The 57,671-nt window shown below is 54.4% G+C and carries 42 protein-coding genes (2 of these 42 cut by a window edge); 24 read left to right on the top strand and 18 right to left on the bottom strand.

Annotated features, from left to right (window positions below; all coding sequences use genetic code 11):
• The 4 genes from ACR3ZL_RS13160 to ACR3ZL_RS13145 form a co-directional block, all read left to right on the top strand.
• Positions 1–812, top strand: the 3' end of a protein-coding gene (locus ACR3ZL_RS13160; RefSeq protein ID WP_486173534.1) for a carboxy terminal-processing peptidase. 1,411 nt of this gene lie to the left of the window's left edge; the window shows 812 of its 2,223 coding nt (coding positions 1,412–2,223); the start codon falls outside the window, past its left edge; it ends in the stop codon at positions 810–812.
• Positions 813–1,240: 428 nt separating this feature from the next.
• On the top strand, positions 1,241–2,560 hold the full coding sequence (locus ACR3ZL_RS13155; protein ID WP_486173533.1) for an O-acetylhomoserine aminocarboxypropyltransferase/cysteine synthase family protein: 1,320 nt from the start codon (positions 1,241–1,243) through the stop codon (positions 2,558–2,560).
• Between the two features lie 24 nt (positions 2,561–2,584).
• A complete protein-coding gene (metW, locus tag ACR3ZL_RS13150; RefSeq protein WP_486173532.1) occupies positions 2,585–4,498 on the top strand; it encodes a methionine biosynthesis protein MetW in 1,914 nt (637 codons plus the stop codon).
• Positions 4,498–5,604 (top strand): diacylglycerol/lipid kinase family protein, encoded by a 1,107-nt coding sequence (locus ACR3ZL_RS13145; protein ID WP_473652687.1) that lies wholly within the window; start codon positions 4,498–4,500, stop codon positions 5,602–5,604. The genes metW and ACR3ZL_RS13145 overlap by 1 nt, the downstream gene beginning before the upstream one ends.
• A gap of 35 nt (positions 5,605–5,639) precedes the next feature.
• Here the strand turns inward: ACR3ZL_RS13145 and ACR3ZL_RS13140 are convergent, their stop codons facing one another.
• Both ACR3ZL_RS13140 and ACR3ZL_RS13135 read right to left on the bottom strand, forming a co-directional pair.
• On the bottom strand, positions 5,640–9,083 hold the full coding sequence (locus ACR3ZL_RS13140; protein WP_486173531.1) for a hybrid sensor histidine kinase/response regulator: 3,444 nt from the start codon (positions 9,081–9,083) through the stop codon (positions 5,640–5,642).
• A 429-nt stretch (positions 9,084–9,512) separates the two neighbouring features.
• A complete protein-coding gene (locus ACR3ZL_RS13135) occupies positions 9,513–10,034 on the bottom strand; it encodes a CBS domain-containing protein (RefSeq protein WP_473652689.1) in 522 nt (173 codons plus the stop codon).
• Positions 10,035–10,354: 320 nt separating this feature from the next.
• Here ACR3ZL_RS13135 and ACR3ZL_RS13130 point away from each other — a divergent pair, with 320 nt between their 5' ends.
• Complete coding sequence (locus ACR3ZL_RS13130; RefSeq protein ID WP_486173584.1) at positions 10,355–10,834, top strand: hypothetical protein; 480 nt, start codon at positions 10,355–10,357, stop codon at positions 10,832–10,834.
• A gap of 149 nt (positions 10,835–10,983) precedes the next feature.
• Positions 10,984–12,114, top strand: a complete 1,131-nt coding sequence (locus ACR3ZL_RS13125) for a hypothetical protein (protein WP_486173530.1) — start codon at positions 10,984–10,986, stop codon at positions 12,112–12,114.
• A gap of 122 nt (positions 12,115–12,236) precedes the next feature.
• On the opposite strand, the gene ACR3ZL_RS13120 is transcribed toward ACR3ZL_RS13125, so the two are convergent.
• The 3 genes from ACR3ZL_RS13120 to ACR3ZL_RS13110 all read right to left on the bottom strand — a co-directional run bounded on the left by ACR3ZL_RS13120 (position 12,237) and on the right by ACR3ZL_RS13110 (position 16,082).
• Positions 12,237–13,148, bottom strand: coding sequence for a hydroxypyruvate isomerase family protein (locus ACR3ZL_RS13120; RefSeq protein ID WP_473652692.1), 912 nt, complete (start codon positions 13,146–13,148; stop codon positions 12,237–12,239).
• Positions 13,149–13,479: 331 nt separating this feature from the next.
• Positions 13,480–14,097 (bottom strand): class IV adenylate cyclase, encoded by a 618-nt coding sequence (gene cyaB / locus ACR3ZL_RS13115; protein WP_486173529.1) that lies wholly within the window; start codon positions 14,095–14,097, stop codon positions 13,480–13,482.
• Positions 14,098–14,102: 5 nt separating this feature from the next.
• Positions 14,103–16,082 carry a hypothetical protein gene (locus ACR3ZL_RS13110; protein ID WP_486173528.1) on the bottom strand — a complete coding sequence of 660 codons (1,980 nt, stop codon included), beginning with the start codon at positions 16,080–16,082 and terminating at the stop codon, positions 14,103–14,105.
• A 295-nt stretch (positions 16,083–16,377) separates the two neighbouring features.
• Here ACR3ZL_RS13110 and ACR3ZL_RS13105 point away from each other — a divergent pair, with 295 nt between their 5' ends.
• From ACR3ZL_RS13105 to ACR3ZL_RS13090, 4 genes are all read left to right on the top strand, one after another.
• Positions 16,378–17,040 carry a sigma-70 family RNA polymerase sigma factor gene (locus ACR3ZL_RS13105; protein WP_473652697.1) on the top strand — a complete coding sequence of 221 codons (663 nt, stop codon included), beginning with the start codon at positions 16,378–16,380 and terminating at the stop codon, positions 17,038–17,040.
• Positions 17,037–19,454, top strand: a complete 2,418-nt coding sequence (locus ACR3ZL_RS13100; RefSeq protein ID WP_486173527.1) for a protein kinase domain-containing protein — start codon at positions 17,037–17,039, stop codon at positions 19,452–19,454. Before ACR3ZL_RS13105 ends, ACR3ZL_RS13100 begins: the two co-directional genes overlap by 4 nt.
• A gap of 59 nt (positions 19,455–19,513) precedes the next feature.
• Complete coding sequence (locus ACR3ZL_RS13095; RefSeq protein ID WP_473652700.1) at positions 19,514–21,085, top strand: hypothetical protein; 1,572 nt, start codon at positions 19,514–19,516, stop codon at positions 21,083–21,085.
• A gap of 164 nt (positions 21,086–21,249) precedes the next feature.
• Positions 21,250–23,187: a dockerin type I domain-containing protein gene (locus tag ACR3ZL_RS13090; RefSeq protein ID WP_473652702.1), complete on the top strand. Its 1,938-nt coding sequence runs from the start codon at positions 21,250–21,252 to the stop codon at positions 23,185–23,187.
• A gap of 333 nt (positions 23,188–23,520) precedes the next feature.
• Here the strand turns inward: ACR3ZL_RS13090 and ACR3ZL_RS13085 are convergent, their stop codons facing one another.
• Both ACR3ZL_RS13085 and ACR3ZL_RS13080 read right to left on the bottom strand, forming a co-directional pair.
• The gene (locus tag ACR3ZL_RS13085) at positions 23,521–25,446 is read right to left on the bottom strand and encodes a glucosamine-6-phosphate deaminase (RefSeq protein WP_473652704.1); all 1,926 of its coding nucleotides are present in this window, start codon (positions 25,444–25,446) and stop codon (positions 23,521–23,523) included.
• Positions 25,447–25,460: 14 nt separating this feature from the next.
• On the bottom strand, positions 25,461–26,585 hold the full coding sequence (locus ACR3ZL_RS13080) for an ROK family protein (protein ID WP_473652705.1): 1,125 nt from the start codon (positions 26,583–26,585) through the stop codon (positions 25,461–25,463).
• A 552-nt stretch (positions 26,586–27,137) separates the two neighbouring features.
• On the opposite strand from ACR3ZL_RS13080, the gene ACR3ZL_RS13075 reads away from it, so the two are divergent.
• The 10 genes from ACR3ZL_RS13075 to ACR3ZL_RS13030 all read left to right on the top strand — a co-directional run bounded on the left by ACR3ZL_RS13075 (position 27,138) and on the right by ACR3ZL_RS13030 (position 34,781).
• Positions 27,138–27,569 carry a hypothetical protein gene (locus ACR3ZL_RS13075; protein ID WP_486173526.1) on the top strand — a complete coding sequence of 144 codons (432 nt, stop codon included), beginning with the start codon at positions 27,138–27,140 and terminating at the stop codon, positions 27,567–27,569.
• Positions 27,570–27,708: 139 nt separating this feature from the next.
• A complete protein-coding gene (locus tag ACR3ZL_RS13070) occupies positions 27,709–28,203 on the top strand; it encodes a hypothetical protein (protein WP_473652707.1) in 495 nt (164 codons plus the stop codon).
• A gap of 61 nt (positions 28,204–28,264) precedes the next feature.
• Positions 28,265–28,567 carry a hypothetical protein gene (locus tag ACR3ZL_RS13065; protein WP_473652708.1) on the top strand — a complete coding sequence of 101 codons (303 nt, stop codon included), beginning with the start codon at positions 28,265–28,267 and terminating at the stop codon, positions 28,565–28,567.
• A 48-nt stretch (positions 28,568–28,615) separates the two neighbouring features.
• Complete coding sequence (locus tag ACR3ZL_RS13060; RefSeq protein ID WP_473652709.1) at positions 28,616–28,747, top strand: hypothetical protein; 132 nt, start codon at positions 28,616–28,618, stop codon at positions 28,745–28,747.
• A gap of 570 nt (positions 28,748–29,317) precedes the next feature.
• A complete protein-coding gene (locus ACR3ZL_RS13055; protein ID WP_473652710.1) occupies positions 29,318–30,415 on the top strand; it encodes a helix-turn-helix domain-containing protein in 1,098 nt (365 codons plus the stop codon).
• Between the two features lie 336 nt (positions 30,416–30,751).
• Complete coding sequence (locus ACR3ZL_RS13050) at positions 30,752–31,252, top strand: hypothetical protein (RefSeq protein ID WP_473652711.1); 501 nt, start codon at positions 30,752–30,754, stop codon at positions 31,250–31,252.
• A 303-nt stretch (positions 31,253–31,555) separates the two neighbouring features.
• Positions 31,556–31,993, top strand: a complete 438-nt coding sequence (locus ACR3ZL_RS13045) for a hypothetical protein (RefSeq protein ID WP_473652712.1) — start codon at positions 31,556–31,558, stop codon at positions 31,991–31,993.
• Between the two features lie 84 nt (positions 31,994–32,077).
• On the top strand, positions 32,078–33,022 hold the full coding sequence (locus ACR3ZL_RS13040) for a 5'-nucleotidase (protein ID WP_473652713.1): 945 nt from the start codon (positions 32,078–32,080) through the stop codon (positions 33,020–33,022).
• Between the two features lie 192 nt (positions 33,023–33,214).
• Positions 33,215–33,697, top strand: a complete 483-nt coding sequence (locus tag ACR3ZL_RS13035; RefSeq protein ID WP_473652714.1) for a hypothetical protein — start codon at positions 33,215–33,217, stop codon at positions 33,695–33,697.
• A 610-nt stretch (positions 33,698–34,307) separates the two neighbouring features.
• Positions 34,308–34,781 carry a hypothetical protein gene (locus ACR3ZL_RS13030; protein ID WP_486173525.1) on the top strand — a complete coding sequence of 158 codons (474 nt, stop codon included), beginning with the start codon at positions 34,308–34,310 and terminating at the stop codon, positions 34,779–34,781.
• A 223-nt stretch (positions 34,782–35,004) separates the two neighbouring features.
• Here the strand turns inward: ACR3ZL_RS13030 and ACR3ZL_RS13025 are convergent, their stop codons facing one another.
• From ACR3ZL_RS13025 to ACR3ZL_RS13000, 6 genes are all read right to left on the bottom strand, one after another.
• Positions 35,005–38,418, bottom strand: a complete 3,414-nt coding sequence (locus ACR3ZL_RS13025; protein WP_473652716.1) for a DEAD/DEAH box helicase family protein — start codon at positions 38,416–38,418, stop codon at positions 35,005–35,007.
• Between the two features lie 3 nt (positions 38,419–38,421).
• Positions 38,422–40,170, bottom strand: coding sequence for a DUF262 domain-containing protein (locus ACR3ZL_RS13020; protein WP_473652717.1), 1,749 nt, complete (start codon positions 40,168–40,170; stop codon positions 38,422–38,424).
• Between the two features lie 65 nt (positions 40,171–40,235).
• Entirely contained in the window at positions 40,236–41,213 is a 978-nt protein-coding gene (locus ACR3ZL_RS13015; RefSeq protein ID WP_473652718.1) for a restriction endonuclease subunit S, read from the bottom strand.
• A 182-nt stretch (positions 41,214–41,395) separates the two neighbouring features.
• Complete coding sequence (locus tag ACR3ZL_RS13010; protein WP_473652719.1) at positions 41,396–41,803, bottom strand: hypothetical protein; 408 nt, start codon at positions 41,801–41,803, stop codon at positions 41,396–41,398.
• A gap of 23 nt (positions 41,804–41,826) precedes the next feature.
• Positions 41,827–43,290, bottom strand: a complete 1,464-nt coding sequence (locus tag ACR3ZL_RS13005; RefSeq protein ID WP_473652720.1) for an ATP-binding protein — start codon at positions 43,288–43,290, stop codon at positions 41,827–41,829.
• On the bottom strand, positions 43,287–44,849 hold the full coding sequence (locus ACR3ZL_RS13000) for a type I restriction-modification system subunit M (protein ID WP_473652721.1): 1,563 nt from the start codon (positions 44,847–44,849) through the stop codon (positions 43,287–43,289). Before ACR3ZL_RS13000 ends, ACR3ZL_RS13005 begins: the two co-directional genes overlap by 4 nt.
• Before the next feature lie 148 nt (positions 44,850–44,997).
• Here ACR3ZL_RS13000 and ACR3ZL_RS12995 point away from each other — a divergent pair, with 148 nt between their 5' ends.
• The 4 genes from ACR3ZL_RS12995 to ACR3ZL_RS12980 all read left to right on the top strand — a co-directional run bounded on the left by ACR3ZL_RS12995 (position 44,998) and on the right by ACR3ZL_RS12980 (position 50,281).
• Complete coding sequence (locus tag ACR3ZL_RS12995; protein ID WP_473652722.1) at positions 44,998–45,873, top strand: GIY-YIG nuclease family protein; 876 nt, start codon at positions 44,998–45,000, stop codon at positions 45,871–45,873.
• 562 nt (positions 45,874–46,435) lie between these two features.
• Positions 46,436–46,714: a hypothetical protein gene (locus tag ACR3ZL_RS12990; protein ID WP_473652723.1), complete on the top strand. Its 279-nt coding sequence runs from the start codon at positions 46,436–46,438 to the stop codon at positions 46,712–46,714.
• 828 nt (positions 46,715–47,542) lie between these two features.
• On the top strand, positions 47,543–50,020 hold the full coding sequence (locus ACR3ZL_RS12985; RefSeq protein ID WP_486173524.1) for a recombinase family protein: 2,478 nt from the start codon (positions 47,543–47,545) through the stop codon (positions 50,018–50,020).
• 102 nt (positions 50,021–50,122) lie between these two features.
• On the top strand, positions 50,123–50,281 hold the full coding sequence (locus ACR3ZL_RS12980) for a DUF1016 N-terminal domain-containing protein (protein WP_473652726.1): 159 nt from the start codon (positions 50,123–50,125) through the stop codon (positions 50,279–50,281).
• Between the two features lie 287 nt (positions 50,282–50,568).
• Here ACR3ZL_RS12980 and ACR3ZL_RS12975 read toward each other — a convergent pair whose 3' ends face one another.
• From ACR3ZL_RS12975 to ACR3ZL_RS12955, 5 genes are all read right to left on the bottom strand, one after another.
• A complete protein-coding gene (locus ACR3ZL_RS12975) occupies positions 50,569–52,731 on the bottom strand; it encodes a hypothetical protein (protein WP_486173523.1) in 2,163 nt (720 codons plus the stop codon).
• A gap of 50 nt (positions 52,732–52,781) precedes the next feature.
• Positions 52,782–55,748, bottom strand: a complete 2,967-nt coding sequence (locus tag ACR3ZL_RS12970; protein WP_473652728.1) for a type III restriction-modification system endonuclease — start codon at positions 55,746–55,748, stop codon at positions 52,782–52,784.
• A complete protein-coding gene (locus ACR3ZL_RS12965; RefSeq protein WP_486173522.1) occupies positions 55,745–56,188 on the bottom strand; it encodes a Fic family protein in 444 nt (147 codons plus the stop codon). Before ACR3ZL_RS12965 ends, ACR3ZL_RS12970 begins: the two co-directional genes overlap by 4 nt.
• 4 nt (positions 56,189–56,192) lie before the next feature.
• Positions 56,193–57,221, bottom strand: a complete 1,029-nt coding sequence (locus tag ACR3ZL_RS12960; RefSeq protein WP_473652730.1) for a hypothetical protein — start codon at positions 57,219–57,221, stop codon at positions 56,193–56,195.
• A 102-nt stretch (positions 57,222–57,323) separates the two neighbouring features.
• A protein-coding gene (locus ACR3ZL_RS12955; RefSeq protein ID WP_473652731.1) for a site-specific DNA-methyltransferase crosses the window boundary here: on the bottom strand, positions 57,324–57,671 show its final stretch. Its footprint extends 1,626 nt past the window's final position; only the last 348 of its 1,974 coding nucleotides appear in the window; the start codon falls outside the window, past its right edge; it ends in the stop codon at positions 57,324–57,326.

Here is a 57,671-nt window from a genome sequence, read left to right as displayed (position 1 = left end):
GCAGCTTAACCGAGGCGATCAGCCTGACCGGCCTGTTCATCGATCAAGGACCCGTCGTTCAGGTGAAAGACGCCAACGGCAGCGTCCAAAAGTACGACGACGATCAACTGGGCACCGTCTGGGACGGACCGTTGGTTGTCCTAACCAGCAAGCTCAGCGCCAGTGCGAGTGAGATTCTTGCCGGTGCGATCAAGGATTACCGTCGAGGGATCGTTGTCGGCGACCCTCAAACGCACGGCAAAGGCACCGTTCAAACGCTGATGGACATCGGCAAATCGCTGTTCCGAATGAAGAAAGCGAACTACGGCGCGTTGAAGGTAACGCTGCAACAGTTCTATCTTCCCGATGGCGAAAGCACCCAACTCGAAGGCGTTGCCGCCGACATCGTGCTACCGAGCCTGACAGCGAAAATGCCGGTTGCCGAAGGCGATCTGAAGTACGCCCTGGAACACGATCGAGTGAACCCAGCACGTCACAATCTGTACCGCATGGTGCCGATGGACTTGGTCAACAACCTGCGTGTGAACTCGAGTTCACGTGTGGCTAACGACGAAGAGTTCCGTGATTTGATGCGTCGTATCGAGCTTTACGTCCAACAAAAGGATCAGGCCACGATCTCGATCAACGAAGAAAAGTTCATGAAGCGTCGCGCTGAACTGGACGCCCAAAAGGAAGACGAAAAGGAAGAGCTTGAGCAACAATTGGCTAGCAAGGAAGTCTTCCAAGACACCTACTACAACCAAGAAGTGCTCAACATCACCCACCAATACGTTGACGGATTGCGAGCCCAAAACCTCGCTCGTGCCAACTAGGGCGAGAACTTCTCTACGTTTTCACGCTGGTTTCAATACGCAATCCAGCTAAAACCGCAACGCCGGACCGAGCATCCCCCAGTGCTGGCCCGGCGTTTTTTGATGCGCTAACCAGTAACCTATTGTCAGGGAACTATTATCTGGGACCTGCTGGAACGTTTACCTGGTACCCGTTGGAACGTTGCGGCCCTGGCTCGTCCCTTTCCAGACGGCGAAAACTGTCATTCTACTGACACGAAACCGCATTTCGTCTGGTGGACGATATCGCGGGTCCCATTCTTTCGCCGGTCCCCGACATTCCCGGTCTGCTGGGTCGCGACAGGTACGGTTCAATGTGCTAATTTGCACGCTTTCCCGAGCTGAACCGCGATCGCTCGAACGCACCCAGTTCGCCCCAATCACATCACTTCTAGCCCCGCAAAGCCACGATGTCCGCTGACGCTTCCGCTAATCATCGCATTGCCACTCAAGCTCTTCATGCCGGCCAGGTCGCTGACCCGACCACCAAAGCACGGGCTGTGCCGATTTACGCCACGACCAGCTACCAGTTCGACAGCACCGAGCACGCCGCGGCTCTGTTCGGTTTGACCGAATTCGGCAACATCTACAGCCGTTTGATGAACCCCACCGTCGATGTGCTGGAAAAACGCATCGCGGCCATGGACGGTGGTGTCACCGGATTGTGCTTCGCATCGGGCCAAGCGGCGATCACCGCCGCTATCATGACGATCGCTCACAGCGGACAAAACATCGTCGCCAGCACCTCGCTGTACGGCGGAACCTGGACGCTCTTCACGCAAACGCTGAAGAACCTCGGCGTGGAAGTGCGTTTCTTCGACACCGAACGGCCAGAGGACATCCACAAGCTAGTCGACGAGAACACTCGCCTGGTTTACATGGAAAGCATCGGGAACCCCAAGAACGACGTGCCTGACTTCAAGGCGATCACTGACGCGGCTCACAGTGCTCCTCACGGTGCATTGCCCGTACTTTGCGACAACACCGTCATGACGCCGTACCTGTTGCGCCCGATCGAGCACGGCGTCGACATCGTCATCTACAGCACGACCAAGTTCCTCGGCGGACACGGAACCCACATTGGTGGTTGCATCGTCGATAGCGGCAACTTCAAGTGGGCCGACCAGCCTGAAAAGTGGCCTGAGTTCTGTGGCCCTTCGCCTTCGTACCACGGTGCCATCTTCGAAGAACACCTGCGTGGGATGGGCAACATTGCCTACAACATCCACATCCGCACGCATTGGTTGCGTGACACGGGTGCTGCGATGAGCCCCTTCGCCGCCTTCCTGTTCCTACAAGGCATCGAAACTCTTCACCTGCGCATGCCTCGTCACTGCGAAAACGCAATGAAGGTTGCGGAGTTCTTGGAAGGTCACGACGCTGTCGAGTGGGTTAACTACCCCGGATTGAAGTCCCATAGCCACAACGCCAACGCCGAGAAGGTCTTGACCAAGGGCAAGGGCGCAATCCTTGGCTTCGGCATCAAGGGCGGCATCGAGGCAGGCAAGAAGTTCATCAACGCTTGCCAACTTTGCTCGCACTTGGCCAACATCGGTGATGCCAAAACCTTGGTCATCCACCCGGCCAGCACGACTCACCAACAGCTTTCCGAAGACGAGCAACGTCAAGCTGGCGTCAGCCCTGAATACGTCCGCGTGTCTGTCGGCATCGAAGACATCGACGACATTCTCGACGACCTCAAGCAAGCTCTCGCAGCAGCGGTCAAGTAAGCATTGCCGTCGGAGCCTGTTAACTTGATTTCATCGAACGTCCCCGACCCTCTGGTCAGTACCGACGACATCCGCACGGATGCCCCGCTCGCTCAGGCGCGCCAATTCGTGCTGGAGCAACCGTTGGCATTGGAACTCGGGGGCTCGTTGCCCAACGTTCGATGTTGCTTTGAAACCTGGGGAACGCTCAACTCGGACGCGTCCAACGCCGTCCTGGTTTGCCACGCGATCTCCGGCGATAGCCACGCCGCTCGTCATGGCGAAGACGACCTGCCAGGCTGGTGGGATGGTTTGATTGGCCCCGGCCTGCCGATCGACACCGATCGCTTCTTCGTCGTTTGCCCCAACGTGCTTGGTGGCTGCCGAGGCTCAACCGGCCCCGGAGATATTCCACCCAGCTATATTCCACCCAGCGAGATTCCCGATAGCTCTCGCTCCGCCGATAGCACTGCGGCAAATAGCGATGCTGCAACTAGCACTGCGTCCGGCAATGGCCTGCCCCATGGCGGTCCAACAGATGGCAACCCGCGGCGTCCATATGGTGCGGAATTTCCGCGGATCACGATCGGTGACATGGTCGAGGTTCAGCGGCATCTGGCCGAACACTTGGGGATCACCAAATGGCGCGCCGTCGTCGGTGGCTCACTCGGCGGACACCAGGTCCTGCAGTGGGTGAGTCGCTATCCGGACTGCGCCCAAACCTGCATCGCGATCGCAACATCACCGCGATTGACCAGCCAAGCATTGGGCTTCGATGTGATCGCTCGAAATGCGATCCAGACGGACCCCCATTTTGCCGGTGGTCAGTACTACGGCACCAACCAACGTCCCGATACCGGACTTGCCATCGCTCGCATGCTTGGGCACATCACCTACCTAAGTGTCGCTGCGATGGAAGCAAAATTTGATCCGGATCGGCACGATCCGCGTCAGATCGCTTCACAGTTCGAACAACGCTTTAGCGTTGGCTCCTATCTGGCCCATCAAGGTCAAAAATTCACCACCCGGTTCGATGCCAACAGCTACGTCACCCTTTCGCTAGCAATGGACCTGTTCGACCTAGGCGGGACGCGTCTGAAGTTGATGGAAACGTTCAACGATTGCTCGTGTGACTTCCTACTGGTCGCTTTCAGTAGCGATTGGTTGTTCCCACCGTCACAATCCCGCGAGATCGTCAACGCATTGACGGCGTTGGACAAGAAAGTCACCTACGCCGAGATCACGACGGACGCGGGGCACGATGCGTTCTTGATCGATCGCGACATCGCAATGTACGGCCCGCTGATTCGCGAGCGACTGGCGGACTCCCCCAGTTGCTTTGCCGCTCCGGTGGAATTAACCAGCGCCGAAGAGTCCATCCTCGACTTGATCGCCACCGGCGAAAGCGTCTTGGACTTAGGCTGCGGACAAGGCGAACTGCTGTCCGCTATCCAACAGCGAGATGCCGACAACGCGGGCCGTTTAATGGGCGTTGAAGTTGCCCAAGAAAACATTCTTGACACGGCCGTTCGCGGCATCCACGTGATCGACTACGACCTCAACAACGGCTTGCCAGCGTTCATCGATAACCAGTTCGACGTCGTCGTTCTCAACGCGACTTTGCAAGCCGTCAAGAACGTTGTCGAACTGCTTGATGAGATGCTGCGGGTTGGCAAACGAGTGGTGATCAGCTTCCCGAACTTCGCCTACCGCCGGTTGCGTGAAGACTACGTCAACCGCGGACGTTCGCCCCGCGCCCCGGGGGAATTCGATTTTGATTGGCACAACACCCCCAATCGTCGCTTCCCCACCATCGCCGATGTTCATGACTTGTTGCAGGACATGAACGTGACGATCGATCGAGAGATCTATTGGGACGTGACGGACAAGAAAAGCATCGCTGTCGACGATGAACCCAATCTCAACGCCGACACTGCCGTCATCGAGATGCACCGCTGATGCAAGACGCACACGCTAGCTCGGTCCCGTCGACGTCTCCATCTGACGCGTCGATGGTGGGACGAGTCGCGATGCTCTCCAGTCCACGTGCGGGCAGTGGCGCAGGCCGTGACGAGATTCCTCGCTTGGTGCAACTACTGGCTCGCGATGGCATCCAGCTGGAAACCATCGACCACCCATCCCATCTAGCTAAGTGGTGCAAAGAGCTTCGCAGCTCGTCACCGACAACCGCTGACAACGAGCCCGTAGATCCTGCCATCCAACCACGCAACGTGCTGATCCCCGCTGGCGGTGACGGCACGATCACACTGGCCGCCTCGCTCATCGCGTCACTGAACCGCGGTCAGGCGACCGCTGACGCTTCCCAACCCGGTTCACAACAACCCGGTTCACAACAACCCGGTTCACAACAGCCCGGTTCACAACAGCCCGGTCTACGCCAGCCCTACCTGTTGCCAATGCCGCTGGGCACTGAAAACCTGTTGGCCCGCCACTACGGGCACCGGGCGATCGCGTCCCAAATCCGTGACACGCTTTTCCACGGCCAATCGACCACGATGGACATGGGGATCGTTCGCCGGGCCAACGGTTCGGCCAGTCCTATGCTGACGATGGTTTCCAGCGGTTTTGATGCCGAGGTCGTCCGCCGCGTGCACCTCAAACGCACCGGCCACATTCGGCGGTCCACGTACCTTGGTCCCGTCGTTTCGACGCTTCGCCAATATCGTTTCCCAATGCAAACCGTCCAAGCGATCGGCGAAGATGGATCGGTTACACGGGAAGTCCAATGTGGCTGGGCGATGGTCTTCAACCTGCCGTGTTACGGCGGCGGTCTCGCGATCGAACCCGACGCGGTGGGCAACGATGGACTGCTAGACGTGATCACGTTCGCTGGCCAATCAGCGTCCAGCGGCTTTCGCTACTTCGCTGGAATCCACTTCAAACGTCACCTGCGTGACCGCGACATCATTCGCTTTCGTGCCAAGCGAATTCGCATTCAAGCGACTGAGCGAGTTCATTACCAAATCGATGGCGACTACATCAGCCGGCTGCCAATCGATATCGAACTTCGTCCTAACGCGATTTCTCTTTTGGTGCCGCAATAATCGTCCGCCAATCTCAAGACTCGGTGAAACGATTTTTAGCTTGGCGATTGGCTACTCATCTCGGCTAAACGATCTGCCGCAAGCCGTCCCTCGTCGGCCATCCGCTGAGCTTGTTCTTTCCAGCGATCCAGATTGGCGTCGTCTTGCGGAACCACCTCGACTCCATTGTCCGTTAGCAGTCGCACTTCGTTTTCAATCTCCGATGCACTGTAGTGCAGACGCATTGCACCGAGAGCGGCTGCGGTGCCCTTCAATTGATGCACCGTCGCGGCCACATCCGAAACGACCCTGCTTTCCAATGCAATACGGAAATCGGAAAGCTGAGTGGGCCACTCGTCCGCGAACATCGCCGCCATCGTCTTCAACACATCAAGATCGCCACCTAGGTTCTGCATCAGCACATTTCGATCTATCACGCTGCCGTCAGGTGAGCTGCCCATATCGTCCGTCAACTCAGCCCTTTCGTTTCTTGACGATGTCAACTCATCGGTTGGACGCCGATGGACGGTGTTGTTTTCGGATGGAAGACTGGTGTTCGACAATCCTTCGATGACCAGAGTCTCGTCGACCGTCGGAGGCATCGGGAGCGACTTTGGCGACTGGGCTGCGTGACCGTCCAGCGGGCCTCCCAGGTCGTCCTCATCATGCCCATCTTCGTTGCCAGAAAATCCAACGTCATCTTGGGTAACATGCGGACCTCCCCCATGCACAAGCCCTGTCGCGATTGCCTTGGCGGGATACTGCTCCACCGCCGCAAACAACCGCTCCGGTGCATACGGCTTGGAAACGTAATCCGTCATGCCAGCGTCCAAACAACGGATACGATCACCGCTCATCGCATGCGCTGTCATCGCCACAATCGGAATTTGCGAATAGGTGGACTTCGTATTCGCACGAATCCGACGTGTCGCTTCCAGCCCATCCATCCCCGGCATCTGCACATCCATCAACACCACATCAAAAGGCTGTTTTGCCAAAGCCTCAATCGCTTGTGGACCACCCTCGACGCTGGTCACCCGGTGCCCACGAGCGAACAACATGTGTTCGGCGACGGCACGATTGACCGCACCGTCCTCGACCAACAACACATGGCGAGCGACCTGACATCTTCCGAACGAAGGATCTGTGGTTCCTGAATCGCCAGTCGATTGCGATTGAATCGTCTCGCGTTCATTGACGCTTCCGCCGGATGTTCGACAAATCGTGGCAACCAACTCAATCAACTCACGCGGTGAAACTGGTTTGGCGAGACACCGGGCAATGTTCCACTCTTTCAACCACTTTCGATCCAACTCCGCCCCCATCGATGACAACACCGCAATCGGCGTTTCACTGATCAGTGTCCCTTCCACCGGAACCGCCGCGCGTACCCGCTGAGCAACCTGCAGCCCGTCGACGTTGGGCATCATGTAATCCAACAAGATCAATTCAAACGGTTCACCCCGCAACGCCGCACTTTGCAACGCTGGGACGACCTTCGCCCCATCAGCAATGCAATCCACCACGCATCCGGCATCGTTTAACAGCTCGTTCAAAATGATGCGATTGATTTGGTGATCGTCTACGACCAACACTCTGACGCCGGTCAATTGTGGTTCGTCGATAGCGTCACCTTTCGGTGCAATTTTAAGTGGCACGTCGAACTCAAACCGACTGCCCTCTCCGACCACACTTTCCACGCTCAATCGACCGCCCATCCGCTCCACCAAACGCGAGCTGATCGCCAACCCCAAACCGGTTCCTCCAAACTGCCGCGTTGTTGATGAATCGGCTTGAGTGAACGCTTCAAATATTCTCGCTTTCTGATTCCGGCTCATCCCGATTCCAGTATCCGTCACCGACAGCAGAACACGGGTATGGCGATTCGATTCGGCATCCGACACCATCGTCGATCGCCCTGTCGACTCGCGAGCGGGATCGATATCAAGCAATGTCTCTTGCTCGCTCACCCGAGCCTCCACGACGACCTCACCGCGTTCAGTAAATTTCAAAGCGTTGCCGACCAAATTCACCAACACTTGCCGAATTCGAGTCGGGTCGCCGATCACGCGATCGGGCGTCCCCGGTGAAATCCGGACCGCTAACTCCACTTGGCTTTGCGACGAATCGTCATCGATCGAAATCGTGTTGGTTAGCAAGCTTCGACCGCCGGCAACGGTCTGGACGGTTTGATTGATCAGGTCATGCAAACTGAACGGCACGTTCTCCAGCTCAATGCGTCCAGCTTCAATCTTGGAAAAGTCCAAAATGTCGTTCAGCACCGACAGCAGCCCATCCGCCGACCCTTTCATGATGGATAAGAATTGGCGCTGTTTACGCTGCAGCGGGCTGTTGAGCAGCAATTCCGCCATTCCCAGAATCCCGTTCATCGGCGTTCGGATTTCGTGACTCATCGTTGCAAGAAACTCGCTCTTCGCCTGTGTCGCCTGCCTTGCTTCCGCCGCTGCCTGAGTGGCCAAATCCCGCTGATGACGCAAGCGTTCGCGATAAGCGGCCTGTTCCGCGATTCCTCCTCGCAGCAACCCGATGATGGTCACGCCAGCCAAGTAAGTTGAAATGAATGTGGCCAGCACACCCATCGCACCCATCCGCGTTAAGACGATCGATCGAATGAACCGACTCGCTGGGAAATCCACGCCAACCAACGCCTCAATTTCTCCTGCTGAATTGCGTAACGGTGCGTTGGCCGACACCCAATAACCCCAGCGATCTTCGAACGGGTTGCCGTCGAAAACGACCTCTCCAGCGAAGGCACGTTCCACCTGGCTCCAGTCCGGCTCCCGGTAAAGTTCGCCGATCTCCGTTCGTTCCTCGCGGCGACCCGAGATCACACCATCGCCGTCATAATCGGTCGCCGAGTCGACGATCAACTGATATTGCCCAAGCCGTATTCCCGCATCCGAATTCTTAGCACTAGCATCGCCCTCATCCGGAATGGCGTCTGGCACCGCACGGCGAAACGTATAGATGTCAGCGACATGCGAGTTAACTGAAAGCCAGCGTTCTTGAGCTTCCAGAATCCGCTGGTAAGTCGGATCGTCCACCGGAGTATCCAGCGTGATTTTCTCGTGCCCCAATTGCTGCAGTTCGATCGCATAGGTCGGCGCTAAGCCAATTAGCTGTTCTTCCAACGCCTTTCGCTGAAACCGGTCGAGGTACTCGGTCCCGATGAATCCCAACAGCAACAAGCCCAACAAAATGCCCAAAGCCAATCGCGGGCGAAACACCGCCGCCGATCGCGGTAGGCCATCGTCACGAATCAACTCGTCCGCACTTGCCGCTTCATTTCCTCTCGCCGCCGGAGTATCCGCGACTAGTTGTTTGCGACCGGTGCGACGCTGGGAACTGAGATGTTTCGGGTTAGTCTTTCGAAACGAGCGTCGTTGGATGCGCCAGATTACCCAGCCATAACCGGCCAAGACGACAATCGAAAAGAGAAGGTAGTCCAGGCGGTATTCGTACCATGCTCGCAAAAACATATTGCCAATCCGATCGCATTTCAGTGCAGGCCATCAATGTCACTGCACGGGCTGAATCGAATCGACTTTGCGAAACATCAAACACCCCCAAAACCACGGCCCGACCCACGGTAAGTCATCCGCCCAGCAGCGGTATAATCTTAGGCGTTGGATTTGGTTTTACCTACCTGCCTATCCAGAGCCGAAAGGCGCGGACGCTAAAGAAGACAATCGCGGCGCTGAACCTACGCGGCCGCACAAGCTCTACAACGCATGCCGTTTGATTCGACCTGTCCCAGGCCCGCTATAAAAACGGCGGGAAACCGTTTCCGGCCCCGCCGCAATACCTGATCATGCCAGTCTCTGACTTAAGCCAGTCGCGGATTGATTCGCTGAACCGTGCGACTCACGCGACACCCGCGAACTGGTCATGCCAGTACTAAACTCGAATTACACCCGCCGTTCTTCGCTAGACAAGATCGCACTGAGGAATAAACCAGCCGGGTTACTCCTTTGCGACGGCTTTTGCAGATAGCCGCGAACCGCACGCATCACGTCACGCCGTGAAATCTGTCCTCGCAATCGACCTTCGGAATCCAAAACGGGTAACCGACGGCACGAGGCGTTCAAGAATGTTTGGGTAATAGTTAGAAGATCCGTTTCTTCTGTGATCGTTGGCGGATCTGAATCGATCAACGCGACAACGTCCGTGCTGGGCATTCCGTCGTATGCCAACGAGACGACAAACCGCATGCAGGATTTTTCTGAAAAGATGCCCAAGAACTTCCCGTCCTCGTTCACCACTGGTGCGCCGGAGATGTGATTACGAAGCAACACGTCGAGTGCCTCCAACGCGTCCATGGTTGGTGCAAGCGTGATTAGGTTTCGTACCATCATCTCGCGTGCGGTAGTTGCCGGCATGCATGACGAATCCATTGTCGGTAGATGAGAAGAGCCCATGGTTTTTGTCATGTTTGTACTCGCTAATGCCTAGAAAACGAAAGAGAAGGTGGTGGTAGACCGAAACACCACCCCCGTGTTCAGGTTGCCATATCAGCCACTGTGTGCGAGTTGATGACACAAAGTCAAACAATTTTTTGTTCGTTTTTCGACGACCGCTCATAACTTGCAACGGCGCTCGAATTTGCCGCATTTTTCACAACCGTTCACTGACCTCGCTTTTTGCGAGCAAATTGGTAACAACGTGGGATGCCGCGATCCCGTTCGGCGCCGTAGAATGGGTTTAAGTGAAAGTTGTCACGAACGGGCTAATAATCCGGGGAGAGTTGGAAATGTTCGGTCGCTGGGTTGAATTCGAATTCGATTGTTTGCCGTTGCGCAGCCTGGGACGTTTGGACGTTCCTCTAGACGCATCGCCTGCTTACGAAGCATTTGTGCTGAAAGTGAAAGCGGCTTTGTCGAAGCACGGGGCACATAATACGTACTACCTGCATCATGCGACTTGTCGTTTCCACCTGACCAATGACCCTAACAGCGGCCAAATCGAGTTCCAGGTCGAAGGCGTGGTGATGACGGGCGAGAACGACGTTCGGACAAAGGCTGTCGATCTGAACATCACGCTCAGCAAGGAAACTTGCCCCTGGCTGAATGAGCCTTCGGTTGAATTCCTTGCCGAATCAGTCAAGCATGCCGTCGCAATCGAGTTTGATCGCTATATCCAGGCCGGCGATCTGACGAAAACGAAAGAACGTATCGACGCGATGAGCGAGCAAATCGAAGAGGGCGACGGTTTCCAGGCGATGTACCTGTAATTACCGATCGATTCGGAACTTCCCACCAAGTATTCCAACGTGGGCAAATCGGATCAGTAGCCGGCGCCAGCCACTTGAAGGTTGGCTAATCCGGTCTAGCATGGAAGGGAACGAACATTCACCCTTCTCCGGCTTTGAGTCACCGTCCGATGCGATCAACCGCTCCCGCTTGGCCTTCGCGTTCGAAGCCACTTTCCACGCATTTGGCCTGCGGACTTGTTTCGCTAGCTTGCGTCCTGGCGATGGCCGCCAACGCTTCGGCGCAGTACTACGGACCGATGGGGTTCGGATCACGCGGTTTGCCATCGCGAGCTTACGGCTTTGCCTTGCCACCTCGCCCGGTCATCGGAGTTGGCCCCGGCGTCGCCGTCGGTGCCATCCCACATTGGTCCCGGCGTCCAGGCTACGCGACGCCGTACTCCGAATTCGGACACGTTCCCTCCGCGTACGCGCCTGCCCCGGCATTTGGACCTGCACCGGCTTTTGATCCAGTACCGGCATATCCGCCAGTTCCCGCGTATCCACCGGTCGCTGTTTCGCCTTCGGTTGGCTTCCGGATCGGCAGCTTCGGCTTGGGCGGGTTTGGATATGAACTCAGCATCAGTCCTCGCGGTGTCGATTATTACGCCAACATGCGATTGCCTGACCCTCGCGCCGCTGCGGTCACTCCGGTGTATCCCGAGCCATTCGCTGAACAGCCATACCAAGCCCTATCGCCAGTACCAGAGGGCCCTAGCTTGGACGCCGACTACGTAGCCGACAGCACTGCCCGTCTCGCCGCGGCATTGTCGGCACTGCCTGAAGGAGACGTCTGGCTGGATCACCTGCAGCCCGAACAGGTCTACTCCGGAAACCATCCAACCGTCCTAGCCGAACTCGCGTTGCGATACCGAGGCGTGCTGGCCAACCCAGCCCTCGCGTGGCTGGCCGCGTTGGACGGTTTCGAAGGAACGCTGCAGTTCCTGCTGGTCAACTCAGCCACCGCCGATCAGTTACCCGCCGTTCAGTTACCCACCGACGACCAGCTTCAGAGCGATCGGTCCATGCAAGATTCCAATGCACTGGCATCCCAGCAAGACGATTCTTCGGAACGGGAACCCCAGTCCTCCGATAGCATACGGAATCAACCAACGCTGGCTCCCCAATTGCCATCCGACAACAATCGTCCCGCCTCAACGGAGCCCGGAAATTTAACTGAGCCCCAAGGTGACGAATCGTCACCCGAAAACTCAACCGAAGAACTCCCAGCCCCCGCCGGCGAACCAACCACCTCGGTCTAACCGCCAACCCAAGTAGCAAAGTAGGCCGGATCAAGCCGCCCCGGCGCAGCTCCGGCAAAACCCTCAAATGCTCTCGCCCTTCTAACCGAGCGGCAGCGAGGGCCAAACCGGTATCCCAACCGCTATACCAAACACTGGTCGAACGCTTCTTGAAGCCCCGTCATGGGATCACGTGTCGGAATAAACTCGTGAGCGAAATAGCCCTGGTATCCGGTCTCTGCGATCGCGCGAGCAATCGGCGGGTAGAATAACTCCTGGGTATCGTCCAACTCGTGGCGACCGGGATTCCCCGCCGTGTGGTAGTGACCGTAGTACGGATGGTTCTTTTCAATCGTGCGGATAATGTCACCTTCCATGATCTGCATGTGGTAGATGTCGTACAACAACTTGAAGTTGTCGCTTCCCACCTGCTTGACCAACTCGACGCCCCACTCGCTGTTGTCGCACATGTAGTCGGGGTGATCGACCTTGCTGTTGAGCAATTCCATTTGCAGCGTCACGCCAGCCTTCTCGGCAACCGGAACGATCTTTCGCAGCGCATCAACGCAATTTTTCATGCCTGTCTTGCGATCGATACCGCGAGCGTTCCCACTGAAACAGATCACGTTCTTCCAACCTTCCGCACCGGTTGCCTCGATCGCCGCGTTCAGCTTTTCCAACGCCATGTCATGGAACTGGGGATCGCACAATCCGTCGGGAAGCGGATGAGACGTCACCATGGTGCAAACCAAGCCATGCTTTTTGAGCAAGCCGAACTCGTCAGGTCCCAGCAAATCGATACCCACCATCCCCATCGCCGAAACCTTTGCAGCAAACTCAGGAAGCGGAATCTTCCCAAAACACCACTGGCAAACGGACTGGTTCAAACGACCTCTTTTGGATTTATTCCCGCTGGGTTGCTTGTTCATATCGGGTGTGGGCTCATCGGCTGAAAGTGAAGAAAAAGTAACGATCGCCGCCGCGCCCGCCGCTGTGGCAAGCGAACGCTGAATCATTCCGCGGCGGTTCGTGAAAGATTGTGATGGGTCAGACATAAGTTGGGTAGACCGATGAAGAGGAAGTGCCGTAAGGCTGCAAAGGAAGCCCAACATTCTAGCCGCTAACATCGCCCCGCGCAAACGATCCCCCCGCTCAAGCAAGTCGGTTCCCGTCCCAAGCCGAACTCCATCAACCGTATCGGACAAGGCTTCGAGTCCCTCAGCAATTTTCCCCTCACCAGCTCACACTCGCCAACCCAATCGGCAACGCCCAACGGAACCGGCATCACCAGCCAAGCTCGCTCCGCTTACCAACCGAGCAATCCACAACCGAGCAATCCACAATCGCAATCTGCTCCGCAGCCAAACCAGCCCCACCAAAACGCGGCTATGCGTCCTCCGACCCGATGTTTTCGAGCAACATCCGCAGGTAGCTACGACTCTCGGATTCCTCAAGCAAGAGCTTCTTGGCCAACTCCACCACCCGCCCACGAGCAGCCGCGACCTCTTCATCCGTCGGCGTGTTGGTATGCAGCACACATTCGATCTCCGCATATCGTCCCACCGACTCCACATCGTCGACCGTGATCGTCATCGCCGAATGCTCGCTACCAAGGCGGTACGTTCGCCGATCCTTCGTCACCACCGCGACCTGGCGAAAGCCGAGGTGCTGAAACAGTCGCTGCATCGACGTCCCATCCGTATCGCCCGGATCGAGACGCCACTCCAGTTCTTCTCGTGCCTTGACCTGGCCCACTGAATTCCCGGCGACAGATCCAGAATCACTGCCTGGACCTAGCTTGGGCGCCTTATAAGTCACCAAAGGCACATCATTCTCACGGCGAATCCGCAACGCCTCGCCGGTCTGCTTGAAATCGCGACAAGGGTGATTGAAATACGTGTCCTGATTCTGCATCTGAGACACAAAGACACCGCCCGCCTGAGCAATCCGCTCGATCAAGCCGTCCTGGTCCTCGACACGAAACTTCATCTCAACTTCAAACATGCTTATCAAGCTTTCCGTATGAAATCGGCTGCGTAACTTCGCACGTCGCTCCCGTTAAGCACGTGCACCATCCTAAGTTGTTTCACTTCCTCGTCACTGAACGATGACAGCGGCACGTGAACCAGTTGTTTCTTAAACCGACGAGCCAAACGACGCCATCCGTTGCCCGGTGGTAACGCGCTCATGATCGCAACCTGTCGACATCGTGAATGCATGCAAGCCGCCGCGATCAATCGCTCTTCCAACGTCGCGGTGAAGTCCAGACGCCGGTCCAACCAAATGTCCTGGATCGGAACGGGCGGATACAAGAACATGGCTCCGCCGTAGGATCCTAGCCCGATCCCTGGCCCAACCATCTCTTGAGTGAAATCGCTAGCGAAAAAAGCCAAAGTCGACTCCCACTCGTGCTCCGCAAACCAAGTCGTTCGCCAAGGATAATCCCGAGGATCGGCCGGACTGTCAAACAACATCAAGCACGCATCCAACTGCCCACGACTGGGCGGGATCACCTTGACGTAGATCTGCTTCTCGTACCAATGCCGCAACGTGTCCCGAATATCGATCCCGTCTTTAACACTGGTCGTAAACTTTTCCGTTCGTGCCAAATCCTGCCCCATGATCGCTTGCGCCCGCTGACAAACGCGGTTACGCAGCATCTCGATTCGTTCATCTTCGGGCGGATAACTGCACTGCGAATACGGATTCCAGTTGTATTCCCAACGTTCCTTTTCATCGTGCGACGCTCGCCGCTGTAGCGACAACGTTTGCCACATCAGCGGCGGCCCCGGCAACCGATTCACCAAAGACACAACATCGCCTCCGGGTAACCGAGCCTGATCGATCCCCAACGTAACTTGTTGCTCTTTTTCCGGATCCCAAGAATCCTCGCTATCGTCACGCTGCGTCGCTTGCGAACCGCGTGACGAAACACGAGATGTTTGCGAACCGCGGTCATAGCGACTGGCGATTTCAGCCACATGCAACGCGTACTGATCCCCCAAAATCTGCTGACATGCTGTCACGATCGTGACCATGTCCGGCGTCATTCGCCGATTGATCAGCGACAAGTTGCGGATGTACTTCAAGCACTTCGATAACAGCAGTGGCGTCACGTTCCGGGCTCGATTGCCGAACTCGTTGACGTACTGCTCCTTCGCCGCGATCAATAACTCTTTCACGCCGTCAATCTGAAGATTCTCGTCTTCTTCCAGCCCTGCCCGCGCACGTTCGTACAGCGACGTGATGAAGGGCAGTTCGCCGAACAAAAACAACAGCGTCCGTTCATCCACAGGATACGTTTCCGGCGTTCGCACATCGTCGTGCTCAAACTCCGACAGCGGCCGACCACGTCCCTCACGCAGCAACCGATACGCTTCCCGAATCCACGGCCATTCCAGCACACTAGCGACCAAGAGCGTTCGCTCGAAGTTCTTCGATAACTGATCGAGCCGGGCCGCCATGTAAGCGATCCGAACGCGAGTGTGCTCGTCACTCGGCCGAGGAATGCTGGGCAAGACTGCTGCCGCGAACTTCTCACACTGCACGTGCCGCACCGCGTACGGATCCGGCATCACAGTCGAAAACGGTTGAAAGTGATTCGTTTCTAAATCGATAAATGCCCGCGGAATGTGCTCGCCCATCGCCGCGCGGATCGCCATGATCACACCTTGGCACGGATCGATTGGCACGTAACTGGCCGGAATGTCTTCTAGATCGTCATCGTCCGCATCGTCATCACCCGACAGCGAAAACGGGTTGCCGTACTGCGGCGTTGTTTGCTGGATCACAATCGCCGGACTAGGCAATTCCAACACTGCGTCCTCGACTGGTTCACGGAACGATTCCGGAAGCGGCACCGCAACGCAATCAAACTGGTGTTCCAGCAAGAATCGCCGGGTCAACCAGGCGAACTGGCCGCTTCCGTGAATGATCGGCAATACCGTGACACGCTCGTCAAGCTGCAGCAGCGATGGGGGTTGCGTCATAGCCAAACCAAATTCTGGTAGTGAGGAACAACTAATCAAGGTAGCAGCCACACCGGGCCGCGCCATCGGGCCCAAGTTTGCTATCGGCCCCCCAGTTTGTCAGCGGGCCTAAGTTTTCTAGCGGGCCCGGATTTGCCAGCAGAAACTTTCGTTGACCGGCGAACTGCCGTGCGAAACACACCCTTTTGCAATCAACTGCCGATATATTCCAGTTTTTCGCGTGACGATTCCCGCACGACGATGTCCATCGGTATCAGAGATTGTGTCGACATCGCACGAACGAGGACAGCACAGATTGATTGAACCGTCTGAACAAATGAACTATGCCCAAGTGGACAGCCTGCTCGCCGCAGCCAAAAACGGCGACGCGGCCGCGCTGAGCACACTGTTCTCACTGTACCAAAACTACATCCGATTGCTCGCTGCGGCTCAAATCCGCGGACGATTGCGGGTGCGTGCCAGCGAGTCCGATGTGGCTCAAGAAACGTTCCTGAACGCGACTCGCGGATTTGGCGAATTTCGCGGGAACACCGGCGGCGAGTTCGTCACTTGGCTACGATCCATCCTCACCCGTCGTATTCAATACTTGGTTCAACAAAATGTAACCGCTCAAACACGCGACGTCCGTCGTGAAGTTTCCTTGGAAACCGTCGGTCGCTGGCTCGATCAATCCTCCGTCCGTATCGAAACCGTTTTGATGGCCGAAGACGCCTCGCCCGGCACCCGATTGCAAAACCACGAACGCAGTGTTCAGGTGGCGAACGCCCTAGCGCAGTTGAATGCGGACTACCGAGAAGTTCTGATGTTACGAAGCATTGAAGGCCTGGGATTTACCGAAGTCGCCGAGCGGATGCAGCGGTCCCACGGCGCCGTGCGAATGCTGTGGTTGCGGGCCGTCGAATCACTACGAGACAGCCTCAACGAGCAAGACAATTCTCAACAACAGGACGAGTCATGAATACCGGACTCCTCTCAACCCGCCGACTCGATCACGACCACGCTACAACGGAACCCACGCAATCCGACGAACGAACGCTCGAGCTTCTCGATGACTACTTGCATCGACGACAACACGGCACGATTACCCGAGACGAATTCATCACCGAGTGCCAACGTCGCAAGGTCGATCCATCGATCACTGATCGACTTCCTGGCCTGTTAGCCAGCCTCGATGCCCTCCATGGATTTGCACCAGAACTCTCGGCACCGGAACTCTCGGCAATGCCCGCGGAGCCCGTCTGGGAAAATCTCGCCTCTCAAACCCTCGGCGACTTTGAAATCCGGCGTGAAGTCGGCCGCGGAGGCATGGGGATTGTCTACCAAGCACGGCAAATCTCGCTGGACCGCATTGTCGCCTTGAAAGTCCTGCCGCTTTCGATCGTGCTGGACAAACAACAAATCGCCCGCTTCATGATCGAAGCACAAACGGCAGGCGGTCTGAACCATCCCAACATCGTGCCAATCTATGGCGTCGGTTTGGAAGGCGGCATCCACTGTTACAGCATGCCGCTGATCGATGGACAATCTCTCGATCAAATCATCTTTGACCGTACCGTCGATGTCGAACAAGTCATTCGCTGGATGCTCCAAGCGGCCGATGCGATCGAGCACGCGCATCAATACGGCGTCATTCATCGTGACATCAAACCATCGAACCTGATCGTCGACCGCGACAACAAATTGTGGGTCACCGACTTTGGACTCGCCCGCTATCGCCGGACCCAACCTGACGAAAGTGAATGCGACGACCGCATCAACGGCGAATCCGTCGGCAAAGACGCCTGTCGCCGCAAGACAGACACGACCGACGCCAGCGGACTGACCCGAAGTGGCCAAATCGTGGGCACGTACCGCTACATGAGCCCCGAGCAAGCGAACGGCAATCCGTCCTTGGCCGATCACCGGAGTGATCTCTATTCCCTCGGCGTCACGCTACACGAAATGCTAACGGCCGAACGATTCAGCCCGAGTCAGCAATCCAATATCCGGTCGCGCAACCCGCAAGTCTCACGCGATCTTCAAACCGTGCTCTTCAAAACACTCGCCCATGATCCCACCGATCGCTACCAATCCGTCGAACTCTTCGCCGACGATCTTCGTCGCTTGCTTGAATCACGGCCGGTCCTAGCCCGCCGCCCAACGTTAGCCGATCGAGCGACCAAATGGACACTCCGTCACCGCCGGGTTGTCGCTAGCATCGCCGCGTTGGTGTTGCTCGCCTTCGTCGTCTCGCTGGTCACCGCCACACGATTCGCTCAACAGAAATCCGCACTCCAATCGGCTCTAACCCAAGCCGACCGAAACCTGCTCATCGCCGACCGCAACTTCAAACAAGCCGAAGCCAACTTCCAACAAACCCGAGAAGTTCTCGACCACTTCGGACTGATGGCAGCCGAACAACTTCGCGGCGTCGCAGGAGCAGAATCGCTCCGTGAGGAGTTGGTCCGGGACCTACTGACATACTACGAAAACTTTGCCGACCAAGCCGACTCCGCCGACGACCTGCAACACGAACTCGCTCAAACCCATCTGCGGGCGGCAAAGATCATCGAAGAAATCGGAGCAACGCACAAAGCACTTGCAGCCTACCAACGAGCATCCGGCATTCTTCAAAAACTACCGCCTTCATCCGAAAAAGAGCTCGACCTAGCCCTGTGCGAAAATTGCATCGCGATGCTGCACGCTCAACATGAAAACCACTCGCAAGCCGAAACGATCTACCGGACCGCCATCACACGCTTAACGCGGCTAGACCAACCCGAAACACTTGCCACCGTGCGAGGCAATCTTGGGCTGCTGTTGTCATCACTCGATCGTAAAGACGAAGCTCAAAGCGAATTGAAACTCGCCATCGAGACGCTCGCAAGCACCGAAAACGATCAAGCATCCCACGCCACCACAACGGCGATGCTTTGGAACAATCTGGGCCACCTCGTTCAAGACGACGACCTACATCAATCGCTGGTGCTGAATCAAAAAGCGATCCAGGCCTTACGCGAAGCGTTACGTGTTAAGCCTTCCGATCTCGAAGCCCGACGGGCACTCGCGTTCAGCCTCAGCAACCAAGCCGCACTCCTTTCCCGGCTAGATCGTGACGACGATGCGATTACCACGTATCAGGAATCAATCGAGCGATTCAACGAACTCGTGGAAGACTCGCCCATGGCGGTCCGCTACGCGGAAGAACTTGCAATCACATGCAACAACTTGGGGCGTCTCCTTCATCAACAACGCCGCGACTTGGAAGCTCGCCACGCGATGACACAAGCGAAGAGCCTGATGCAATCGCTCGTCAAACGTCGCCCCCACGAAACGAAATACCAAGTCGCACTCGCCAGTATGCAGATCAACCTCGATAGGCTTTCTCCATGAGTCTTTTCCATACAAATTCCCGCACTGTGAATCGGAACCGTTCTCTTCGCTTTGAAAGAATGGAACCACGAATCGCGCTGACGGCCAACACGGAGATGTTGCTTGCGAATCTACAGGAAGCCGCCGCCGACCAAAACATTGACCCGGCCATGATTCGAGAGCTTCTCGATTTGTTCAACTCGGCAGCCGACCGGTCATCGTCAACCAACGGTTCTGCTCTAGACAGCCAGCCCGATACGGCCCCACCACAAACCGCTATCGGCGACGCTCCCATCGTCAGCCTTCGCGTCGACATCCGTGATTCCCAAAACCAAGCCATTGATACTTTGGAAGCCGGCGGACAGTATGTCGCCAACGTCTTTGTTCAAGACACTCGAGACCTTTCGCAGAACAACAAAACCAGAGGCGGTATCTTCCAAGCTTGGTTGGATCTGGAATTCAGCACCAACCTTCAACCAACCGGTGAAGTTCGTTTGAATGACCAGTTCGTGAGCCTCCAAGTCGACGCCGAACTGGATGCGTCTTCCTTTCGCAATCTCGGTGGCACTCATCAGACCATGGTCTCTTGGGGCGGCGACGAAATCCTTTTGCTCGAAGCCCCCTTCGTCGTCAACAACACCGACGTCCCCACTCACATCGAAGTCCGACCTTCCACTTCGCTCGCTGAGCCAATGCTGCTGTACGGACTGGACACGCCCGTCCCCAATAACAACATTGCGTCGAGCACCTTATCGCTGCCAGAGACAACCAATCCGGATCCGCCTCTAACTCCAAATCCGCCGCTGAATCAACCACAGGTGTCGCCGCCATCTACGGGTTCACCACTCGACTTCAATTCCGATTTCGGTGGAAAAGACTCGTCGTCCTACGATGATGGTCTTCTGCTGGTCACGTTCATCCCATCGATTCACCAAGACCGACTCGACTCCGCGTGGAGGTCCGGACGAAACGAGTGGCTGCGTTCCCAAGACCGAGACATCGCGAAAGAACGCGGCGACGCCTGGCAAGACATTGAGTTGCAAACAGATGAATTGACTCCAACTGATCCAGCAAAACGCCTTCACTCAAAACTCAATTCGAACCCCGATGAAGATGCCCGCTCCGACGACGAAGAAACCGCCGAAGACAAAACGGCAACCAAACGCTCCAAGCACGCAGGATTGTTCTACGACGATTCGTTGTTCCTGAAGGGCGCGGTCGTGGAAACCTTTCAGTCCAAGTTCCGATTGCACCTCCAGGTCTTCGCACCGCGAATGGACACCGATGATGCATCAAGCGAGTCCATCGCCCATGAATCCGGTTCACCGCGACGCAACGGGTTGATCGATATCGCTGAAATCCTGTCGCCCACGACCAATCAGTCCAGCAAACCATGGCGGCATCAAGTCGACGAGGCAATCGTGCACGCCCCAGAACTAGCTAGCCCTGAAGCACCCGACGCTCATACTCACAGGGCGCCCGCAATCGACTGGGGAACCTTGAAACCCTTGCAAACCGATTCGCTCGACCGACCGTCCAAGCCGCCGACCAACCTCGATAGGCAACTTCCAACCGAACACCCACCACTGGCAATGCAGCCGATCGACAAGCATTCGTCCGACACGGATCCACCAGCACCAACAATTCAGTAACCCGTCCGTGCACCCTCGCAAGGAGCCCTTCGTTCCCGCCGCACCCTCCGAAAAAACCTCGTCCACGCGTGACAGATTGCCGCCGAGCATGTCTATCGAGATGGAGTCCCTCAGACCGCCAAGTCCATCCACATAATTGCCAGGCTCAACAGCCCAATCACGCCATGAAAACTCGCCGAGCACGCCTACGTCATGAAACCCTAGAGGCCCGCCATCTGCTCGCGGGTGACGCCGGATTCAGTCCTTGGACGCATCCGATTGAGCCGGCTGACGTGAACGGCGACGGCAACCTGACCGCGCACGACGCGTTGCTGATCATCAACCAACTCAATCAGTCTGATAACGCCCAGCTCGCCGACATCGTCGCGCCGCCTATCCTGGGCCTAACGACTAGCGACACCGCACCTCGCCATTTAGATCCCACCGGTGACGCCGTCGTGACCGCTCGCGACGCTCTCTGGGTCATCAATCGACTGAACGATATTGAGGCCGCTAACGTCCCGGCACTTTCAACGGCGGAAGGCGAACCGTCCATTCCGACCATCGAGTTCAGTTCCGAAACCAGCTTCGCCGGCGACTTCGGACGGGTCAGCGGTGTGTTAAGCCCTAGCAATCTCGTGCAGACGTATCGCTTCGTTGCTACCTATCCTCGCGTCACCATCGACCTGAGTTCCCTCAGCGACGAATCCGCGGTCGTGGTGCAAATCTTGGACAGCGACATGCAACCCATCGCGAGCACACTCAGTTCTCCCGATCGAAAACCATACGAAGGCATCACCGCCACTACCCAGGCCGGCGGCGAGTACTTCGTCAGTGTTGAGTACAACGACGCTTCACAGCAATCCGCTACACCGCCCACCGAGTTCTCCTACGCTCTGTCGGCCTACCAGTTCGAACCGTCGCGATGGTTGCCCTCCACCGGCGACGAAGTCATCACAGTAGGCGGTGATGGAGACCTACCCGATACGATCGCCGAAGCCGTCGACGTCGCCATTCGCACCAACGGTTCCAGCTTCATCCAACATCTCGAAACCAGCGGCGACGTTGACATCATTCGTCTTCCCAACGGGTTGCCCGGCAGCGTCTTCGTATCCGGTCTCGATGGTATCACGTTCGAACTACTGACCGAAGACGGAGATCCTCTACAACGCGATCCAATCAACATCAGCTTGAGGCCCGAGCAAGACTTGGGCTACTTCGCCGCCAATCAACTCGCAACGATCACACAAGATTCGCTATACCTGAAGATCTATTCCACCACCCAAGCGACCGGCAAATACAACGTCAGCGTTCTGCTCGATGGTGGGTCGGAAGACGCCACACCCAATACCGATCCTGATCTTGAGTTGATACTGGATGCCTACGACGCCGACACCGTGAACCAGATCGAGTTCGTTGATGGTGTCGCCACGTACAACCAACAAACCAGTGGCGCCGGACAAGTCGACTTCTATCTCATTCCGTCAAGTGCATTCCCTGGTCAAACGCGACTCGAAGTTTCACTCGAAGCCTCAGATCAAACGGTGATGCAACTGGTTAACCTGACAAGTGAGTTCGCATTATCACAACGCCAAGCTGACTCGCTGACCGCGACCCTGCCGAAGAACACCAGCGACCATGAGCCCCTGATCGCGGTAGCCGTCTGGAACTCCAGTACCGAGGCGTCCTACGATGTGCGATTCGAACTGACCGAGCGATCCAGCTCACCTGAAAGCATCGACCCCGCATTGCTAACAAACGCCCTGGACTTCCCCGTCTATGACCCAGAAATCCCATCCGATTTGGACCGCGAAACCATCACACTCGCAGGTGACCAAACCGTCTTCTATCGCGTTAAAGCCACATCAACACGCACCCGAGCGATTGCCGCGAGCGTAGGAGGCGCCAATCCCGATCTGTTCGAACTGGAAGTCGCGTTCTACGACAGTGAAGGCATCCGAATGGACGGCACTCTTCCCGAGCTAATGGAACGCATCCAAGTCCTACTCGATCGCATGGCAGCCCAAGCCGCATTCGCCGACACCGAAGTCGGCCAAGAAGTCTTCATGCGAATATTCAACCCAATATCCAACCCGATCACCCTACGCCCCTACGTAGCGTAACTTTAAGCCCAAACCCCGCCCAACGAAGTAGGGAGGGGTCGAGCAAAGCCGTTCAGGCGAATGCGAGGGGGAGGGCTCAGCACGGAATCCACACCAATACAACAGCAAACTAGAGACGCACCCTCCCCCTCGCTTCGCTCGACCCCTCCCAGGGGGAGGGGTTTATCAAACAACACGAACCAACACCGAGATTGCAAAACGAAAACCATTGGTTGGCCCCCAAACCCCGCCCGACGAAGTAGGGAGGGGTCGAGCAGAGCCGTTCAGGCGAATGCGAGGGGGAGGGCTCGTGCACTGAATTCCACACCCAAATCAGCCACACCAACAATCCCCCTACAACTCAATCCCAGTCTTCCCATCCCAGCGCACAAACCCCTCAATCGCCGCATACTCCGCAAGCCCCAACTCGTCATAACGCCGCGCCGTATCCGCGTTGCGAGCCTCCGCCCGTTGCCAAAACTCGCGAGCATCGGATCCCGGAAACAACGCACGATCTTTTTGCGATTCATGCTTAAAGATCGCCACCCGTTTCCGCTGCACCTCCGCCGGACTCAGCGGCACCGCCATCTCGATCTGATGCGGAGCCCATTCCTGCCACGCACCACGATAGAACCACACGCCCGACGACGAATACCAATCGTCATCCTGACAACGTAAGCACGATTGCAAGATCACCGACAAACACGTTCGATGCGTCCCGTGCGGGTCCGACAAATCGCCCGCCGCATAGATCTGGTGCGGTTCAATTTCACGCAACAAGTTCATCGTGATCTCAAGATCCGCTTCCGAAATCGGATCCTTCTTCACACGACCCGTTTGATAAAACGGCAAATCCAAAAAGTGCAGTCGATCATCCGGCACACCACAACAACGTGCACCCTCCCGAGCCTCGCTACGACGGATCAGCCCCTTGATGTCCTGCACCGGTTCACTGTCGATCTGGCCAGCCTTCTTGTTTCGCAAAAACGTATCCACGTGATCGCCCAATTCTTCCAACCCCGCCGGCGACAACTTAAACCGCTTACAGAAATCCTCCACAAACTCCGCATACCGAAGCGCGTCCTCATCAAACACCGCGATGTTGCCGGAAGTCTGATACGCGACATGAACCTCGTGCCCCTGGTCCACCAAACGGATCAGCGTCCCGCCCATCGAGATCACATCATCATCCGGATGCGGTGAAAACAAGATGATCCGCTTAGGAAAGATATCATCGCGGTTGCCAGGCCGGTCGCCTGCCTGTTTCGCATGATCAGGCTTCCCGCCCGGCCAGCCCGTGATCGTCGACTGCAAGTGCCGAAAGACGCGCAAGTTGATATCATACGCACTCCCGTGCGCCGCCAACAAATCCTGCAAACCGTGCTCGTTGTAATCCGTATCCGTCAGCTTCAAAATCGCCTTTCCGGTTCCTTCTGAAAGATCGATCACCGCACGCCGAATCGTCTCCGCATCCCACGTCACCTCACCCAACCGCCATGGCGTTTGAATACGAGTCAGGCTTGATGCCGCCGCCTCGTCCAGCAACACCAGCGAATCCGGATGGTCCTGCAAAAACGTTGACGGCACGCTCGCGTTGGAAAATCCCTCCACCGTTCGACTGACAATCGACGCCTTCCCCTCGCCAAAGGCCAACAAAACAATTCGTCGAGCTTCCAAGATTGTGCCAACGCCCATCGTCAACGCATGCCGAGGCACATTTTCGGCCCCAAAAAAATCACTCGCCGCGTCTGTCCGCGTCACCTGGTCCAGTGTGATCATCCGTGTTCGCGAACCCCGATCCGACCCCGGTTCGTTCAGCCCGATATGCCCGGCCCGGTTGATCCCCAACAACTGCAAATCCAATCCACCTGCATCTCGGATCGCCTGTTCATAGTCCTGGCAATGCGTGGCGACCTCCTCGCGAGGCAATGCTCCGTTGAGCATGTGGATTTGCTCCGCCGGGATATCCACATGTTCAAACAGATGCTCTTGCATGAACCGCGATACGCTTTGCAGCTCATTGGGCTGCATCGGATAATACTCATCCAAGTTGAACGTCACCACGTTGGCAAACGACAACGACTCCTCCCGGTGCAGCCGCACCAATTCGTTGTAAACGTTCACCGGCGATGAACCGGCCACCAATCCCAACACGCAATGCTGGCCCAGCTCACTGCGTTGCCGGATCAGCGTTGCGATCTCCTGCGCCGCCGCAGCACTGGCGTCCGACGCACGGTCGTAAATGCGACAGGGAATCCGTTCTTGAGCGTGAGCGTTCATCTTAGCAGTTACGATTAAAAGTTGTTTTTCGATTCACGGCGAGCATTCTGTTGCGCGACCAGTGCCGCGCCCACGATACCGGCATCGTTACCCATCGTGGCAAAATCCACAATCATATGTTTGCCAACTTGAACCAAGGTCGTTTGCTGTATCTCCACCTTCACACTGTTCAAGAACCGCGTCCCCAGTTCCGTCCCTGTTCCGCCAAACGTCATCGCCCCGCCCAACAACACCACTGCCGGATCAATCACCTGACCAAGCAAACCAATCGCCTGGCCAAGGTAAGCAGCCGTGTCGTCAATCACCTGTTGGCAAATCACGTCGCCCGTATTGGCATGGTCGGCAAGTTCCCGCGGCGTCGTATCATTCCCCAGCCATTCAGGCACACCGTCGGAACCGGCATGTTTCGCATACGCCGAGTGCAAACGATTCAGAACCCCAGCCGACCCGGCATAAGTTTCCAAGTGACCGCGACTCCCACAAGAACAAAGGATCGCGTCCTGGCCATACCGGATCGCCATATGTCCTAACTCGCCGGCGCAGCCATGGTCACCGCCATGCGGGTAACCGTTAACTACGATCCCACACCCGATCCCCGTTCCCAAAGTGACCAAACATAACGACCGCCGCGCCAACCCCATCTTCGCGTGCTCCGCGAACGCCGCCGCATTGGCATCGTTCACCACCGCCGACGGCCGCCGGCATATATCGACCAAGATTTCCAGCAGAGGACGATCGACCCAACCGGGCAAGTTAACCACCTCACGCAATCGATACGTTTGAGTATCCAGCACACCTGGCACAGCCAAGCCGACACCGGCGAGCCCAAACCGCCGATTCAGGACGCCGTTAATTTGCTCACGAGCAAACTGAAGTGAGTGTTCGAACACCGTCTCCGGCGTTTTCAAAGTCGACGTCTTCACCGCCGACTGCGCGTGGATCTTGCCCGCACCATCGACCAGACCAATCTTGACGAACGAGCCACCGACATCGATGCCCAGAAATACCGGGGACGGGTCTTCGGACGGTGAAACCGCGGCACTCGGCATAACGGATTCCTGTGACAGAACAGCCTCCAGTGAAGAGGTGTCGCCAGATGATGGAACAGGATCCAACGGCGGAACAGATTCAACAGCCATGAGTTGCAATCAGCTTGAAAGGAAAGTGACCACCACACTATAGCCACCGCACTCCAATTCAAGCCAACCCCGCAAACGAGTAATCTGCTTCAAACAATCGCCCCGCGAACAAACGCCGCATATCATGCACATGTCAATTTAGTTGACGACTACCACACCATCCGCAAGATTGGCACCGTCACTAGCGGGGGCAGCTAGTGCTTCGGCTACATTTCATTTTGGGGTTGATCGTAGTGGATGAGGCGACGAATCCCATCCGCTCACCAACCAGACGGGCTCGACCCTTGCCCACTCCCCCCCAAAGTTGAATATGGATGAAACAGCTAGGTTCACAACCCCGCGTGCGTTCGGATAGTTGCTAATCAGCGCAGCCTGCCATGCCGTTGACTCGCACCTTATAGCCACATAGCGGCGATACGTAAGCCTTCCGCATCCTCGAACAGAACACAAAACACTCAACGATCTCTAACCCCCAATCATACGCAAACCCCGCTCAACCTGTTGACGCAGCGCATCGCCACATTCGTTCTCCTACTCGCCGCATCTTGGGTCATGATGACGATCACGCACGAATGCGGCCATATTGTCGGCGGGATGTTTTGCGGAGCAACGCTCATTGATTTCGACCTGGCTCCTTGGCGACTGCCCTACAGTCTCCATTCCCCGGACCCTCATCCGCTGGTCACGCTTTGGGCCGGACCACTGCTCGGTATTGCGATCCCCACATTCTTCGCCTACTTGGTCCAACGTCGCTGGGCTTGGTTTATGGCTGACTTCTGTTTGGTCGCCAACGGTTGCTATCTCGCACTCGCGTGGCTGTCCGGCGATCGGTATCTCGACACCCCACGACTGCTCCAAGCCGGGGCAACTCCCACCGCGATCGTGTTATACTGCGTACTGACCATAGGTATTGGCTACACCCGGTTTCGCTCCGATTGCTCCCACCATTTCTCTCATTCGGAAAAGACGCCGCTCTCTAGTTAACAACACGTTGCACCTGCCAACACCATTTTCGTAGTCGGCCAATCCACACTCCAGGACACACTGGCCGGATTAACAAACTGAAACCATCTCACGCCAAAACAAGCACGAGAATGAGACACCCCGCTACCAACTTTCTCGGATGAGCAACCTCTATCTCTACGAGAGGAAGCAGCGGCGATCTGCAGTGACACTGCTGATCAACATGGCCGTGCTTTTCGCGATGTATCTTGCCGCCCGTCGTTTCCTAGCTCCCGGCGAGGCGACCGATCAACTGTTCTACTGGATCAACATTGCTCTCCCGTTGGTGGAACTCGGACTCCTTGTCGTCGCCGTCAAGTTCTGGCTTCAAAACGAGACATTCAAGGTTGCCGTCGATGGTGAACGCTTTGAAATCTCTGATCCGCTTTCGAAGTCCAGTTCGTTCAATGTCCCGGTCAGTGACATCGTCAAAATCAGCCAAACCCACCAAACACATGCCGACATCAGCACCATCATGATGCACATGAAGTCAGGCGATAAGATTCAAATCACAAAGAACTACCGCTATAACCGACGCAAACTTTACGACGCACTGGCCAAGGCAAACCCCGACATCGAGCTACCCAAGAACGCCTACCGATTTACTCAATCGTGATCTCATCGAGGTTTAAAAAGCACCTGCTCGCTCGCACGATGCTACCCCACTGACACAACGCATGAGTGAACTCTATCGATACGAGAGTCGGCAGCGACGAACCTCGTTGATCTTGCTCCTGAACATGATCGTCTTGCTGGCGATGTATTTAGCAGCACGACGTTTTTTCACCTCAACTGCAGAAGGCGAACAAGTTCTGCTCTGGCTGAACATCGTCACACCGCTAATCGAATTCGGCCTGTTGCTCCTAGCAATCAATTTTTTGGATCCAGAACCGGACCTTCCGCATGGTGGTCACAGAGGAATCTTTCGAAGTCTTCGATCCTCTTTCGCGGACATTCACTTTCTCGGTTCCCGTCGATGAAATTACCGAGATCAAGCAAACGCACCAAGCCGATTTCAGTTCATCGTGATGCAAACCACCGGAGGTGACCTGCACCACATCACGCAAAACTACCACTACGATCGAACCAAGCTCTACGCTGCCCTCTCAAAAACCAACCCCAAGATCCACCTGCCCGAAACCGGCTGGAAACTCAAATAGCCGCAAACGCCCCTCACCGCCCGCCCCCATAAGTGACCAAGTCCCCTCATCCAGCCTCCCGAATCCCAAACCGTAACTTACTGAGGCCCCTCAGTAAGCCCATCACACTCCTGACCGAGAGCCTCAGTCAGCTACAGCGTTTATACTACGAAATCCGGCATCACAAATCACGGCCAGCCGCCCCATCAAATCAGCTCCGCAGGAGCGTCGCCCTCCCTCGTAACTGACCGAGCCTCCTCGTCCAGCAACCGAACCCAACCCGTAGCTTACTGAGGCCCCTCAGTAAGCCCATCACAAACCTGACCGAGAGCCTCGGTCAGCTACAGCGTTTTACTACGAAATCGGGCGTCACAAATCACGGCCAGCCGCCCCATCAAATCGGCTCCGCAGGAGCGTCGCCCTCCCAAATTCTGATAAAAGCACCTTCCTCCCGCAATCACCTAAACCGGTAGCGTCCCACGCACCTTCCCCGGGAGCGAGAGGCTCCTGCCGAACGACAAAGGCAAAGACGGCTTGCAAGGATGCACCCTCAAGTCTTCCAAGTCGTTGGAAATTATTGAGGAGTGCATTTTGACCTACATCAAACAACAGCTTTTCAGTGAAGGCTTCGTTGAGCGACTTTGTGTCAAGGCAAACGAGTATCAGCAACTGGAGGCCGCCAAGCCACCAGTCGATACAGCAAAGCTTGCCCGTGCGATCAAATCGCTAGCCGCGAAGTTAGCTCGCAACGCAGACCGATTGGCCGAGATGGGCGATGGCGTCGCAGCGGACTGCTTGTTGGCGAAGATTCAAGAGGAAGAGCTGGAGCTTGCCGAAAAGAAGTCGGAGCTAGCTCGTACGGAGAAAACGAACTTCCGGCCAGAGAAGATCGACGTCGAAACGATAAACGGGTTTCTAGAGGATCTTCGCGGACTGTTGGACGGGGATCTGGTTAAGGCTCATGACGTCTTATCGAAGATGATTGGACAAGTGAATGTTTCGATTGGCGAAAAACAGGGACGCACTCGTACATGGCGAGCTCGTATCAACCTGAATCCCGTCCCGGCCTTAGTGGTGATTGGTCGTTCGAAAGATTGTCCAACCACACACTCATTGGAGTACCTCCAAGAGTGTCTTTGGACAATGGGTCAGGAAGCCGATCTCACGATCAAAGAGTTCCCCAATTACCAGCGAATTGCGGCAGAAGCGAAGGAAATGCACCAGGCTGGCTCATCAATCAACAGCATCGCCGTCGCCTTGGAGATTGATCCTTCGACCGTCAAGCAGGCGATCGAATGGGGGGCAAAGAACGATACCAACTTCATTCCTCGCGCCGACTACAGCGTCCGGCGAAACCTCGCAACCAACAAGACGGCGAAGATCGGCCCCGAAGTCGCGAAGTTGAAAGACCAGAAAGGACTCTCTTTCAGTGAGATTGCAACGAACCTCGGCACAACTGCTGGTACGGCCTCTCGAGCCTACAAGCAGTTCCACTCAGAGAAGAACTACAACGCAGTCAGCAAGGGCGAGAAATTCGATACGGGCCCGGCACGTCGCAAAATTTCCGAGGAACAGATCAACCAGATCCGCCACCTGCTCGAAGAGGACAAGCTCAGCAAACGAGCGATCGCCCGTCAGGTAGGTGTGACTCCCTGGACCGTACGCCATGAGGTCAAACGCATGTCCTAAGCATAGCGTTCCCGTCGCCGGTACAAGAATCAGGGCGTCTTTGTGAGCGTCGTGTTTGGCGTTTAGTGGCTGGAACGTTGTGGCGAATTCATCCTCGCCCCATTTAAGCCGCCCTAAAGCGGTTGCTTCAAAATATGACCAGCGCGCCAAAATGCTAAATCACTCGCACCACTAAACGGGTGGACATCGACACGCCCTCCCCCTCTACTAGCGAAGGTTGGCGAGGGTAACCGAAATGCTATCGCCGGTCATCCTGCGATAATATCCCCGGATTCAACTTATCACCGTCCCCAACTGGTGAGAATTACTTGGTTCGGCTAAACATGAAGACCACCCATGTACAAAATGACAGACAAGTTAATCGTCAGCGAGAATTGGCGATGGGACGAGGATACCGACAAGCTCATCGATCTTAGCACTGAGCCTCCGACCCATCATCCCGCCTCATCCTTCGACGCCAAAGTAGGTGTATATGAGGCCCGCGTACGAGAGTGGTTCCTCGACGTCGCTCAGGCTCAGGTGGCGAACGGTCAGTCTCCCGCGGATTATGCGGCAGTGTCAATCGGTCTGGCGTACATCGAAGGCGTTGAGCAGTACCGTCAAGGCAAAGATACGCCACAGAGCAAGGCGGGAAACTGGTTCAGGACGAGCGCAAAACGAATTTTCCCCAAGACGCCAACAGACGGAATAGAACGACTTTGGAAAGAAGGTCGTTGTGGACTCTTTCACTGCGGATTCACCAACGTCGGACGTATTTATCGCACGACTTCAGAAAGGCAATTGCAATCCAGCAGGACGACTTGCGGATCAATCCTTCCCGATTCATCAAGGCAGTAGCCTCTGATTTTTCGGCCTATGTGAACAAGCTACGCGCATCGAAAAATGTGGACCTACGACGTCGTTTTGAGAAACTTTGGGACTACAGATGGGAGCGTTCGTAGATCGCCGAACCAAGCGTTGCAGGCGAGCGATCGGCAACACCGGAATAGCAATCACCGTGCAACGCGTCCGCCGCGGGAGCGAGGCCGTTATCCGGCTTGGAATTCCCTCTAGATTACGCGTTCTCCATGCCTTGTGAACTTGCCCGGCAACTCAACGCAAGGCTGTCTCTGGATATTACACTCATCAAGGAAATCAACGTTGTCTGATACCGTCGCGGCTTCTTTAATCACCGTAATCGGCATGCTCAGTGTCTCGATCGCAGCCTCGGTAACGCAGTACAAAATTGCGAATGCTTTAGAGCGTCGTGACCGTGGGTTAGCATTAACCCAAGCAATGCGAGAGCGGCAGGAGAAGCGTTTTGAATATGTTATGGAACGTGTTGCGGAACTACTAGTACTGATCGATCCTGACGATCCATCACCAGCGCCTGCTGGCAGTATTGCCGCGTCACTTCTTTCAATCCAGCTTCATTTAGACACCACAGACGAAATTGAACGCACGCTGCATGATCGTCTAACCTCTTTGGGGATGTCATCAAAGTCGGATGACGTACGCGTAAAGCTCGCGGCAAGTAACAGTGTTATCGTTGCAACTCAAAAATTCTCGGCTGACTATTATCGGTTGCGGGACCTATAGTCTATTTTTATCGCTGCGGACAACTACGGCGATGCACCAGAGTAATATGCTTTCCGCTAATCTCCCCTCCTGCGAATCACCTGAATGCCTTACGAGCTTGATAATCGATTAGTCGTTGGGGTTGCATCCAGCGCGGTGTTTGACCTGTCCGAATCTGACGAAGTGTTTCGCCGGGAGGGAGAAGAGAAGTATCGCGAGTTCCAAGAGCGGAACTTGAATACTCCGCTCGACAAGGGAATCGCGTTTTCCTTCGTTCGGCGACTCCTAAGCCTGAACGACCTCAGTGCTGATCCAGTAAATGATCCACTGATCGAGGTGGTGCTTCTTTCACGCAACGATCCTGACACCGGTCTACGCGTAATGAAGTCGATTTCACATCACTTCCTGAAAATGACTCGGGCAGTCTTCATGCAGGGTAAATCGCCGATCGAATATATACCTGCACTCAATATCTCGCTCTTTCTTTCTGCCAATGAAGAAGATGTTAAAAACGCGATCGCTCGGAAGCATCCGGCCGGGCAAGTATTGAATTCGGCGGTGGTTGACGACGACTGCGACAATGAGCTTCGTATTGCATTTGACTTCGATGGCGTCCTAGCTGATGACGAGTCCGAATCTGTGATGCAAACCAAGAACCTTGAGGAGTTTCATTCTCATGAAGTCAAGAACCTAGCTCTGCCCCACAATCCCGGGCCGCTGAAGGAGTTTCTTATTCGGATAGCAAAAATCCAATCCGCCGAAGAGTCAAGGCGGAGGCAGCAACCCGATTATGTCAATAGACTTCGAGTGTCGCTCGTCACTGCTCGGAATGCCCCCTCGCATGAAAGAGCCATCGGGACGCTAAAAGACTGGGGCGTCATGCCAAACGATGCCTTTTTTCTCGGCGGCATTGAGAAAAAGCGGGTTTTGGAAGTTTTGAAACCGCACATCTTTTTCGACGATCAATCCGCACACCTTGTCAAAGCCGCAACGGTCGTACCTTCCGTGCACATACCGTTTGGCGTAACAAATCTCGCGAAGGAAAATTGATAACGAGCCTGCATACCCTACACCGAGTATCTCGGTCGCCCGTCGTTTTTCCGACGGGCATTCCTTGGTGCTGTTTCAGGGGCAACATGCTGCTGACGCGACCTAACCTAGATCCTTAAGAACAACAACCTTGTTCGCGTACCGAGACCAAACGTTCCCATCAGAATTCTCCACACTGACTAGGCAACCCGTATGGCACACCTCCACCAAGTAATGATCGAGAACGGGCTGTATGCTAACGCCAGCATCAAGGTGGTTCGGCACGCAGACAATCGCGAGGGGATGGATGTCTTCGCACTTGAGCGTGACGGATGGCTTGAGACATATCAGAGCTATCAAGCAACCCGCATCTTCGACTGTGATTACATCGTGGTTTACATCGGTGAGGGCAAACTGGACACGCGGTTCATCGGCGTCTATCGCATTATCGATGCCCCGAAGCCGACCCCGCTTGGATTACTCCCCCAAGGCTTCCCGCACCAGAACTTTGATAATCCCGGCGTCTATTACTACGCGATGGAACGCTGCGATGACTTTGACTACCTCAACACTTACTCGCTCGAGTGGAATGCCTTGCCCAAGAATTGGCACCTTTGGTTGGCGAGAGAAGGTAAGTGCGAACGAGAAATGATTGTTCAGTTTAAGGGGATCCCGACATCACCTCAAAGCGACTGAAGAACAGCGTGCCTGTGGAGACAGTGTGTATATCGCCATACGCTTTGCCTTTCACTACACGTTGAACAATACAAGCCAAACAGACGGTCATCAGTGGCGAGCCGTAACAGACTTTTGTCCAAGTCTTGCTTGCGATTGCTCCCCCAGACATGGCAATACACTGGCCATCGAGACGACCTCCAGCAACATAGCTACGCCCCCCCATCTTGCAATCCGCACACCCAACGCTCAAAATGCGCCCAGCGGTAATCCTTAGTGACAAACCGTTGCACTGGTGGGAGCGACATTCGCGGAATGTGAAGCTAGCCCACTCGCTGGTGTCGAGGATTTTGAGCCGATTCACAGTCACGCATTCTTAATTAGTAGGTAGGACGTTTTCTTGGAGCCTGACGAGATATCAAAGCGGCACCCCGGCAATTTCTAGCTTATTAAAGGATACCAGCCAGTCTTGCCTTCGCACGCGATACGTGTTTGCCGCCTGGTGACCGGGGTAACGTGATCCGACCTGCTAGAAAACCAAACTTAATACGAGCTAATGCCTCGACACTCTAGATACACTAATCGCTGGAAAAAGACGCAGCGGCACGTTGAGCTCTACCCGGGAACCTGGGTGTCACAACGCGTTCTGGGGCACCCAGATTGCGAAGCAGCTAAGCTGGATCGCAAGATCGTCGTCGAACCGGAAGGTGATGACTGTGTCGCTACGTACAAAGAGATCGAGTACAGATGGACTGAACATGGTCGTCTATCCGCTGAGATCGCGTACTTTTGGGCATGTGGTAATTGCGGATTCCGCCATCGCAATACTGCGTGGGGAACCGAGCTCGTCTGCTGCCAGCAAGACCTTGCTGAGGCTCGTCGTCGCTTACCCGTACTTCGTTATTGCAATCAGAAACTCGATGCAACGAACCCACTTACTAATGCCAGTATAAAACACCTGTGTTGGGTCTGCATCGCTGAGCTTTTTGAAGGTGAAGGAATGCCCTACTGTTTCGTAGGGACGCTGCCCGGCAGCACCGCGAATCCGATTGGGTACATGGCGGTTGCAGTTGCGATGCTCAGCGGCGACGCTGACAGTGCGTGAATCGAAGACCAAAACCCACCTTTGGGATTTGAGGAAGCTTTGTTTTCTCCTCCACATCAAAAGATAGACTGACTCGTACCGCGATGTTGATTGAAGCTTTAAATACGAAGAACTAAGCTGACATCTGTCAGCCATTATTTGTCTTAGCCGAACGACCGGCGACCTTCGTCCGTCCGCTATCCAAGCGAACTCGACTTTCGATATATCGCTGTCTTCACAGCGTTTAGGCAGCGATCACCGAAGTCTTGATGTCTTCTAGCAGTTGCATGATCTTGTCGACCTCTTCACTGGTGAAGATTGCATCCGGTCCTTGTGGTGAGATGTCCGTGAAAGGTGATTCGTACAGAAGCGTCGCGTCCACGATTCCGTGATCCACTAGTTGGTTCACGATCAGGTTGATGAACTCAATTTGGTTGGCGTTGTAGACGCTTCCCTGTAAAAACTCGCCGAACAACCTCTTGGCTACTTCTCGATCGATTCCAACCAGCGATCGAACGAACACGCCGAAGCCTTCGCTTTCCTGCTTTGCTTGTTCAATGTATTCGTGATTGCCGATTTCGTTGTCGAGGAGGATACGCTCCAGATCGTCGAGATCGGCTTTTGTGAGCGTTTCGTTCGTGCGTAGTTTGCGAACCGCGTCGATGCCCAGATGCTCGCGTAGGAACGCCTGGGCCTTGCTACGGAAACGCTCAAAGGTGTCGGCACCGATGAATTCTTCTAGCTCGACTTCATTCTCGTCACCCAACGTGTCATCGAAATTCGTATAGATCGGCTTGCGTTTCGCCTTCTCGATGAACTGCACCAAATCACGCAATCGACGACGAATGACCTCCAGCATTGGAAGCGTGACATCCGCCCACCACTCCTCCGTTTGGATCGCCTCGATGTGGATCATTTGCTGATTCACCATGGGAATGGTGTGCTTCTCTTCCAGCAGTCCGGCGATGGCGACGACTTGCTGACGAAGCCGTTCGTAGGCAGGCTCTTTGTTGAGAAGCGACAACTGCAGGTTCAGCAACAACAGATCGAAGCGTTTTGCCTCTTCCGATTCTCGCTCCATCTGTGTGGGAAGCGGGGCGACCTCGTCGGCAAGCTCCTGGATCTCGGCTTCTTTGAGCCGTTCCCAAGCTTCCTTCTTGGCGAACTTTTCGACCGAGCGGCGATGAGCGCGAACGAGGAAGTTTTCGAGGTTCATCGATGCGACCTGCCTATGCAGGAATCGTGCCGCCAATGCCCGCACCTGAGTCTCTGAAGTTGGATCGGCTTCGTATCCGGCATCCGCTTCGCTGATCGCTTCGGTAGTTACAGGTAACTCTTTTCCGTCCAGAAAACGGATCAACTCCAACCGTCGCTTGAATAAGCGAGTCGACAGGGATTCCGCAGTTGAGCCAGCGGAGCCAGCCGGATTCTGGCTGAAGTATTCCAGATTTTGGCAGTAGTCGAAGATGTAGAAGAACTCTTTGTTCTGCCCCGGTCCGAACAGATCAGGACACAGTCGCGTCCCCCGACCGACCATCTGCCAGAACTTCGTCTTGGAACGAACCAACTTGAAGAATACGAGGTTCAGCACCTCGGGCACGTCGATGCCGGTGTCTAGCATGTCGACGGAGATTGCGATCTGAGGCAGCTTGTCCTTATTGGAAAAACTGTCGATCACCGTTTGGGCGTACTCGGTCTTGAACGTGATGATGCGGGCAAACTCGCCCTTGTAGTGCGGGTAGTTGATGTCGAAACGCTCTTTGATGAAATCGGCGTGACCCTGATTCTTGGCGAAGATGATCGTCTTGCCCAACAAATCACCGCCCGCGACGTACTGGCCTCGCGTCATCAAGTGTTTGAGTACCTTATCGACCGTGTCGATGTTGAATAGCCATTTGTTGACCGCTGCCGCTTCGACCTTGTCGGGGATGTTTCCCTCTTCGTCCCACTCAATCGCATCCCACTCATCTTTATCATCTTCTGACAAGTCGTCGTATTCGATCCCACCACGCTCAAACTTCAGCGGCACTGAGACCGCTTTCGGAGGAACTAGAAACTTGTCCGCGACCGCTTCGTCCAGATCGTAGGCATCGGTGGGCACGCCAGTTTCCAGATCGAATAATCCGTACGTGTTCTTGTCGATTTCGTCTTTTGGGGTGGCGGTCAGTCCAACCAGCAGCGAATCGAAGTAATCGAAGATCGCACCATACTTCTGGTACACACTCCGGTGAGCTTCGTCGATCACGACCAAATCAAAGTGTCCGACGCTGAACCGCTTTTGACCGTCTTTTGCATCGTCGATCAAGCCCATCATGGTCGGGTAAGTCGAAAGATAGACACGTCCTTCGGAATCCTTTTCCGTGACCAAATTCACGGGTGACGAGTCCGGCAGGTGGTCCTTGAACGCATTGGTGGCTTGATTGACCAGCGCCACGCGGTCGGCCAGAAACAGGACATGCTTCGCCCAATTGCAACGGATCAGCAAATCGCACAGAGCGATCACCGTTCGCGTCTTTCCCGAACCCGTCGCCATCACCAGCAGCGACTTCCGTTCGTTGTCCTTTTCAAACGACTCGCCGATTCGTCGGATCGCTCGCGTCTGGTAGTAACGACCGGCGATCTCCTCGTCGATTGTCGCCGAAGCCAAATCGCGGCGACTACTGCGTCGCTGGATCAGCAGTTCCAATTCCGCTTTCTTGTAGAAGCCCTGGACTCGGCGCGGCGCGTACATCGCATCGTCCCAGATCCAGTGTTCGTAGCCGTTGGTGTAGAAAATGATCGGTCGCTGTCCATACATCGCTTCCAGACAATCGGCATACAGCTTTGCCTGCTGTTCCCCGGCTCTTGAATCGCGTCGCGTCCGTTTGGCCTCGACCACCGCCAGCGGCTTGCCATCGTCGCCCCACAGCACGTAATCGACAAAGCCTTCTCCCTTGGTGTTGGGCATCCCCGTCACGGGGAACTCGCGATCACGCTTTTGATCCAGCAGCCAGCCGGATTCTTTCAACAGTTCGTCGATCCAGCGATCACGGGTTTCGGCTTCGTTGTAATCGTGATCGTCCTGAATCTTCTCGGCAGCCTTCTTCGCCTTGGCAACTTCAGTGCGAAGCAGCTTGATCTCGGCATCCAGCTTGTCCTTGTCGGACAACAAGACGGAGAGTTTCTCGTCCTTTTCCTTCAGTTGGGACTCAAGCAATTTCAGTTGATTGAGCGTTTGTTTGGGGATCGCGGTCGACGGCAGCAACGCTTGATCGAACGTCAGCGCGGGATCAGGGCGATTGTGTCGGGCGTAAAGTCTGGCGAACCAGTAGCAGAAGTGGAACAGTTCCTTGACCGTCGAAACCGCATCCGCTTCGGTGACATCACGATGACTGTGAACCGCATCATTGCCCCGCTTGTTGATCAGCTTCGCTTTGTTGAAGACCGCATCGCCAGCGGTTTGCTTGAACGTGGGTTCGTGGATCAACGCCGACAAGTTGTCTTGGTACGGCAGTTTCAAAGCCCGGTCGAACTTGTAAGCCCACCGCGCCGCCAATTCCAACGTACGGCGAGCGTAGAAGCAGGAAGTGCGAGGATCGGGGATCGCCGCCGACTCGGCTTTGCTGGCCGCTTCATGGATGTCCTTCCATTCGGAGGTGAGGAAGTCAAAGTTGCTCATAGTCTAGTTCGACTGCTTCGCCTTTCGCTTGACCTTTTTCTTCGCACTTCTTTTGATGGGCTTGCGGACTGCACCTGACAAGGGCCATGTTTTTACAGCAAGTTCTGCTAGTTGCTCTTGCCGCTCTATGATTGCTTCCGCGGTCCAAGCACTTTTTCGGGCGATACTTGAAGTCGTCTTGAAATTTGAGTTTTTGAGCACCTTCTTCTTCTCGGTAAAACCACCGTTCCCGATATCTGAGTTCTCCAAAGCTCCAAGTATTGCGAGATTACCAATTCGTCTGACGTACGTCCGATGTGACTCCTCATCGAAATTCCTCCATCCCTCGGACAGATTCAGCGGCAACACATGTTCCAACGATACATCGTCCACACTTTCGCTTGGTTTCCATCCTGCTTTTTCGGCGTTCGAGTACGCCTCAATCTCACGAAGCCAATAACGTACTCGCTGACTATTCGACGAGGTTGCAACCGAAAAGGCCTCCCTGAATTGGCTGTCAGTAGGAACAATATTGAGTAACGCAGTACGCAAGTCCGTTTCTTTTACGATTTTCTTTTCGAAAATCAGCTTTGCAATCGCAGAGTACTTAACCTCCAAGGTTCCCCCACGACCAGACACCACAAGCGACCTAACGATACACGAGACCAGCAACCTCAGTGCCTTCACCGTTTCGGACTTTGAGAAGTTCGCAACAATCGCTAAAAGCAACGGCAACGACTCACGCGTCTGGAGCGAGTTGATAGCCGCAACATAAATTTTTGCCACATCGCCATATGGCTTCCAGAAAGGATGCCCCGAACTAAACAACGCACAGTAAGTCTTTGCAAATCTGTTCAAGTCAGTCACAAAACTCACAGACTTAGCGGGAGTACTGACCTTCTTCCGGATCTCTTTGTACAGCTGTTTTTCTCTAGCTAGGCCATGCTGGGAAGACCAGAGGTGCCTTACGTAGTCAACGACAACTTCATCGCTACCAATCGCCTCAAGAACACTCCCCATTGATGTCCATTTCCCCTGCACCTCTTCCAAACGGGAACCTGCTTTCGAGAACAAATAGTTCTTAAGTAGGTCTGTAATTGCAAGCGCGAGTCCTCTGTCGTTTAGTGTCTCAAAAATGGTGAAAGCATTAGCATCAGAAGGCACGCTCACCGAAATAACTTTTGCCTTCTTGTGGATGAAGTCAATCCAATCGATCAACGCGTCGACGCTATGCGAACCCGAAGAATCAGCAACTGCTTTGATCCGTCTCGCTGCGATCGCTGCTGCCTTGTCAATTCGGCGATGCGATTCTAGTTCAGGCTTAGACTTTTTCCTTTTCGATGGCTCCGTCACGATGTGGTTGATAAAAAAGTCATTATCAACGCTGTTGAGGCGGAGCCGAGGCTCCAGTTCTTCGGTACGAAGGTCAACGCTAGCTAGATATGTTCGTCCAATTTCATCGGCCTTCGTCTGCTGCTCATTTCTTAAGAGAAAGTCCCGAATCGCAGCAATGACAATGACAGTCGTTGCCAATCGCTGCTGCCCATCAACCACGTCCGGCTGATCTGAGTCTGCATTTGTCAAAACGATTGACCCGAGGAAATACTCTTCATCTCCATCGTGAATTGCAGTCGCAATGTCGTTTAACAGGTCTTCGACATGGTCATCTTTCCAGGCATACGACCGCTGATAGATTGGCACAGCATGTCGACTTGCGGCTACGATCCCGCCCAGACCGGCTAGCTTGATGTCGAGCTCTCTTGTCTTAGCCATTACTTTCGGTCCATTTGGAGGTTAGAAATCCTGAATTGCTCATCGCGTGCCCTCGTTTTCCGTGATCATAGGTCCCCTCGAAACGCCCGGTGTTGGAGGGAGGCGAAGAGTTGGTCTAGTTCGGTTAGATGACGACGAACAACCGATTTTTCTTCCTCAAGCGATTCATCAATCGCAACAAATTTGCGTTGAAGCTCAATAGGTGGAACGGGAATCGGTAATCGCTTTAGGTCGCCTAAATTCAACAGCCCTTGATTTCCACCTTTTGTGGTGTTTTTAACGCAACGCTGAAACTGAGTAGAAGCCATACACCTAAAAACAAATCGCGACTCCAAGCCTTCAGCTGGCACAACTACCGCAAGGTTGCGGTGTACGTTCGCTCCGGCAAAGTCTGGTGGGACAAGAGCACACAAACCAATTGTTCCGACCAGCGAAATCACCACTTCGCCACCTGAAAGAAGCGTTCTTTTGTATTGATTTGATAACGATTGTGATACTCGATGTAGTCCATTCCGTGAAACACTGCCGCCGCGAATGTCCTGAATGCGGAGCATGATGACGCCGTCTTCGTGATAGTCACCCGGTTTAAGAATGCCGTACGAGATTGGGCGTTTTGCGTGCAGTGTCTCACCCAGTGGTCGACTAACCCATCCCTTGGGATTTTTTAGATCGCCGAACATATCGAGGAAGATGGATTGGGTGAGTTCGTCGAGGAGGGCGAGGGCGGCGCGACGCTTGGCTCGCAACGCCTCTGCCCGATCCAAGATCTCCGCGATCCGCTTCTGCTCCGAAAGCGGCGGAAGGGGAATCCTAATTTTCGCAACATGGGCCGGCCTCGCTCTTAATAGCGAGCCACCAACGCCAGCAACTGTGTTCATGAAAAATGCATGAAATACATCGCCGACGAGCAGTTGTCGCAAAAACGGTGCGTGAATTCTAGGATCGCGGAATACTATCCACTCACTCGACGCTATTTGACGGCGGCCATTCTTTGATCCAACAATCCATGCCCGACGGATGTGTGGAACGATCTTCGACAGCAAAACGTCACCGGGTTCGACACACTGCTTTGACGAACCGATTTCTTCGCCGCGTTTAACTTCAGGTTCGCCAGCATCGAAAGCCGGAATGCTGAGTAACTCAAACTCTTCGCTCGGAAATTTGGCAGGATTCACCGAGCCAGAACGAGTCGCCATAAGTTCTGATAATTCGATAAGTTCGTAGCTCACTTCAGCATCCCCCGCAGTTGCTTCATGCCTTGGGTGATCTCTTTCTCGATGCTTTCCAGTTCATCGAGAATCGCTTGCGGTGGGCGATGGTCGACTTCTTCGTGGACGACCTCCTTGTAACGGTTGATCGACAAGTCGTAACCTTGCTCGACGATGTCCGACTTCGGCACGCAAAAGCTCTGCGCCGTGCGGCGATTGTCTAACACCTCCAGCTCAAAAGCGTGTTCAAGGTCGCTCCTGGACGGCGGCCCATCCCGTTCTGGGGCAACCGTCTTCCGACCGTCCAGGCTGGGGGTGGCGTCCGTTTGTCGGACAAAGGTGAAAATAGCCGGGATCGTCTTAAGTCCTTTCCAGGTAATGCCTTGCGATTCACCGACTTCTTGGATCTGTAATGCAGAAATCAAAAATGAAAATAAGATACACACAATTAACACCATGACGGGACGTACCTCATGAACTTGCGGCTAGCCTCCGGATTGACGGGTTTTATTTGCCCCGTTTCGAGGGTTTCGTTGATGATGCGGGTCGCTTTTGCGGATTGGGTGTTCTTAAGTCCAAATCGTTTCCGGACGGTCGCATTCGTCATTTGTTCACCGGTGACGATGCACAAGCAGGCATGCTGCAAACAAGCGCGTATGCGTTCGTCTCGCGTCATGTCGTCCAATGGTTTATGGGCCCACAAGGTAGATTTGGTCGAATCAACTGGAGTTTCAAACAACGCTGGCGGCAGTTGAAAAATCTCGACTGCTCGAACAACCTTATCGATGCCAGTCCCCAGTTCCTCGCAAATGTTCAGCCGTCGTGACATGGCGGCCAACGCTTCGTTCCGGGAGCGGGGCGGACCGTCAATAAATCGAATCGGATCTAAAAGAGGTTGGCCAGGACTCGTGACTTCAATGCGGCGATCGAAGATCTCAACGACTGGCCCGGTGCCACGGATTGAAAAGTCTTGATGAATAATCGCGTTGCCGACCAGTTCGCGAATCGCAATCGCAGGATACATCTTGACCTGGGTGCGTAACGCTTGCTCGATCGGCTCGTTTTGTTCGACTTGGGAATTGACGAAAGCGACTGCGGCCTCAAACGACATCGCGTAACCGCGAGTCGCTGGAGCGTCTTCCCATTGCCGCTCGATGTTAAACCTGCCATTGCCTGAATACTTAATGACACGGATCGTCTTCCGACCAAGACGCCCGAAGTCGCCAAGATTCTTTGCAAACAAGATGGCCCCTAAGTTTGTGATGTCAAATCGATCACCGGGACGTGCAACTGCCAAACGTTCGTCGCACAACCGACTCAAAATTCCCGCTTGGTCAGAAGGCAACGCGATACCAAGCTTGTCGAAGCAAGTTGTAAAGTCGAGCAACTGTAGGACACGCGGGCCATCCACATCCTGCAAAGCGAAGCCCGCCTCGAATGTTGTGGTGTCAAACGAAGCCCACAATTTTCGGGCATGTTCGGGATAGTCTTTTAGTTTTCTCTTCTGACTATCGACACGAACGAACGCCTCGCTGCCGAATCGCACAGGTTGGTTGGGTGCCTTGGGAATCCTGAGAACGACCAGTCGCTGATCCTCAACCTCGGTCTCGAAGAACTGAAAATCGAGCTGGGGTAACGTCGAGCGGATGAGCCAATTGGTCAAAGGCTCATTGCCTTTGCGAGCATCCCCTGGTCGAAATTTCGTGCCACGAATCTCAAGCGATTCGTCATGGACTCCCCACACCAAGTAACCAAACTCGACACCTACGATTGCGGCGGAATTAGAAATCGCCGAAATGTATTCCGCAATTTCTTCAGGGTGCTCGTTGTTGCATTTGAATTCACACCACTCGCACTCACGCCCAAGGGAGCGGAGATGAGCGATGAGGTCGTGAAGTTGTTGTTGCGTCACTTCAGCATCCCCCGCAGTTGCTTCATGCCTTGGGTGATCTCTTTCTCGATACTTTCCAACTCATCCAAAATCGCTTGCGGGGGGCGATGGTCGACTTCTTCGTGGACGACTTCCTTGTAACGGTTGATCGACAAGTCGTAACCTTGCTCGACGATGTCCGACTTCGGCACGCAAAAGCTCTGTGTGGTGCGGTCAGAAAACCCCTTGGGGCAGCCGCGGCTAGCGCCTTGCGGCTCACGAATTTTGTTCCATTTGGCGACAATGTCGGGCAAGTTGTTTTTCGCGTGCTCGTCCTTTTTCAGCTTCGCCGTCGGCGCGGGGCCTTGCTTCTCCGGTGGTAACAGCTCGGTTCGCTTGTCGTCCAGCGACTTGCCATCGGCCTGCATGTCGTAGAACCAAACGTGCTCGGTGCCGCCCGAGTTGGTCTTGGTGAACAACACGATTGCCGTCGAGACACCCGCGTACGGCTTGAACACGCCGCCGGGCATGGAAATGATGCCGTCGAGCTTTTGATCCTCGACCAACATCTTCCGCAGCGTCTTGTGCGCCTTCGACGAACCGAACAACACGCCGTCGGGGACGATGATCGCCGCGCGGCCACCGGGCTTGAGCAACCGCAGGAACAGCGTCAGAAAAAGCAGCTCGGTCTTCTTCGTCTTGACGACTTGCAACAAGTCCTTGGCACAGCTCTCGTAATCCAGCGAGCCTGCGAACGGAGGATTGGCCAGCACCAGCGAGTAGCGTTCCTCCTCCGCACCATGTTCCTGAGCCAACGAGTCGCGGTAGACGATGTCGGGATTCTCCACGCCGTGCAGCAGCATGTTCATACTGCCGATCCGCAGCATCGTGCTGTCGAAGTCGAAACCGTGGAACATATCGCCGTGGAAATGCTTTTTCAGCTTGGCATCGCGGAGGACTTCGGGATGCTTTTCACGCAGGTATTCGCCAGCGGCCACAAGAAAGCCTGCCGTTCCGCAAGCCGGATCGCAGATCACGTCCTTCGGCGTCGGTGCGGTCAGTTCGACCATCAATTCAATGATGTGACGCGGCGTGCGGAATTGTCCGTTCTGGCCTGCCGTGGCGATCTTGCCCAGCATGTATTCGTACAGATCGCCCTTGGTGTCCCGATCTTCCATCGGTACTTGGTCGATCATGTCCACGACTCGGGCGAGCAGCGCCGGTGTCGGGATCGTGAACCGAGCGTCTTTCATGTGCTTGGTGTACGTCGATCCGTCACCACCGAGAGTTCGCAGAAACGGAAAGACGTGTTCGTTGACGACGTCGAACATTTCTTTGGGCTCGAAGTGTTTGAAACGCGACCAACGTAAATCGTCGTAGACGCGTTTCTTTTCGTCCTTGCCTTCAGGGAAGATGCGATTCGCCATCGGCTTCTTCGTCCGGTTCGCTTTGTTTTCTTCCAGCGTGTGCAGATCGTCCAGACGTTTGATGAATAGCAGATACGTGATCTGCTCCATCACTTCCAGCGGATTCGAGATCCCGCCCGTCCAAAACGCGTCCCAGATCTTGTCAACTTTGCTTTTGATTTCGCCAGTGATCACGAGGGACTTCCTTGTTAACCTGCAGTTTCGCTCGAAACTGAACGGATTTTGAATTATTTGATGCGTGGAACGCACAGGTTAGCCAATCTACCAAGCGAGATGTCACTACGGTATCGTAGGCGGGCCAAAATCCCCCCCGGAAACAAACGTGACAACAACGACTGCCAAAACCATCCAAATTTACCTTCCCGCTGGTGAACCACGCGGCATTCGCATCGCCGAGATTACCACTCGGATCGTGCAGGCTGTGCTGATACCGCGTAGTGACTTGGCGCATGGCAAGCTGCGCAGAGAACTTGATCTTCCTGGCGTCTACTTCCTATTCGGTGAGGGTGAGGACGAGGCAAAGCCAATCGTCTACGTCGGTCAAACTGAGGACTGTCGAAAGCGCTTCGACAGCCACAACAAGACAAAGACGTTTTGGAAGACAGCGATCTTCTGCGTTTCCAAAACGCAAAACTTTACGCAGGCCCACATTCGATACCTGGAATGGCACTGCATGCAGCAGGCCAAGAAGACGGCACGTTACACGCTCGACAACGGACAGGTGCCAGAGAACTCGAACTACGTTCCCGAACCAATGGAGGCTGAGTTGCTCGACGTATTCGAGACGATCAGTACGTTGGTCTCGACTCTGGGCTATCCGGTATTTGAACCGCTCGCCCGCGATATCAATACAGTCTCTCGCTTCTTCTGTCGTTCGAGAGGATGCGATGCCACTGGTGAACTTGTCGAGGATGGCTTCGTGGTTCGGCAAGGCAGCAAATCTCGAATTGAACCGACCGCATCCATGCCCGAACAGATCGGCAATCGACGCAAGAGCTTGCTCGAAGCCGGCATCATCTCGGAAGTCGGCGGTGTCTATGTCTATCAACAGGACTACCTTTTCCCGTCTCCTAGCGGCGCTGCGGCGACTGTGCTTGGAGCATCGGCGAACGGGTGGAATGAATGGAAAGACGCGAACGGCCGCACTCTAAGCGAAGTGCATCGCGAAACGGATGCAATCGAAGCGAGTGACGACTGAGACCCGGTTGCAATTCCTTCGTTGACAATCACAGCGTTAGCCGACTGTGCCTCGTGCGATCTCGGCCTATTAGCAAACGCAGCTCCTTCTCATTGCCAGCAGGTGGCAACGCGACACGCTAAATTCCTGCTGATACTGCGCTACATATAGGTGGAGACGATTAGTCCCCGCCCGTCGTTCGTGGTCATCTTCTGGTAAATCGCCAGGCAAGGGAGTCCTATTTCCTTGTTTGGCATTTCCGTGCACCAGAGTCTGCCTTCGCGGTTGCCACGAGCTTCTTTTTGACGGGTATTTCACTTCATCTTGCTGGATAGGCAAGACAAGCAAAGCGGGAGGAAACTTTGCCAAATAGACGTCAGGGTTCTGACATTCGCAACCAGAACCTGCCCTCGAGTCGAGGGCGAAACCAGATACCTGCTCAATGGAAGACATACTGGGCAAAAAATGCTTTTACAAAGCCAAGCCGACGCGAACTGCGCCGCCAGCGGGCGAAGCTGATCGGTCAATTTGGACGCGTCAACTACCGGTGTCATTGCGGTCGTCGCTAAGGAGGCAGCTGGCAATGCATGAGAAAAATGAAACGCAGGAAGAATCGAACCAGACCGCTGGCGGCGCAGAGAGCCCGCTGGACGAATTGGTCGATTTGATTGCGTTACTGGCCGCCAGGAAGCACCTGTGTGAATCCGCGGCGAGACTGGAAAGCCAATCTGATAACCCAAACCAACAGGAATCGAAGAAACCACGACCAACTCTTTACTCACCATTCTTAGATGAGATGATTAGCGCGACAACGAACAGCAAACCCGACAGAGCGGAGGAAGACGGAACAAGTGACAGGTGATTGGCTTTGCCCGATAGGCTCAGCATTGTCGGTGATCGGTTGGCGGATCAGATCGAACCGGCCGATCGGTTGATTGAAGCGGTGTATCGAGGCGTCACGCAAACCTACCAGCTGGGAATTTACAATCGTCATATCGTTACCGGACCGGTAGCGACGCGACCGACGGCCTACCTGAGTGCTTCCAGTGGATCCAACCAGCCATCTCCACCGCCCTCGGCTGCGAACAATCGCCTCTGGGAGAGCGTCATCCTCCAGCGGGACCCAATACCGGGTGCAGGGAGACTCCTACCGACCAGAAGGACTGGCGAGCCGCTCAATTACAAGAATGGGAACGAGAGCCTCCCGCAGAGCCGAATGCCTCAGAAGCCCACACCAGCTGACAGCTAAGCTTGATGCGTCTCTCTGCCCGCGCACAAAAAAACCTCGGTATGAACCGAGGTTAAATGTGCAACGCCAATGGCGTTAAAATGCCCCCGCTAGGGCCTGAACATCTCTCTGAAACATTGGTTCTAGACGTCTTTTAGCAAACTAGGGCCAAATCTCGGCCCAGCGGTCAAAGTCGTTATCGCATAGCTGATTCGACATGGCCATTCAGTTTTACGCTGCCCGTTCGCCATCACGAATTCGATGCGTGTCACCCGTCGTGCCTTCTACGCTCGAGCCGGGATGACCGCACCGCTTTCGTAGCGAACGGGCAGTGAAAACTCTTCAACTCAACGTGGTGGCAAGGAGTCTCTCCTTTAGCCCCCGAAGTTTTCCAAGATCCACACAAGTTCCGATGCTAGCGGCACGTCCGCACCGAACCTCCCCTAACAGCAATATCCAATCATGACACGCCCCAACAAGAATCCAAATTCCGACTTCACCCATCGTTCCGTTCCAGGTCTACCGACGGAGAACGCCCTACGCGAGCTCGCCAAAACATACCTCGACGAGCAACTGCAACACTTTCCTGAGTATCAATCACCCGAACTCCTGCCCGAGTCCAATGCTGCAGCGTACGAGGAACTAGCCAGGCAATTCACCGAGGCCTACTGCTCCGGCACCGTGCAACGCTTTTCTCCAAGCTCTCGCGTCCCCAAGAACGTCGCGGTGGCTGCATGCTACATCCGCTACAGCGACCACAATTCGAACACTCGCTCGCTCGACCAACAGCTCATCAACGTGCTCAAGCAAGCCAAACGTCTGGATGTCTTTATCCCGTGGAACTACGTCTTTGCTGATGCGGCCATTACCGGAACGACGACAGATCGTCCCGGCTACCAAATGCTAAAGAGCATGATCGAAGCAACTGAACAGACAGCGGAGATCGTCATCGTCGATCAGCTCGATCGTCTTCATCGCGACCAAGAGAACTCGCTCAGCTTCATGAAAGTTGTGAAATCTCGGAGTCGCCGACTATTAACTTGCGATGGTATTGATTCCGATCATGACTCCTGGAAACTCACCCACGCGATGAGTTCGCTACATAGCGAGATGCACATCGACCAACTGAAAGCAAAGGTTGATCGCGGGATGACAGACGCCGCCAAAAATGGAAAGCACCTTGCTGCTCCTCCCACCGGGTATCGGCTCAAACATCGAAAAGACGCTGATGGCAACACCCTCGTCACTGCAAACGGCAAGGTTGAACAAGAGGTCGTCATCGATGAAGAAGCAGCGGAGGTGGTCCGCAGGATCTTCGACCTGTACGCCAATAAAAAGCTAAGCCCAGCAAGAATCGCAAAGATCTTAGATGGCGAGAATGCACTTGGGCGGTCCACGTGGGGCCAATCCACCGTGGCACAAATGCTCAAGAACGAAAAATACATTGGGCATTGGGCGTGGAAGATGACCCGCCGCGCCAAAGATCCTGTTACCGGGAAACAGCGAGTGGTGGCCGTGCCCAAAGAGGAGCAAGTAGCAATCGAGTTCCCAGAGCGACAAATTGTTCCGCGGGATCTCTGGGACGCAGCGGTCCAGCGTCGGAAAGAAGTGTCGCGGAACACTCGACCGTCCAAAGGTCATCAGTCGAAGTCGCGACAGGAAGTCTACCCAAACATGCTATTTGACCTGCGATGCGAGCACTGCGATCGTCCGCTGCTGCGGTACCGATCCCAAGCGGGAAAGTACGTTCAGCTTCACTGCCCCAAAGGCAAAGACGGCTTGCAAGGATGCACTCTCAAATCTTCTAAGTCGTTGAAAATTATTGAGGAGTGCATTTTGACCTACATCAAACAACAGCTTTTCAGTGATGGCTTCGCTGAGCGTCTTTGCGTCAAGACAAACGAGTATCTGCAACTGGAGGCTGCCAAGCCACCAGTCGATACAGCAAAGCTTGCCCGTGCGATCAAATCGCTAGCCGCGAAGTTAGCTCGCAATGCAGACCGATTAGCCGACATGGGCGAGGGTGTCGCAGCGGAGAGATTGTTGGCGAAAATTCAAGAGGACGAGCTTGAGCTTGCCGAAAAGAAGTCGGAGTTAGCCCGTACGGAGAAAACGAACTATCGGCCAGAGAAACTCGACGTCGAAACGATCAACGGGTTCCTAGAGGATCTTCGCGGACTGCTGGGTGGGGATCTGGTTAAGGCTCACGACATCCTCTCGAAAATGATTGGACCGGTCTATGTTTCGATCGGTAAAAAACAGGGTCGCACTCACGCATGGCGAGCACGAATCAAGCTAAACCCCGTTCCTGCCTTAGTGGAGATTGGTCGTTCGACAGATTGTCCAACCACACACTCACTGGAGTACCTCCAAGAGTGTCTTTGGACAATGGGTCAGGAAGCCGATCTCACGATCAAAGAGTTCCCCAATTACCAACGAATTGCGGCAGAAGCGACGGAAATGCACCATGCCGGCTCATCAATCAACAGCATCGCCGTCGCCTTGGAGATTGATCCTTCGACCGTCAAGCAGGCGATCGAGTGGGGGGCAAAGAACGATACCAACTTCATTCCTCGCGCCGACTACAGCGTCCGGCGAAACATCGCAACTAACAAGACAGCCAAGTTAGGCCCCGAAGTCGCCAAACTGAAAGACGTGGAAGGTCTCTCCTTCCACAAGATTGCAAGGAAGCTCGGCACCACCGGCGGCACGGCCTCGCGAGCTTACAAGCAGTTTCACTCAAAGAAGAACTACAACGCGGTCAGCAACGGCGAGAAGTTAGATACGGGCCCGGCACGTCGCAAGATCTCCGAGGAACAGATCAACCAGATCCGCGACCTGCTAAATGAAGGCAAGCTCAGCAAACGAGCGATCGCTCGCCAGGTAGGAGTGACCCCCTGGACCGTCCGGCACGAGGCTAAACGGATGAACAATGGGTAGCCGTCTCAAGGGTAGTTGGCGAACCCACTCAACGTTCTGGCTCCCCTCGCCCGCTCCGGTGGGGAGAGTTGTGCGTAAGAGACAAGGGAAATAACCGCCCTCATGAAAAACGACAAGTACCGCGACTGGATCGTCTCGATCAAAAGTCGAGTTCAGGCGTCTCTGATCAAAGCCACCGTTGCGGTGAACGTCGCAATGCTGAAACTCTACTGGTTCATTGGCGATCAGATCGTCGAGCGACAAGAGAAAGCGGGTTCTTGAAACAGATGAGCCCAGACTTGCTGACCGAAATCCTCGAAATGAAAGGGTTCTCTGTATGGAATCCCTAGCGGATCCGGCGGTGGTACCAGATCTGGTCAGACGCGGCGGAAATGGGGCAACAGCCTGTTGCCCAAATTTGGCCACAACCTGTGGCCAAATCGCTTTTTAATACGCCACAGCTTGTGGCGCAAATACCGCGGGACAACAACGGACTTATCCTCGAAAAGCTAAACGCCCCCGGCAACTGCTCCGCGATCCGTGAAACTTCGATTTCCAGACCTTGAATCCTAAGTCTCTTCAGCTTCTAGATCCCACTCATTGCTTCTCGCCTCACGAACGAGTTCTCTAATTTTACGATGAACTACGTACTTCTTTGTGCCGACCGTTGCGAATTCATTGGCAACCTCGTCACGCAGTTGTGATGGGATATAGGTCCCGACCTGAGACAACAATGTCGATGGAAGATGAATAGAACCAACGTCCGATTGAGAGAGCGACGCAAGTGTAGCAACAAAATTCGCAAGATAGTCCATGCTCATTGCTACGTGATAGACGAAGTCATTCTCTTTGCCGATACTGCGCACGATTCGCCAGTACATCCGATCCATGGTCAATAACCATATTTTGTAACCATAGTCTGTCCCCTCAACCTTTATTGACTTACGCAGTCGTTTGACTGCTGTATACGCATTGACATCGTTCCTAACCAGCGTTTCAAACCTGTATTCATCCATTTTCCCATACCGATTCTTTTGCTCGAGCCATTGACCAAACACGAGCTCCCATTCAGCGTGATCGTCATTATCGAGAGCAGCAGGTATTTCTTCAACCATGATGCTGAATTCATGCTGAATAAAGTCGATAGCGTTCTGATTCTGATTGGTCTCACCGATAATCTCAGAAATTATTTGCTCGATGGTCGGGCCACCGACTCTCCCTGATCTAGCAAATACTTCGATCAGCCTCGGAGATGCCTTTAGTCTTGCTGCTTGCTGTTTCGGGCTGACATTCCTCAGGTGGTTCTGCCATTCGAGCAATACAGGGCCTCGCAAGTGAGCTACAAATTCTTCCATAAAGGGTCGGAAAGTCTTTATGCGAATTCCAAGGCTCCGTGCGGTTTCTAACGTCTTCATCAAGAACCTTGGCGAGTCGTGGTCATAAAGCTCGGCTGTGCAATGAATCAGCGCCGTTGTGTCCACATAGATAACATCTCGTCCAAAGAGCTTTTTACAGGCCTTCTGAATATCTGGAGTCGATTCCAAGAAAGCCTGCGATACAAAGATGTCGGACTTCGATCTTAAATAAGCCAGAATGTCGTCGTCTCCGCTCGAAACCAGATAAAAGATCGCAGATGGAGCAATGTCCATAATCTGGATCTCTTCCATCGAAAGCGATGGATGCTCGGCCTTCAAGAACTGAGACACAAGTTCCTCAGTGTTGAGGATATTTACCAGATTCGCAATCGGATTTTGAATCTGCCTGCCTTGTTCACGCATGTACCATAAAATGCAACTGTGAACGAAGTGTTCTACTTCCTTCCGGTTGAAGGAGTAGTCAATTTCATTTTCAAGACAAACCTTTTGTACTGCTAGCGAAACATTTGCTCGAAACATCATTTCAATTTCGGTTGCGTCAGCCTCTCTTTGCTTAAGGTTGACCTTCGTCGTTTCGGACAGAACGACTGCCCCACTCTTCAGCTCCAATACCTCTCCTTTCCTTATGAGTTCTACAAGGCGTGGTGGAACAATTTGATGAATGCGAGGATGGTGGCCTCCTGGGAACAACTTGCAAATTCCCTCCAAAATTTGAGTTTGGGTTAATCCATCTTTGAGATTTGTCTCATTTAAGGCACCAAGAATAAATGCTTCAAAGATCGCCTTCGTCAGGTTTCGACCTTGATTTCTATCTCGGCTGTGCAACCCCAGATAACGAATTACCTGCATCTCCTCCGCGTCGGAGAGGACTTCGGAATACAACTTCTCAGGCTGTAAATCTGAAAGCAGTGGGAAGAGAATCTGCTGAGCATAGCTATCTGCGACTTGTTGTCTAACGTTGTTCGATTGGACACGCTCGATGAACCAAGTTGCATCACATACTTGCAAGCTCACCCGTTCTGACCGAAGCGCCTTCTTCGTCTCGTCCAGGGCGAGCCCAATCGTTGAAGAGGTGCAATATACAAGCGTATGCGGTGGGTTATCGCTAAGCTTCTTCCACGTCGCTAGCACCTTTGATCGCGCGGTCTTAGCAGGGGATATGCAAGACTGAAAGACAATTTCGTTTCGCCCCTCACGTGAAACAATGCGAGCGTCCATGCCCTTGTCTTTCTTTGCTCCCAAACCCTCTAGTTCCGGGTAGTCAGACAAGAGAAACGCGTTGGCGAAACGTTCGAACGCTTCGCCGTGTTCTTCCCCTGTGAACTCAAAAGCGCGGGCGAGCTTGGTCGCTAACATTGATTTGCTCTTTCGTTATCTGTAGAAAAAAAGTTTACGAGATCCATGTTCTACTGAAACAAATCGTTGACTCTCGCGGCACGGATATACTCAACTTGTGACTCGCCCACTGAAAGTGCTTTGAAGTGAGCGGTGCCGCATTTGATTTTGGCGTTCTCTTTTTCGCGGACGGCGTCCTCGAATAGATCGCTCTTGGTTTCGACGACGAAGTACAAGCGTTCGGCACCGTCTTTCTCGACAAGTACCGCCCAGTCTGGGTTGTATGTTCCGAGCGGCGTTGGCACTTTGAACCAACCCGGTAATTTGGCGTAGACTTTCACCGCTTCGTTGGTGTCAAGTTGTTGGGCAAAGTCTTTCTCGGTGCCTGAATCGTAGACAACATATTCGTAGACTCCTTTTTTCGACTCGACCATGTTTTTCAGGTAGCCCGTCAACTCTTCCTGCTCGAAAAGTTCTTGGGCGTAGTAGACCTCGTCACCCAAACGCTGGTAGCGGATGCCGTCGGTGATCGCCAATCGTTTCGCTTTGTTGATCGCTTCGCCGGCCAATTCGATGAACTGCTGCGGGTTGCGTTTGAAGTCATCCAGTCGCTCGCTTTCACGCAATACACGAACGATCGTGCGCCGTGTCAATTGCGTACGGTCCTGTAAATCGGTGATCAGGTCCGGCCAGTCGATATCGCTTTCATCCAACACAACAGGGGCAGATTGGGCGGTTTCAGTTGCGTCGACGCCAGCACGGCCAATGGCGAGGTCCGCTTTTCTCCACTGCAATCGCGTCTTGCCAATCGGCGGGGCCTGGTCAATCGCCTTGATGCAGGTTTTGATCAAGTCCTCGTTGTCGAACTGAACCCGATACGTTGTTTTGTGTTTGATGCGGTCCCACAATTCTTTGAATTCGGGACCGTCTAAGACGGCCCGACGCGCACGGACGGTCTCGCGATCGTTGGCGTTCTTGACTTCCAAACGTCCAGCCAGCTTTGCCAAAATATCGCGAACCTGAACGTGCTGGCCCCGGAACTCTTCCGGCAAGACCAGCGTTTCGTCTTTGAGTGCCGTTCGCAGCGTGTCTTGAATCTTTCCCTTCGTGTTGATGAAGCCTTCGGACTTCAAATACTGCCACAGTATTTTTGATTGATCGAAACCAAGTGGTTTCACGTTACCCTGGTCGTCTGCAACGCGGACGCCTGCGAATTGGTGTTCCTCGACGATTCCAAATCGGATGCCGGTGTCCTTCTCGATTTCCTTTTGCAAGTTCTCTGCGTATTGCTCGTAGCTTTCCGTGGCGATCACCGTCAGCGTATTGACGTCGAATCCTCTCAAACGTTCGCCATTCTGGTTGACACACAAACGCAGCCCACGACCGAGTGTTTGGCGACGCTCACGCTCGGTGCCGATCTCTCGAAGGGCACAGATTTGAAACACGTTGGGGTTGTCCCAGCCTTCCTTCAATGCAGAGTGCGAAAAGATGAATTTCAACGGAGTTTCAAAGCTAAGCAGCTTCTCCTTCTCCTTCATGATCAGGCTATAGGCTCGTTGCGCGTTGTCGCGGCCGGCTTGGTTACCCTCGTTCGTATCTACCAACACGCCCTTCTTGTCGCGGCTGAAGTACCCGTTATGAACATCTTCCGCGGCCGTCGTGATGTCGACTTCTTTAAAAAGCGTTTGGTAGTCGGGGTGGCGAGCGAAGCGACGATACTCTTCCTCAAAAATTTCTGCGTAGACGCCCTTGATCGGGTTTCCGTCTTCGTCGTATTTTCGGTAATGCTCGACAGCGTCGATGAAGAACAGACTCAACACCTTGATCCCGTGTGGAGCTAGGCGAATCTCTTTGTCCAGATGCTCCTTGATCGTTCGCCGGATCATCTCGCGTTGCAGCGCCATCGGTTCGACGTCGCCGTAGGCCTCGCCTACTTTCAGAAACAACTCGCCACCAGGGTAGCGCAGTTCCATGAACTGGCTGCCCTTCTTGGTCGAGATTTCTCCGATGCGGAAATTCTCATAGATGGCTCTTCCGGTCGCCTGTTCGAGATCGTCGCTATCATGAACTGTCAGCGTCTTTCTCTGGACCTTGTCTCCTTTCTGGATATCCGTCTCGATTTTTGCCGTGATGACACCGCGCGTGCTGTTGACGGAAAGCAGTTTAACATACGGCTTATTAAAACCACCCTCGACGCCTGCCGACGCAATCTCGATTTGTTTGACCAGCTTCTGCTCGTAGGCATCCACCGCGTCGAGCCGATAAACCATGTGGTGTTTGTCGACATGGGTTGCTGAATAGCGCAGAGTACACATCGGGTTCATGGATTCGAGAGCGTCTTTGCCTTTGCCCGTCAGACCTCCGTCAACACTTTGCGGTTCATCGACAATGACGATCGGGCGTGTGTCGCGAATCAACTCAATTGGTTTGTAGCCGCCAGTCTTCTCTGAATCCTTGTACAGATTGTTGACGTCCTTCTTGTTGATCGCCCCTACGGTCACCACCATGATTTGAATTTGCGGGCTGGTCGCAAAGTTGCGGACTGCCCCTGGCTTACTACCGTCGTACTGGAACCACTCGAACGGCTCGCCGGAATAGAGCAAGCGAAAGTGTTCGGCCATCATGTCGATCGACTTGTTGACGCCCTCTTTGATTGCGACCGATGGAACAACGATCACGAACTTGGTGAATCCGTAGCGACGATTCAGCTCAAAAATGCTTCGCAAGTAGACATAGGTCTTGCCGGTACCCGTCTCCATTTCAACGGTAAAGTCGCCGCTGCTCAGTTCGTCGGACGGGCGGACGCCGTTGCGCAACTGAATGTCGTGCAGGTTTTCGAGCAGTTCGTCGTCCAGCAACGTCAGACGGTTGCCGATGCCCAGATCATCCTTGGCGTATTGCAGTCGCAACTGCTTGTCGCTCGGGTCCGGTTTGACGGTGAATTCGGTGCGACAGATTTCCTGACCTCGAAACAGGTCACAGACCGATTCGATTGCGGCAAGCTGATAGTCAAGATCATCTTCAAAGTGAAATTTCATGGTTCGTCCGTGTTGATTGCATTGAAGATTTCGAGTTTCAACGACTCGTCATCCAACTCATCGTTTAGGACGGCAGCCATCCACCGCCCAAGTAGTTCTTTGGAGATCGCGCTGCGGGCGACGTGGTAGCTGATGTTCTCCGAGGCATAGATAAATTCTTTCACGCTTCCGAGATATCCATTGAGCAAAAGCATCTGGGCCGACAACGTGATCGCAATTCGTTTGTTTCCGTCCTCAAAACAGTGGAATTTGCAGGCACAAAAAAACAGGTGCGTTAGTTTCGCGTCAAATGTTGGGTAGTAATCATCATTCTGAATGTTCTGCAATACGCTGTCTAATTGCCCCATATCCAATCTGCCTAAGCGACCGCCGCCGCTGACTTCAACAGTCTTGGTGTGAACTTCAATGGCTTGATTCAGTGTCATGTAAACGAATGCCATTGGGCTACTCTCGCTCCTTCAATCGCTTCATCACGTCTTTCGCTTCTTCCAAACGTTCAGCCAGTTCCATGCTCTTCTCACCGAGGAAGCGATCAAACTCGTCACGCTGAAGTGGTGTGATGTACTCCTTCAACTGCAGATGCAGTGCGTCGCGAAATGCAAGATCGCGGCTCGCCATACGGGTTCGTGCTTTATCGATCAGTGGTTTCCAAAGTGCATCTGACTCGAAGCGACTGAAGATTGCTTCGACTTCATCGGGCCGTAGCTTTCGTCCCAGTTTTGCGAACTCATCACGAAGCCGCTGAGCGAGCCCACTCTCATAAGAAGCAACGAGATCAAGCACCTCAGAATAAAACGTGTCTCGCATCCTGTCCCGTGTGCTGAGCTTCAGAATCTTTTTGTATTCCTTCGCCTTTTCTCGGAAGATGCTGACGTAGATACGGTCAGTGAAGACTCCGTATTTCGCTTTTCCCATTGCGACGCAGTCATTAAGGGCCGACGTAAATTCTTTGCGATAGTCAGCTTCTTGGAACCAGGATTCGAGAAATTCCTCGTCACGTTGGTTGATGTATTTGGTGCTTCCCCCGGTGCGTTGATTGATCGAGTCAATCACGACATCCAATATGACTTCCCGGAGTTTCCTTGCACGGTCGCCTTCAGCAACGACCATGGCCAGGTTAAGGAAGGCCCTGAACGGGAAAATCCCTATCCGGGGGGCCTTGCCGATGTTCCCGAAAACGCTTTCGGGAACATCGGACGTGGAAATCTCTAACTTCAGTGCCTGCAAGCGTTTACCGCGAATGACTTCGTAGCCGTTTTCGGCCAATTCTTGCTCGTAACGATCCAGATAATTTTCGACGGTTCGGAGAGTCACCCCGAGGAAAGAGGCCACCTGCTCCTTCAAGACGACGACACCTCCCTCGAACTGAATTCCAGAAATTCCGATCGCGGACTCAATCTCGGAGATTGCCAATTCGTTATTGAGAATGTTTTGTCGGTCGATGGCCGACGTCGTTAGATCGCGATTTGCCATAGAATGATGCGTGCTGTTTGAGTACCGAAGTCGCGGGACTTCATGTTCAGTTTGGGGATGTTGCGTCGCCGAAACTCTTGGCGATTTCGGCTGCAAAGTCAGTTACAAGCTGCGGACGTTTTTTAGTCCGTGTTGCTGCAGGATGGCACTCAGGTTGGTTTTGACGACGTCACGATCCTTGTCCTCGGTGCCGAAGGCGCTGTCGCGGAAGACGACGGTGCTGTCGCCGGCTGGTGCGAGTTCCTTGTGCCAATCGACGATGCCGTGAGCCAGCGGTTCGACGTCATCGGTCGTGATTGCTTTATCCAAGCAAGCGAAGAGAACACCCGCACCGATCGAAAGGACAGTCTTGCCGGCGATGGTTCGCTGCTCAATGGGCACACACAAGTCCAGCCCTAGCTTGAGCAGCAATTCGTAGAGCACGTCTTCGTTGGTGCGGCCGTCCTTAAC

The organism is Rhodopirellula sp. J20-39 (assembly GCF_057365095.1).
The sequence above is the reverse complement of the archived record's forward strand: the minus strand, read 5'-3'. Positions and strand labels throughout refer to the sequence as shown.

Excerpts from the sequence above, each read along its gene's own strand:
- ACR3ZL_RS13155 (WP_486173533.1), top strand. The coding sequence starts at position 1,241 with ATGTCCGCTGACGCTTCCGCTAATCATCGCATTGCCACTCAAGCTCTT.
- ACR3ZL_RS13145 (WP_473652687.1), top strand. The coding sequence starts at position 4,498 with ATGCAAGACGCACACGCTAGCTCGGTCCCGTCGACGTCTCCATCTGAC.
- ACR3ZL_RS13140 (WP_486173531.1), bottom strand. The coding sequence starts at position 9,083 with ATGTTTTTGCGAGCATGGTACGAATACCGCCTGGACTACCTTCTCTTT.
- ACR3ZL_RS13135 (WP_473652689.1), bottom strand. The coding sequence starts at position 10,034 with ATGACAAAAACCATGGGCTCTTCTCATCTACCGACAATGGATTCGTCA.
- ACR3ZL_RS13130 (WP_486173584.1), top strand. The coding sequence starts at position 10,355 with ATGTTCGGTCGCTGGGTTGAATTCGAATTCGATTGTTTGCCGTTGCGC.
- ACR3ZL_RS13125 (WP_486173530.1), top strand. The coding sequence starts at position 10,984 with ATGCGATCAACCGCTCCCGCTTGGCCTTCGCGTTCGAAGCCACTTTCC.
- ACR3ZL_RS13120 (WP_473652692.1), bottom strand. The coding sequence starts at position 13,148 with ATGTCTGACCCATCACAATCTTTCACGAACCGCCGCGGAATGATTCAG.
- cyaB (WP_486173529.1), bottom strand. The coding sequence starts at position 14,097 with ATGTTTGAAGTTGAGATGAAGTTTCGTGTCGAGGACCAGGACGGCTTG.
- ACR3ZL_RS13110 (WP_486173528.1), bottom strand. The coding sequence starts at position 16,082 with ATGACGCAACCCCCATCGCTGCTGCAGCTTGACGAGCGTGTCACGGTA.
- ACR3ZL_RS13100 (WP_486173527.1), top strand. The coding sequence starts at position 17,037 with ATGAATACCGGACTCCTCTCAACCCGCCGACTCGATCACGACCACGCT.
- ACR3ZL_RS13095 (WP_473652700.1), top strand. The coding sequence starts at position 19,514 with ATGGAACCACGAATCGCGCTGACGGCCAACACGGAGATGTTGCTTGCG.
- ACR3ZL_RS13090 (WP_473652702.1), top strand. The coding sequence starts at position 21,250 with ATGAAAACTCGCCGAGCACGCCTACGTCATGAAACCCTAGAGGCCCGC.
- ACR3ZL_RS13085 (WP_473652704.1), bottom strand. The coding sequence starts at position 25,446 with ATGAACGCTCACGCTCAAGAACGGATTCCCTGTCGCATTTACGACCGT.
- ACR3ZL_RS13080 (WP_473652705.1), bottom strand. The coding sequence starts at position 26,585 with ATGGCTGTTGAATCTGTTCCGCCGTTGGATCCTGTTCCATCATCTGGC.
- ACR3ZL_RS13075 (WP_486173526.1), top strand. The coding sequence starts at position 27,138 with ATGATGACGATCACGCACGAATGCGGCCATATTGTCGGCGGGATGTTT.
- ACR3ZL_RS13070 (WP_473652707.1), top strand. The coding sequence starts at position 27,709 with ATGAGCAACCTCTATCTCTACGAGAGGAAGCAGCGGCGATCTGCAGTG.
- ACR3ZL_RS13065 (WP_473652708.1), top strand. The coding sequence starts at position 28,265 with ATGAGTGAACTCTATCGATACGAGAGTCGGCAGCGACGAACCTCGTTG.
- ACR3ZL_RS13060 (WP_473652709.1), top strand. The coding sequence starts at position 28,616 with ATGCAAACCACCGGAGGTGACCTGCACCACATCACGCAAAACTACCAC.
- ACR3ZL_RS13050 (WP_473652711.1), top strand. The coding sequence starts at position 30,752 with ATGTACAAAATGACAGACAAGTTAATCGTCAGCGAGAATTGGCGATGG.
- ACR3ZL_RS13040 (WP_473652713.1), top strand. The coding sequence starts at position 32,078 with ATGCCTTACGAGCTTGATAATCGATTAGTCGTTGGGGTTGCATCCAGC.
- ACR3ZL_RS13035 (WP_473652714.1), top strand. The coding sequence starts at position 33,215 with ATGGCACACCTCCACCAAGTAATGATCGAGAACGGGCTGTATGCTAAC.
- ACR3ZL_RS13025 (WP_473652716.1), bottom strand. The coding sequence starts at position 38,418 with ATGAGCAACTTTGACTTCCTCACCTCCGAATGGAAGGACATCCATGAA.
- ACR3ZL_RS13020 (WP_473652717.1), bottom strand. The coding sequence starts at position 40,170 with ATGGCTAAGACAAGAGAGCTCGACATCAAGCTAGCCGGTCTGGGCGGG.
- ACR3ZL_RS12990 (WP_473652723.1), top strand. The coding sequence starts at position 46,436 with ATGCATGAGAAAAATGAAACGCAGGAAGAATCGAACCAGACCGCTGGC.
- ACR3ZL_RS12985 (WP_486173524.1), top strand. The coding sequence starts at position 47,543 with ATGACACGCCCCAACAAGAATCCAAATTCCGACTTCACCCATCGTTCC.
- ACR3ZL_RS12980 (WP_473652726.1), top strand. The coding sequence starts at position 50,123 with ATGAAAAACGACAAGTACCGCGACTGGATCGTCTCGATCAAAAGTCGA.
- ACR3ZL_RS12975 (WP_486173523.1), bottom strand. The coding sequence starts at position 52,731 with ATGTTAGCGACCAAGCTCGCCCGCGCTTTTGAGTTCACAGGGGAAGAA.
- ACR3ZL_RS12970 (WP_473652728.1), bottom strand. The coding sequence starts at position 55,748 with ATGAAATTTCACTTTGAAGATGATCTTGACTATCAGCTTGCCGCAATC.
- ACR3ZL_RS12965 (WP_486173522.1), bottom strand. The coding sequence starts at position 56,188 with ATGGCATTCGTTTACATGACACTGAATCAAGCCATTGAAGTTCACACC.
- ACR3ZL_RS12960 (WP_473652730.1), bottom strand. The coding sequence starts at position 57,221 with ATGGCAAATCGCGATCTAACGACGTCGGCCATCGACCGACAAAACATT.